Source organism: Nocardia ninae NBRC 108245, assembly GCF_007990755.1.
Lineage (GTDB): Bacteria > Actinomycetota > Actinomycetes > Mycobacteriales > Mycobacteriaceae > Nocardia > Nocardia ninae.
Genome location: NZ_BJXA01000052.1, coordinates 1 through 56,081 on the forward strand (window position 1 = coordinate 1; position 56,081 = coordinate 56,081).

A 56,081-nucleotide genomic window follows, 5' to 3' on the forward strand; every position below is an offset into this window, starting at 1 on the left:
CCCGCGGCAGGCGGTGGCGCCTCACCGGGGGCCGGTGCCGTGCCCGGTGCGGCGGGCGGCGTCTGACCACGCTGCGCCGCGGGCACCGCGTTGAGCACCGGACGGATGTACAGCTTGGCGGTGGTCGCCAGCGCGCGCGCCTGCGCCCCGTCGTCACCCGGCACCGTGATCACCAGGTTGTCGCCGTCGATGACGACCTCGGACCCGGCGACACCGAGACCGTTGACCCGGTTCTCGATGATCTCCTGCGCCTTCTTCAGGCTGTCCTGGTTCGGCTTGCCGCCGTCCGGGGTGCGAGCGGTCAGCGTGACCCGGGTACCACCCTGGAGGTCGATGCCGAGCCGTGGTGTCGAGGATTTGTCACCGGTGAAGAACACCAGCGCATAGATCACGGCCAGCAGCGCGGCGTAGACACCGAGCAGCCGGAGCGGATGCGCCGATCCCTGGGAAGGTGGCACAGTACGTCATCTCCTAGGCGGGAAGTCGAGAGTGGAACAGGCAAGCACACCCCAGCGTCGCCGGGTGCGGGCGGTAATGGCGTGCGCGACGGCCCGCCGGTCGGCGGGCCGTCGCAAGTACCGAACCGGCGATCAGTCCTTGGTCAGCCGGGTCTGGGTCTGCTCGGTGGATTCCTCGATCGCGTCGACCGCGGTCGCGCCGGTCGAGTCGGTGTCGATCGCGTCGGTGACGGTCTCGGTCTCGACGCGCACCTCGCGGATGGCCGCGCGCAGCCACGTCGTCACGACCTCCTCGGCGATCTCGAGATCGACCGTGGTGTCGTCGAGATCGACGACGGTGCCGTACAGCCCCGACGTGGTGATGACCTGGTCGCCGGCCTTGAGGCTGTCCTGCATCTCCGTGACCTTGGCGGCTTCCCGCTTCTGGCGGCGGACACCGAGGAACATCGGCACGAGCAGGGCTACCAGCAGCAGCGGAAACAGAAGTTCCATCGTCGAAGTCAGTCCCTAGTCTTGTGGGTGGGATGGGTATGTATCCAGACAGTCTGCCAGTTCATGTCTCCGCCGCCACACCGGCACACCTGCTGGGGAGCGCGGATGCGCGGATCGGCCATATCGCACCCGGAATTCGGCGCGGCCGCCGGAGTCCGAAGAGCCCGGTCGGTTTGCCCGTAAATTCTTCGCCCGGAAACGTATCCACCGCGAATTGCGTTGGAATACAGTAGAAATCGCAGGGAATTCATCAGCGCAGGACGTCCCGACGGCGTGGCCGGGGAGCCTGATCTACGCACGAACTCATCGATCGTCGAGCCGTGTCTCGGGACGTCCTGCGCGTTCACAAAAGGGGTAGATGATGGCTCAGGAAGCCAGAATCGACGTCAAAACGCTATTACAGAAGGCCGCAGGGGATCTGTCCGCGCCCGAACTGTACGACCTGGCACGGATCGCCGAATCGGGACCGTGGTTCGGCACCCCGACCCTCAGATCCACCGAGTCGCCGCGCCCGCCGGACTACGAGTGGCCGCTCGTGTCCGAGCATCCGTACCTGGGGAAATACGGTAAGGGCACCGCATCGGTCCATCTGGCGAACGGGCACGACCGGCTGGTCAACCCGATGATCTTCGCCGACGGTTTCAACTACGGCCCCAGCGATCTCGACGCGCTGTGGCAGTGGTTCAACGAGCCCTACTCCGACGCGGGTGAGCGACTGTTCGACCAGCTGCTCGCCTCGGGTATCGACATCGTGCTGCTCGGCTTCGACACCCGCCACGACTACCTCCAGGTCAACGCCGGTGTCGCGCGGGCGTGCATCGGGAAGGTGATCGCCGAGCGGCAGGGCAACACGCCGCTCATCACCGGCGGGGTGAGCATGGGTGGCCTGGTCACCCGCTACGCGCTCGCCGCCATGGAACGCGACGACGAGGATCATCAGACCGAGACCTATCTGTCCTGGGATTCGCCGCACAACGGGGCGTGGATCCCGCTGATCCTGCAGCAGATGGCGTACTTCTTCGAGTTCTTCGAGGCGCTCACGCCGGGGAAGGCGAGCAAGGCGAGCCTGATCCGCAGCCCGGCGGCCCAGCAGTTGCTGTGGGCGTGGGTCGAGGACGCGCGGTATTCGGGTCCGGTTGCCACCGCGTCGCCGCTGCGCGCCCAGTTCGTCCAGGAGCTGGCCGAGCTCGGCGGATTCCCGCAGCGGCCGGTGCGGCTCGGCGTGGCGAACGGCCGCGGCGACGGGCAAGGCCCGGCGTTGCAGCCCGGCGAGGTGGTGTTCGACAAGAAGTTCCTCGGCGGCATCGTCGGCAGCGCCACCGCGCGCTATCAGCCTGCCTTCGGCGAGCAGCAACCGGTCGGCGGCATGCATCTCGGCCTGACCGCCCGCACCTCGACGACCACCGCAGTCGCGCCGTTCGACGGTGCGCCCGGCGGCATGCTCGACTCGTTCGGCCAGGTCGCCACGACCCTCGGGATCGAGCTGGAGGAGATGAAACGCTGGAGTTGCTTCGTCCCGTCGGTCAGCGCGGTCGCGCTGGACTTCGACCCGATGACCTGGGAGGTCGAGCTCGACCAGGATCTGCGCAAGGTGACGGCCGAGCACACCATGCTGACCGAGTTCTGTTGCAACGCAATAAATACCGAGCACTCGGCGGTGACTCCGACGCTGGCGGAGTGGGTGCTTCGTAAGATCGCGAAATAGCGCGGTGAGCCCCGCCGGTGTGGGTCCGGCGGGGCTTGCGTTACCTCGTACCTCGACTCAGGCGGACTTGCCGTACACGTAGTCGTCGAGCGGGAAGCTGACCGCTTCGCGGTGCGCGGCGAGAGTGCTCGTCGGGCGCAGCAGCGCGGCCTCGCCGTGCGGGTTGAAGTAGTAGCTGCGCGCGGTCGAGCAGTCGCCGCCGTAGAAGACGGAGGTGCCGAGCTTGTCGGTGACCTTGTCCAGGAAGTCCGCGTTGGCCGCCTCGATCACCTCGAAGGTCTGCTCGCCGCGGCGGAACAGCTCGCCGAAGAGCCGCCCCATGTGCTTCATCTGCGCCTCGATGGTGGTGAAGTAGGACAGGCCGCTGTAGGAGTACGGGCTGTTGAGGCTGAGGAAGTTCGGGAACTTGGGCACGGTGATGCCCTCGTAGGCCTGGAAACGGTTGTCCCGCCAGAACTTTCCGAGGTTGACGCCGTCGCGGCCGATGATCTCGATGGCCGGGAAGTTCACGTCCCACAGGTTGAAACCGGTGGCCAGGATCAGCGTGTCGATCTCGGTCTTGTGGCCGTCGGCGGTGACGATGCCGTCGGGCTCGATGCGCTCGATCGAGTTGGTCTCCAGGCGCACGTGCGGCTGGTTGAACGTGCGGAAGTAGGTGTTGGAGAAGGTCGGGCGCTTGCAGCCGAAGTCGTAGTGCGGCGTGAGCTGCTTGCGAGTTTCCTTGTCCCGCACCGAGGCACGCAGGTGCGCCTTGGCGAGGACGCCCGCGGCCTTGTTCAACGGCTTGGCCTGCGTGTAGTGCAGGACGCCGACGACCATGAGCGCCTCGAGCAGGCTGGTGTTGAACAGCCGCGCGGCCTTCTGGGTGAGGGGCACCCGGTCGAACAGCTTCTGCACCGGCGCCGGGATGGCCGCGTCGATCTTCGGCACCACCCAGATCGGGGTGCGCTGGAAGACGGTGAGCGCCTGCGCCTTCTTGGCCACCTCGGGCACCAGCTGCACCGCGGTGGCGCCGGTCCCGATGATCGCCGCCTTGCGTCCGGTGAGGTCGAAATCGTCCTCCCACGCGGTGGTGTGGATGATCTTGCCCGCGAACGAGTCGATGCCGGGGAACGGCGGGGTGTAGGGCTGGGACAGGAAGCCCGTCGCGGTGAGCAGGTAACGGCCCGTGAGGGTTTCGCCGCCGGCGATCGAGACCACCCAGTGCTGGTGCTCTTCGTCCCAGCGAGCACCGTCGACCACCGTGCCGAAGCGCATGCGGCGGCGCAGACCGTACTTGTCGGCGACGTGTTTCGCGTACTTCTTCAGCTCCGCACCCGGCGCGAACAGCCGCGTCCAGTACGGGTTCGGCTCGAAGGAGTACGAGTAGGTCACCGAGGCGATGTCGACCGCGAGGCCGGGGTAATGGTTGACGTGCCAGGTGCCGCCGAGGTCGTCCTCGCGATCGAGGATGACGTAGTTGCTCAGGCCGAGCCGATCGAGCTCGATGCCCGCCCCCATGCCACCGAATCCCGCTCCGACCACGACCGCGTCGTACTGAGGCGCCACTCCGAACCTCCAAGTATGTGAACCGTTTATCACAGAATGACACATCATTCCGTTTGTGACGACTGTATCATCGGGGTCGTGACGAAGCCATTGACGCGTGCCGAGCGACGTAAAGCCGAGCTCCGGCAGGAGATCATCGACACCGCGTTCGTCTGCTTCGCGGAGAAGGGCTATCACGGCACCGGGATCGCCGATATCGCCGGTCATCTCGGCATCGGGCACGGCACCTTCTACCGGTACTTCAGCAACAAGCGCGACATCATCGACCACGTCATCGATGACCTGTCCGCCAAGATCATCGACACCCTCGGCACCGAGAACGCCCCCGATGCCGCCACCACGCTGGACGAGTACCGCGCGCAAACCGACCGGATCGGCCAGGCGCTCACCCACATCCTGATGGACGACCGCCGGGTCGCGCAGTTGCTGCTCGTGCACGCGCCCGGCATCGACGACGAGCTGACCGCGCGCCTCTACGGCCTGCTCGATATGGCCGACGCGCTCACCGCGGGATACCTGGAGCACGGCGTCGAACACGGTTATCTCCGAGCGGATCTGGACACGGTCAACACCGCGCGGGCGGTCACCGGCATGCTGCTGGCCGGCATCATGCACGGACTGCGCGATACCGACGAAAGCTCCATCCAAGGCCTCAACGAGGCCATCCGGCGACTGCTGATCGACGGTGTCCGCAAGGACTGAGCAAATCGATAAGCCCCCTGACGGCGTTCGCGGCGTTAAGGTGTGGGAACTGTTCCGACGCTGTCCGCCAGGGGGCGCTCGTGGTCGCAAGAGACCAGGGAGTACGAAAAATCCACATTCCCACGGACCGGCGTACCGGGCCTGACAGAATGTCGCCCGTGACCCCCGAGGATGTGAGCCGGATCAGTTTCGCGACACCACCATTCGGGCAGCGTGGTTACCACGCGGACGAAGTGGACGCCTTCCTCGACCTCGTCGCCGCGACCATGGCCGGGCGGGGCGCGCTCGCCGCCGACGATCTACGGCACGTCACCTTCGACGCACCGCGGCCCGGCGGGCGCGGATATCGCGCCGACCAAGTCGACGAGTACCTGGATCGGGTGCGCGTCGAGTTGGAGAACCGGCAGCGCGGGGTGCGGCCCGCACCGGCCGGAAACGGGCAGTCGATGCTCACCCCGGACGATGTGCAGCGGATGCGGTTCACCCCGTCACCGGTCGGGCGGCGCGGATACCACGACGAAGAGGTCGACGCGTTCCTCGATCTGGTCGCGGCGACCCTCGCGCACGGTGGGCCGGGCAGTCTGACCGTCGCGGATGTCCGCTCGGTGCGGTTCACCGAGGCGCGGCTGGGCACGCGCGGATACTCGCGTGAGGAAGTGGACGCGTTCCTCGATCTGGTGGTGACGGCGTTGCAGCATGCCGAGCACCAGCATCACCGGTGGACGTTGCACCGGGACGTCGGCGACTAAGGCTTGCCACGCAACGTTATTCGAACAGATCCAAGGTGGGTTGCGGGTCGCGACCGCGGACTTCGATCGAGCCGAAGACCAGGTCGGGTGGCGGTACCAGCCCGAGGTGTTCCCAGGCGGCGGCGGTAGCGACGCGGCCACGCGGGGTGCGGGCGACCATTCCGGCGCGCACGAGGAACGGCTCGCATACCTCCTCGACGGTGGCGGCCTCCTCCCCCACGGCCACCGCGAGGGTGGACACACCGACCGGGCCGCCGCCGAAACTGCGTACCAGCGCGGCGAGTACGGCACGGTCGAGGCGATCCAGACCGAGCACGTCGACGTCGTACACCTCGAGCGCCGCCCGCGCGATGGGCAGCGTGATCACACCGTCGGCGCGGACCTCCGCGTAGTCGCGGACGCGGCGCAGCAGACGGTTCGCGATGCGTGGCGTGCCACGGGACCGGCCGGCGATCTCCGCGGCGGCCTCGCGATCGATCTGCACGCCGAGGATCTGCGCCGAACGCAACAGGATGAGCAGCAGCTCGTCGGGGTCGTAGAAGTCCATGTGCCCGGTGAAACCGAAGCGGTCACGCAGCGGGCCGGTGAGCGCGCCGGACCGGGTGGTGGCCCCGACCAGGGTGAACGGGGCGATGTCGAGCGGGATCGAGGTCGCGCCCGGACCTTTGCCGACGACCACGTCGACGCGGAAGTCCTCCATCGCCAGGTAGAGCATCTCCTCGGCGGGGCGGGCGATCCGGTGGATCTCGTCGATGAACAGCACGTCGCCGTCGACCAGGTTGCTGAGCATGGCCGCGAGATCGCCGGCCCGTTCCAGCGCGGGACCGGAGGTGATGCGCAGCGCGGTGCCGAGCTCGCCGGCGATGATCATCGCCATGCTGGTCTTGCCCAGGCCGGGCGGGCCGGACAGCAGCACGTGATCCGGGGTGCCGCCGCGCTGTTTGGCGCCGCGCAGCACCAGCGCGAGCTGCTCGCGGACGCGCGGCTGGCCGATGAAGTCGTCGAGCGACTTCGGGCGCAGGCTGGCCTCGATCTCGCCGTCGGACTTCAAATAGCTCGGCGTGACCTGTGATTCGTCTGGTTCTTCGACATCCATGCGGTATTACCGATTCTTGCCGAGCAGGTTGAGGGCGGCTCGCAATCCTACCGAGGTGTCGGCGGCGGGCTGTTCGGCGAGCACCGCGTCGATGGCCTGCTCGGCCTGCTTGGCCGGGAAACCGAGGCCGGTGAGCGCCTCCACCACCTGCTCGCGCACCGGCGTGATGACCGGGGTCGGCGTGCCGGGCGGACCGGATTGCACCGGAACAAGATTCACCTTGTCGCGCAGCTCGACCACCATGCGCTCGGCGCCACGCTTGCCGATGCCCGGCACCCGGGTGAGTGCGGCGACATTGCTCTCGGCGAGCGCCTTGCGCAGCGCCTCGGGCTCGAGCACCGCGAGGACCGCCATCGCGAGGCGGGGGCCGACGCCGGACACCGTTTGCAGCAGACCGAACAGGTCGCGCGCCTCGGTGTCGGCGAAACCGTACAGCGTCATCGAGTCCTCGCGGACGATCATCGCGGTGTACAGCCGGGTCTCCTCGCCGCGGGTCAGCGTGGACAGCGTCGCGGGAGTCACGTTGAGCCGGTAACCGATGCCCGCCGCCTCGATCACCGTGTGGTCGAGGGCGATCTCCAGCACCTCACCGCGTACCGACGCGATCACCTCTGTACCGCCTTCCGTTGTTCGGCAAGCCGTTCGGCGTACTTGCGTTGCGCCTCGGCCGCTTGGGCTTCGGCCTTGGCCATCCGCTCGATCAGCGGCGCCCGCCAACAATGGCAGATGGCCAGCGCGAGCGCATCCGCCGCGTCGGCCGGTTTCGGCGCGACCTGCAAACCGAGGATCCGGGTGACCATAGCGGTGACCTGGGCCTTGTCCGCGGTGCCGTTGCCGGTGACCGAGGCCTTCACCTCGCTGGGCGTGTGGAACGCGACCGGGATGCCGCGGCGCGCGGCCGCGAGCGCGATCACGCCGCCGGCCTGCGCGGTGCCCATCGCGGTCCGCACATTGTGCTGGGCGAAGACGCGTTCGATGGCGACGGCCGCGGGTTTATGGGTGTCCATCCAGAGTTCGGCGGCGTCGGAGACCTGGAGTAGTCGCTGGGCGAGGTCCATGTCGGGCGGGGTGCGGACCACGTCGACGGCGATCGCGGTCACCTTACGACCGATGCCGCCCTCGACCATGCTGAGGCCACACCGGGTGAGCCCGGGGTCGACGCCCATCACCCGCACGAAAACCCCTCTCGCAGACACGAACAACTGTTCGAGAGTCTAGCGGAGGCAGGGTCTTTCGCGGTCCAGCGACACGGGGTGCAGCGGTGATCGCGAGGGCGGGCGCGCACACCGCGACCGGGCCGGGCGCGCGCACCGCGGTCAGGATCCGCGACGCAGCCGCCTGCTCAGGACGCTTCCGGGAAACCGAGCAGTTCCGGCTTCGTCGCGCGCGCCGCCCATTCGCGCGCCGGATCGTTGACGAGCCGGCGCGCTCGAAGGTCCAGCAGGCCACTGACATTGGTCACCGTGGCGGCCACCTCACCGTCCGCGCGGGTCAGGATCTGTTCGACACGGTAGGTCTTACCGGTCCCCCACAACCACACGCACGACACATCCACCGTGTCGCCGCCGCGCAACTCGCGATGGAACTTGATCGTGGTCTCGAGATTCACCGGCCCGAATCCGTCCGCGATCAACTCGTCGACCGAGATCCCCGCCGCCTGAACGCAGGCGAAACGCGAGTGGTCGGCGAACTGGTGATAGGCGGCGCCGGTGACATGGAGCTGCGGATCGAGATCGGAAACCCTGACTTCGATGCGAGTACTGAACGACACGACGCCGACTATGCCAGCGCCCACCGACAACTTTCCGCCGTGCGATAACGAGCCACGGATACGGCTCGCCCGTCGGCCCCGTCGCTTCATGGGCAACGGGACATGACGGCGGCGCTACTCGCACTTTGCCGCCACCATGTCCCGGCGGTCATGGCTTGACGTCAGGCCGGGGCCAGGGTTCGGGCGAAGGTGCGGCGGTAGGCCTGCGGGGATACGCCGATCGCCTCGTGCAGATGCTGGCGCAGCGAGGTGCCGGTGGCGAAGCCGACTTCACCGGCGATGCGGTCGACCGTCATGTCGGTCGATTCGAGCAGGTGGCGGGCGCGGAACAGGCGCTGCTGAATCAGCCAGCGGCCAGGACTCATGCCGACCTCCTCGCTGAAACGGCGCGCGAAGGTGCGCTTGCTCATCTGGGCGCGCAGGGCGAATTCGTCCACGGTGAGCGGCAAATGGAGATTTTCCAACGCCCACTGGCGCGCGGCGGCGGTGCCCGCGGACATGGCAGGCGGGACGGGCTGCTCGATGTACTGCGCTTGCCCGCCGTCACGCCACGGCGGCACGACGCAACGCCGAGCCACCGAGTTGGCGACCGCACTGCCGTGGTCACGGCGCACGAGATGCAGGCACACGTCGATGCCCGCCGCCGCGCCCGCGGAGGTGAGCACGTCATCGTCGTCGACGTAGAGCACATCGGGATCGAGCCGGACTCGCGGGAAGGTGCGCCGGAAGAGATCGGCCTGGCGCCAATGCGTGGTGGCCGGCCGGCCGTCGAGCAGACCGGCCGCCGCCGCGACGAACGAGCCTGCGCAGATCGCCACCAGCCGGGCTCCGGGCCGGATTCGGGCGAGCGCGTCCCGGACCGGCTGCGGCAGGGTGCCGTCGAGGGTCATCCGGATGTCGCAGGCGGGCAGCACCACGGTGTCGGCGGTGTCGAGAATGCTGCTGTCGTGCGCGACGGCGATCGAGTAATCCGCGCTGGTGCGCACCGGTGCACCGTCGACGGTGCAGGTGCGGACCTCGTATCGGCCGCCGGCACTGCCGAATACCCGGTTCGGGATGCCGAGTTCGAACGGATAGACCCCGTCCAACGCCAGCACCGCCACGCGATGGACGGAAGATGTCATGGCACGATCATATCGAAGAATGGCAATCGTGCCATTTCCTGACTCGTTCCAGCGCACCAGACTCGATGGCATGACCGAAACCATGCGCGCGATCAGCCAGTACACCCTCGGTGGCCCCGAGGTCCTCACCGAAGTACAACTCCCCCGGCCGGTGCCCGGCCCCGGCGAGATCCTGGTCCGGGTGCGTGCGGCCGGGCTCAACCCCACCGACTGGAAGCACCGCGCCGTCGCGAACCTCTTCCTGCCCGAGCCGCCGTTCATCCTCGGCTGGGACGTGTCCGGCGAGGTCGCCGAGACCGGCATCGGCGTGACGCTGTTCGAGCCGGGTGCCGAGGTCTTCGGCATGCTGCCCTACCCGAACGGCCACGGCGCGCTGGCCGAGTACGTCGTCGGCCCCGCCCGCGCCTTCGCCCGCAAGCCCGCGAACCTGGATCACGTACAGGCCGCGGCGATCCCGCTGGCCGGGCTCACCGCCTGGCAGGCCCTGGTCGACAACGCCGCACTCGAAGCCGGACAGCGCGTACTGATCCACGCGGCCGCGGGTGGCGTCGGACACTTCGCCGTGCAGATCGCCAAGGCCCGCGGCGCGTACGTCATCGGCACGGCCAGTACACCCAATCACGAGTTCCTGCGCAGCCTGGGCGCGGACGAAGTGCTCGACTACCGGACAACGGATGTCGCCGAGGCGGTCCGCGACGTGGACGTGGTGCTGGATTCGATCGATGACGACAACAGCCTGCGCTCCCTGCACACGCTGCGTGAGGGCGGGCTGCTGGTCACCTTGCGCGCCGCCGGTGCGGTCGATCTCGCGGCGGCGGCACGCGAGGTGGGGGTGCGCGCGATCCGCATGCTGGTGGAGCACGATCACGCGGGCATGCGCGCGCTGGCCGACCTCGTCGAATCCGGTGCGTTGCGGCCGACGATCGCGGGCACCTTCCCGTTGACGGAGGCCGCGAAGGCGCATGCATTGGGCGACACCGGTCGTACCGTCGGCAAACTAGTTGTCACGCTGCCCTGAGACCGAAGATTTTTCCGCGCGGCGCTTCGGTGAATCTACGAAATCGGGACCGTCACGCTTCTACCATCCGATGATGAGCACTGTTGTGAAGGCTGTCCTCGAGGGCGGGCCGAAAGACATGCCCGCGCGAATCGTTCCGATCACCCCGCCGGGGATCGAATTGAAAGTCCCGTTCAAGGGTGGCTACGAACACTTCAAGGTGACCCGCAAGGAGCAGGACACCCCGGAGGGCCGGTTGCCCGTCTACGAGTGGTCCAGCCGGACCGAACTCGCGGAGTGACGCGCGAATAATCGTCCAGCGCGGCCGGTCGATCATCGACCGGCCGCCTTCCGATGCGGTAGCCGGGAGCAGCCGACTATGGACAAAAGCGTAACCGAGTGGTTACGCTTTCCGGGTGGACGAAGTGGCAAGTGCGATCGCCGATCCGGTGCGCCGGGAGATCCTGACGATGTTGCGCGGGACCCGGCTCACCGCGGGTGAGATCGCGGCAGAGTTCGACATCAGCAGGCCTGCGGTGAGCAGGCACCTGCGAGTGCTGCGCGAAAGCGGCTTGGTGCACGACGAACTCATCGGCAGGCAGCGCTACTACGTGCTCGACCCGGCACCACTCACCGAGATCGCCGACTGGATCGCGCGCTTCGACACCGCGGCCGCCTGGGAACAGCGGCTCGACGCATTGGAAACCGAGGTCTACCGGACGCGCCGCGAACACCGCAGCGCACCGGCCGACCAGCACCCGAAGGAGAACACGGGATGACCACCCGACCCACCGGACGCCTCGACCGCACCGACGGCAAGCGCGACCTGATCCTCACCAGAACCTACCGAGCACCGATCGAGGACGTGTGGGCCAGCGTCACCGAATCCGACCGCACCGCCCGCTGGATGGGCGCCTGGCAGGGTGAGGGCGGAACTGGCCGAAACATCAAGCTGCAGATGGCATATGAAGAAGGCGCGCCCTGGTGCGACGCACACATCGACGCCTGCGAACCGCCCACGCGGCTCGCGATCTCCACCACCGACGACTACGGCACCTGGCGCTTACAGGCGGTCCTCACCGAGTCCGGCGGCGTCACGGAACTGGTCTTCACCCACCATCTGGATCCCGACGCTAACGTCAGCGAGGTCGGCCCCGGCTGGGAGTACTACCTGGACGCACTCGGGGCGGCCCGCACGGATGCGGACCGCCCCGATTTCGAGGACTACTACCCCTCGATGAAGCAGTACTACGAAGCCCTGGAGGACTAGTCCAGCGCTGCCGGACGGCGCCCGTCCGTAGACCCGCGCACGGCCGGAGCGCATGCGCGGGTACGCACTAGTCGTCCAGTTGCGCGAGGATCTCGTCGGAGATATCGACGTTGGTGTAGACGTTCTGTACGTCGTCGCTGTCCTCGAGCGCGTCGACCAACTTGATCACCTTGCGGGCGCCGTCGGCGTCGACCTCGACCGAGACCGACGGCTGGAAGCCGGATTCGGCGGAGTCGTAGTCGATTCCGGCGGCCTGCAAGGCCTTGCGCACGGGGATCAGGTCGCTGGGATCGCTGATGATCTCGAAGGAATCACCGAGGTCGTTGACCTCCTCGGCACCCGCGTCGAGCACGGCCATCAAGACGTCGTCCTCGGACAGGCCGTTCTTCTCCAGCGTCACGACGCCCTTGCGGTGGAACAGGTAGGACACCGAACCCGGGTCGGCCATGTTGCCGCCGTTGCGGGTCATCGCGACCCGGACCTCGCCCGCGGCGCGGTTGCGGTTGTCGGTGAGGCACTCGATCAACACCGCGACACCATTGGGACCGTAGCCCTCGTACATGATGGTCTGCCAGTCGGCGCCGCCGGCTTCTTCACCGCCGCCGCGCTTGCGGGCACGTTCGATGTTGTCGTTGGGCACCGACGACTTCTTCGCCTTCTGAATGGCGTCGTAGAGCGTCGGGTTGCCTGCGGGGTCACTGCCACCCGTGCGGGCCGCCACCTCGATGTTCTTGATCAACTTGGCGAAGAGCTTGCCGCGCTTCGCGTCGATCCCCGCCTTCTTGTGCTTGGTGGTGGCCCATTTGGAGTGGCCGCTCATTCCCTACTTCCTTCAGGTCGATGGCACGTTTGGTGAGTTGTACCGTACCGGCACGGCCGGAGGGACAACTTCTCCAGCCTACTCGGCCGGTCATCGCGGCCTGAACGGCGCGTGAACTACGCGTCCCGAACCAGGTCCACGAACATCCGGTGCACCCGCAGATCGCCGGTGACCTCCGGGTGGAACGACGTCGCCACCACGTTCCCTTGCCGCACTGCCACAATGCGACCGGCGAACGGCCCGTCCGGCACCGTCGCGAGCACCTCCACGCCCGCGCCGGCCCGCTCCACCCACGGCGCCCGGATGAACACCGCGCGCATCGGGCCGTCGTCGAGTCCGGCGAAGTCCAGGTCCACCTCGAACGAGTCGACCTGGCGGCCGAAGGCGTTGCGGCGCACCGTCATATCGATGCCGGACAGGTGATTGGCGTCGGGCCTGGTATCGAGTACCTCGTCGGCGAGCAGGATCATGCCCGCGCAGGAACCGAAGGCGGGCATGCCATCTCGCAGTCGCGCGCGCAGCGGCTCCAGCAGCTCGAAGACCTCCAGCAGCTTGCTGATGGCGGTCGATTCACCGCCGGGCAGCACCAGCGCGTCCACCGCGGCCAGTTCGGGCGCACGCCGCACCAGCACCGGTTCGGCGCCGCAGTGCGCGAGGGCCGCGATGTGCTCGCGCACGTCACCCTGCAGCGCGAGCACGCCGATGGTGGGGCGAGCCTGCAGGTCGGTGGCGGCGGGCGCGGCGACCGGGGAAGCGTTCACGTCGGAAAGTTTACGAGCCGTCGCGGTGTGGGCCTGCTCACGGTCGCCGTCAGGGTTCCGTCAACGCGACGGCCCGCAGGCCGGGATGGGGTCGACACTCGCATGGTGATAGCTGTGTTGCCGCGCAAGGTGCCCGCGCCGCGTGGAGAAGGGGAGGCGGCCCCGGCCCGCCGTGGCCTCACCGTGCCGACCGGGCTGGCCGGACTCTCGCTCGACGCCATGGCGTCGGTGTCCTACGGGCCTGAGGCCATCGTGCTGGTGCTGGCGGCCGCGGGCGGCGCCGGGCTCGGCCTGACGCTGCCGGTGACGGTCGCGATCGCCGCGTTGCTCGCCGTGCTCGTCGCCTCGTATCGGCAGGTCATCGCCGCGTTCCCGGACGGTGGTGGGGCATATGCGGTGGCGAAGACGCACCTCGGGCATCGCACGAGTTTGACCGCTGCGGCCTCGCTGATCATCGACTATGTGCTGAACGTCGCGGTGTCGATCGCCGCCGGTGTCGCCGCGCTGACCTCTGCGTTTCCCGTGTTGCTTCCGTACACGGTGTGGTTGTGTGTGGCCATTCTCGTCGGCATCACGGCGTTGAATCTGCTGGGCATCACCGAGAGCGCACGGGCGTTCATGGTGCCGACCATCGTTTTCGTGGTCGGCATCGGCACGGTGATCGTCGCGGGGCTGGTGCGGTCCGAGCCCGCCAGCGTCAGCACCGGCGTCGCCACCGTGCTGGACGCGCATACCGTCGGAGTGCTGTTGCTGCTCAAGGCCTTCTCCAGCGGGTGCGCCGCGCTGACCGGCGTGGAGGCGATCGCGAACGCGGTGCCGAGCTTCCAGGCGCCGAAAGTGCTGCGCGCACAACGCGCGGAGGTCGCGCTCGGCGCGCTGCTCGGTGTCATGCTGATCGGGCTCGCGATGCTGATCGAGAAGTTCGAGGTGCATCCGATCGACGGCACCACGGTGCTCTCGCAACTGACCGAGGCCGCGCTCGGACACGGAATCGGTTACTACGTGGTGCAGTTCGCGACCGTGGTGTTGCTGGCGCTGGCCGCCAACACCTCCTACGGCGGGCTGCCGACGCTCACCAAGATCCTCGCCGACGACAACTGCCTGCCGCACCGGTTCGCGGTGCGCTCACCGCGCGAGGTGTACCGGTACGGCGTACTGACCCTGGCCATCACGGCGGGCGTGCTGCTGGTCGGCGCCGACGGCAATATGAACGCGCTGGTCCCGCTGTTCGCCATCGGGGTGTTCGTCGGGTTCACCATCGCGCAGGTCGGCATGGTGCGGCATTGGCTGCTGGCCAGGACGGCGGGCTGGCGGTGGCGGCTGGCGCTCAACGGGTTCGGCGCGCTGCTGACCTTCGTCGCCGCGATCGTCACCACCGCAATGAAATTCACCGCGGGGGCCTGGTTGATCGTGCTGGTGCTGCCCGCGCTGGTGGTCGGCATGGAACGAATTCGCGGCGCGTACAGCAAGATCGGCGCCTATCGCCGGTCCGACGAGGTGCCGCCGCCACCGCGCCCGCGCGACGCCGTCATCGTGGTGCCGGTGTCCGAAGTCTCCGACCTGAGCTGCGAGGCGCTGTCCGCGGCGCTGTCGATCGGCAAAGACGTTGTCGCGGTGCATGTCTGCCTGCCCGGCGAGTCGGTGAAGGCGTTCACCAAGGCGTGGGAGGCGTGGCATCCGGAGGTGCGGCTGGTGCTGCTCGAAGACAGCGACGCGACGGTCGGCGGCCCGGTCGCGCGTTATGTGCGGGAGAACTTCGAGGGTCGCCGCAAGGTGGTCGTCATCGCCGAGGTCGACCCGCCGGTCGGCTGGAACCGCGTGCTACCCAGCCACCGCAGCGACGAGCTCGAACGCGTGCTGCGCCGCATGTCCGACACAGTGGTCTGCCACCTGCGCGTACAGGTGGGCTGAAGCCTGAGCGAATTCAGGCGGCCGCGGTGGTGTGCGTCGGCCACACGCACACCACTGCGGTCGACATTCGTTCCCTCGCGCCGCGTGCGGATCGCCCTTCCGCGGGCCGACCGCCGACGCTCCGGCGCGCCGGGCAGCCAGGCACGATGCGCGGATGTGCGCGGCGACCGGCACCGCTGCGGCGCGGTGACGCTCAGTCGCGCAGGTTGCGGATCAGTCCTTCCTGGACGACGGCGGCCACCATCTCACCCGCACGGTTGAAGATCTTTCCGCCGGTGAGCGCGCGGCCGAAGCCTGCGGACGGCGACGCCTGGTCGTAGAGCAGCCAGTCGTCGGCGCGGAACGGACGCAGGAACCACATGGCGTGGTCGAGCGAGGCGTTCTGGGTCTGCTCGTCGGGATGGGTCACCTTCGACGAGCCGAGCAGCGTCATGTCGCTCATGTAGGCCAGCGTGCAGACGTGGAACAGCGGGTCGTCGGGCAGCGGATGCCGGTAGCGGAACCACACCTGCTGCTGCGAGACGACGCCGTCGCGGCGGGCGATCTGGTCCTGCGGCACCGTCCGGATGTCCCAGTGCTCCCACTCGCGCATCGCCCACAGACGTTCCGGGCTCATCGTGGTGCTCGCGTCCGGGAGGTCGTCCGGGGCCTGCACCTCGGGCATCACATCCTGATGCTCCGGCCCCTCGTCGCCGATGTGGAACGAGGCCGACATGGTGAAGATCGCCTGCCCGTCCTGCACACCGGTGACGCGGCGGGTGCAGAACGAGCGCCCGTCCCTGATCCGCTCGACGAGATACACCGTCGGCTGGTCCGGGTTGCCCGGCCGCAGAAAGTAGCCGTGCAGCGAATGCACCTGATACCGCGGTTCCACCGTGCGCACCGCTGATACCAGCGCCTGGCCGGCAACCTGTCCGCCGAACGTGCGCGGTAGCTGAGTCTTCGTGGACGCCCCACGGAAGATGTCACGCTCGAGGCGCTCTATCTCCAGCGCCTCTTCGATTGTCGCCATGGGCTGAGATTAACTCGCCGCGCTGACCGGCTCGTCCTCGGCCGTCCGGGATTCCGCTCCCACCAGCCGGACGCCCTTACCTCTTCCGGCCGCGACGAAGCACCGCGAGCGCCTGCGTTCGCGCATGCCGCCGACGAGGGCCGTGCTCACCGTTTGCTCTGATAGACCGGTGCCACAGTTCGTCCCGATCACCCAGGACGCCCTCGTCGAGCGTCTCGTCGAACACGTCCGCACCCTGCCCGGCTATCGGGTGCTCGCGATCGACGGTGCCGACGCCGCCCACCCCGCCGACCTCGCCCACCGGACCGCCGCCGCCCTGCACGACACCGGCAGACCCGCAGAAGTGGTGTCGCTGCACGACTACGTCCGCCCTGCCTCCCTCCGCATGGAGTACGGCGTGGACGAAATCTCCTACCGGACAGCCTGGTTCGACTACGAAGCCCTCCGCCGCGAAGTCATCGACGCCCTGCACACCGACGGCCGCTGGCTGCCCGCTCTCTGGAACGAGACCACCGACCGCTCGGCCCGCGCCCCCATCCGCCCAGCTCTCCCCGACACCGTCCTCGTCATCGCGGGGCCGATGCTGCTCAACCAGTCCCTCCCCTTCGACGTGACCGTCCACCTGGCCATGTCGGAACCGGCGCTACGACGCAGCACCCCACCCGAAGACCACTGGACCATCCCCGCCCTCCTCGAAACCCCCACCGCCCCAACCTTCTTCATCCGCTGGGACCACCCTGCCCGCCCAGCGCTCCGCCTCCCCTGACCCCTCGGCTCCTTGCTTTCTGTTCCGCAGTTCCCAGCTATCCAAGTGCGTATCGATAGTTAGATGCGCATATCCATGTATCGAGATGGCAGCGCTACCCACCAAACGCGAATGGCACACGGTTGCAGCGCTTCTCAGCGTCTGCCGCAACCATGTGCCACTCGACGGGCGTCAGTCGCCCCTGCGGTCGATCAGGAGCAGGCCGGGGACTGGAGGTTCAGAGCGGTCAGCGCGTTGCAGGCCCAACCTTTCTGCACCTTCCACTTGCCGTTGTCGAGGACGAAGGGCACGTCGATGGGGTTCTCGGCACCGTTGATGGTCAGTTTGCCCTGGGCGCTGACGGAATCGCCGAAAGCGGTCACTCCGGTGATCTCCGACTTGGCGTTCGCATCCTTGTACGCCGCAGCAAGGCGGTTGGGCAGGTCCGGGTCGGCCTCGATGCCCTGCACGAGGTCCAGCTTCTCCGCGCTGGGTACCGCCGGATCGAGCGCCTTCTGCAGCAGTTCGTTCAGCTCCGCAACAGTGGGCGGCGGGGGCTGGTTCGCGCTGGCGGCGGCGCTGGTCGTGGTGCGGGACGGCTGCGGCGGATCCTTCTTGTCATCGCTGCCGCAGGCCGTCAGGCCCAGTGCGGCCACGATGGCCAAACCGGCAATCGCCATGCGTCCGGTCTTACGAAGGTTCATCTGCTCGTCCTTAAGTTGGGCTGGTACATCGACGGTGATGCGGCACGAACTACCGACGCGGCGGTCGACGGGCATCGAAACGTGAAGTTACCCAGGACAATTGTGAGAACAGTAAGACGACGGTATGGCGCGGAGAAGAGTCGCGTCGCCGCGATGCCCCTGACGCACACGAGCAGGGACTCCGAAGAGTCCCTGCTCGTGAAAGTTCACCAAACCCTGAGGCGTGGAATCACCAACCGCGCTCGGCGAGCCGGTGATCCACCGGCAGCTCCTCGACGTTGATGCCGACCATGGCCTCGCCGAGTCCACGCGAAACCTTCGCGAGCACATCGGGGTCGTCGTGGAAGGTGGTCGCCTTGACGATGGCGGCGGCCCGCTCGGCGGGGTTGCCGGACTTGAAGATGCCGGAGCCGACGAACACGCCTTCGGCGCCGAGCTGCATCATCATCGCGGCGTCGGCGGGGGTGGCGATGCCGCCCGCGGTGAACAGCACGACGGGCAGCTTGCCGGTCTCGGCGACCTCGCGGACCAGCTCGTAGGGCGCCTGCAGCTCCTTGGCGGCGACGAACAGCTCGTCGGCGGGCAGCGAGGACAGCCTGCGGATCTCCTGGCGGATCTTGCGCATGTGCGTGGTGGCGTTGGAGACGTCACCGGTGCCCGCCTCGCCCTTCGAGCGAATCATGGCCGCACCCTCGGTGATTCGGCGCAGCGCCTCACCCAGGTTGGTGGCGCCGCACACGAACGGCACGGTGAAGTTCCACTTCTCGATGTGGTTGGTGTAGTCGGCGGGGGTCAGCACCTCGGACTCGTCGATGTAGTCGACGCCGAGGCTCTGCAGGATCTGCGCCTCCACGAAGTGGCCGATGCGGGCCTTCGCCATGACCGGGATGGAGACGGCGGCGATGATGCCGTCGATCATGTCGGGGTCGCTCATCCGGGACACGCCACCCTGCGCACGGATGTCGGCGGGCACCCGCTCCAGCGCCATCACCGCGACCGCACCGGCGTCTTCGGCGATCTTGGCCTGGTCGGGGGTGACGACGTCCATGATCACCCCGCCCTTGAGCATCTCGGCCATGCCGCGCTTCACGCGGGCGGTGCCGATGGTCTGGGTGGTCTCGGGCGTAGTCACGGCAAACTCCTGGGTCATCTGCGCCAATCGGTCGCAAGGGATGGAATCGACCCAATTCTAGGCGGGCCACCCAGGCCACTTGATAGCCAGTCGGAGATGACTGGCCTTGTCACCTACCAGGGGCTCTGTCCGCCGGTGCGGTGCACTGGACCGCTCGGCCAGACCAGGAAAAGTGGCTTACCGGTGCCGCGGGGCAAATGTGTTGGCCCCGCTATCTTCCGGCGTCGCTCAGAGCGGACCCACAACCAGCAACTGCGCCCAGTACTCGGCGGCGGCGGGCCCGATGACCGGCAGCAGGAAATCGTAGAGCAGGTAGGACATGTACAACGGTACCTCCGCACACCGAGCATTTTTCCCCCGCCGACGGCGGGGTTCGCGGCACCGAAGTCCGAGTGCCTGAAGTAAGCACTACCCAGCCCGCTGCCATCCAGTCGCGACCGTAGCACGATCGTGAAACACATCACATCGCGTCAGCGGATCGAGCGGACCTCCGGGTCGGTGGCACTGTCGGCGGCGGCCGCGGCTTCGGGAAGCAGTTGGTCCAGGTTATAGGGGTAGACGGTCTCGCCCGCGCGGTCGAAGGCGACGATATCCGCTGCGGTGCACCATTTATTGCCGGTGATGGAGCGGCGTTCGATGGCGGTCAGGTTCGTCGCCTGCGGCTCGTAGGCGGGCACGCGGAGCGCGAAGAACAGTTCTTCGGAGCGGATCAGGTCGCCGTCGAAGGGGAACACCGCGACGCGGCGCCAGATCGGGCCGCGCAGGCTCTCCGGATCGGCCTGGTAGCCGGTCTCCTCGTAGAGCTCACGAACGGCCGCTTCGCGCAGGGTCTCCTCAGGGTCGACGCCGCCGCCAACGGTGAACCAGAACGACACGTCGGGTGTCGTCGGGTCGTTGCCGCGCATCAGCAGCGTGCGCCCCTCCTCGTCGAACAGCACGATGCGGGCGGTGGTGCGGGTGGTGTCGACGGTGAGCCCGGTGGACGCGGCCGGGGTGGCGCGCTCGGTGATCTCGAAGTAGGTGGGCAGCGGCGCCGTGCCACCGAGGTGCAGGATGCGCACCGACCGGCGGGTGCGCAGCGCGAGGGTGTCGCGGACCGCGTCGTTGTGGAAGCGGCGAGCGATCAGCACCCGCGCCTCGGCGTCGGCCAGCTCGGCCACCATCTGCGGGCGCAGCTTCTCGATATCGATCGTCGACAGCGCCGCGGAGAGCCGGTTCTCCACCGTCTCGCGATCGGCGCGCCCGGCCCGCTCGGCGCGATCGGCAAGGTGGGCAAGAACTTTGGCCTGATCGGCCAGCGCCGGATCGGCCACCGGGTCCGCGATCGCCGCCGCGACCGATCTGGCCACCACCGCCCGCCGGCCCAGCGCCGCGTCGAGCGCCTGCCAGGACTGATCGGAGCGCACGTGCAGCCGGTCGAGCCGGTTGGCGGTCGAGTAGGCCCAGATGCCGAGCGCGACGATGACCGCCGCGATCAGCGCGAGGACGAGAACCGTGGTGGCGGAGAAGGTGATCATCCGGCGGCCCGCACCCTGGTGTCGCCGATGGTGACCGTCTCGTACACCCGCAGGATCTGTTCGGCCACCACGGGCCAGTCGTACTCGCCGACCACCTGGGTGGCCGTGTGCACCAAGGCCGCCCGGCGGCTGTCGTCGGTGAGCAGACCATCGATCGCTGTCGCCAGCGCCGCCGAATCACCCACCGGCACCAGCTCACCCGCCGTCCCGTCGCGCAGCACCCGGCGGAAGGCGTCCAATTCGCTGGCCACCACGGCGGTTCCGGCGGCCATCGCCTCGATCAGGATGATGCCGAAGCTCTCACCGCCGAGGTTGGGCGCGACGTAGACGTCCGCGCTGCGCATGGCCGAGGCCTTCTCCGCGTCCGACACCTGGCCGAGGAAGCGCAGGTGCCCGGCGAGCGGCCCCGCCTCGCGGCGCAGCCGCTCCTCGTCCCCGCGGCCGACGATGAGGACCTGTAAGTCCTTGTGCCTGCGCACCAACTCGGGCAGCGCGCCGAGCAGCACGTCCATCCCCTTGCGTGGTTCGTCATAGCGGCCGAGGAACAGCACGGTCCGGCCCGCCCGCGGATACTCGGGCAGCATCGGCGCCCGCGCGAAGGCGGGCACGTCGACCCCGTTGGGGATCTCCACCGCGTCGGAGCCGAGCGCCTCCACCTGCCAGCGCCGGGCCAGCTCCGAGACGGCGATCCGGCCGCTGATCTTCTCGTGGTACGGCCGCAGCACGCCCTGAAAGGTACTGAGTATCAACGACTTCGTGGTCGAAGTGTGGAAGGTGGCGACGATCGGGCCCTCGGCGATCTTCAGCGCGAGCATCGACAGGCTCGGCGCGTTGGGCTCGTGAATGTGCAGCACGTCGAAATCGTTGCCGTCGATCCAGCGCCGAATCCTGGTGTAGGCCATCGGACCGAAGGACAGTCGGGCCACCGACCCGTTGTACGGGATCGCCACCGCGCGACCGGCGGACACCACGAAATCGGGCAGCTCCGTCTCCTCCGAGGCGGGCGCGAGCACGCTCACCCGATGCCCGCGTTCGATGAATACTCTCGCCAGCTCGACCACGTGGGCCTGCACGCCGCCCGGCACGTCGAACGAGTACGGACAGACCATGCCGATCTTCATGCGGCGCCGTCCGAGTTCGCCGCGGTGTTCGAATCGTCCTGCGCCGCCGCGATACGGCCGCGCCGCGCCTCGGACAGATCGCTCTCCCACAGCGGTTGCAGCATGTGCCAATCCGCCGGATGCTCGGCGATATTCGCCGCGAACCGGTCCGCCAGGGCCTGGGTGGCCGCCGCGACGCCGTTCGAAACATCAATCGGCGCTTCGACTTTCATCCCCCAGCCCTCCCCGCCGTCGGCGGTGAACCAGGTATGCACCGGCAGCAACGCCGCACCGGTCTCGATGGCCAGTTTGGCGGCGCCGGCGGGCATCCAGGTGCGCTCGCCGAAGAAGGTGACCGGGACGCCGCGGCCGGTCAGGTCGCGCTCCCCCAGCAGGCAGATCGCCTTGTTCTCGCGCAGCCGGTCGGCCAGTTGACCGAACGGTGGCTGTTCGCCGCCGGTCAGCGGGAACACCTCGAAACCGAGGCTCGACCGGTAGGCGACGAAACGTTCGAACAGCGACTCCGGCTTCAACCGTTCCATGACGGTCGCGAAGGTGCCGTGGTTCTGCACCAGCCACACCCCCGCCATATCCCAGTTACCGGAATGCGGCAGCACCAGGACGACGCCGCGTCCGGCGGCCAACCCCGTCTCCAGGTTCGACTGCCCTTCCAGCGTGAGCTGACCGATCGCCGCGTGGTCCATCGAGGGCAGCCGGAACGCTTCACGCCAGTACCGCGCGTAGGAGCGAACGCTCGCCTGGATCAGCTCGTCCGGCACCTCCGCGGGGGGACCGCCGATCACCCGGGCCAGGTTGCGCCGCAACTGGTTCGGCGCGCCACCGGCACGGAACTGCCGATTCGCCTTGCCGGCGACCCGATCGGCGCCCCAGTCGAACAACCGCCGCGCCGTCGTCTCGGGCAATGCCCGCACCAGCCGCCAGCCCGCCGCGTAACCGGCGTCGCTCAACCGCTCCCCGATACTCATGACCATTGCCCCGTTCCCTGCACCACACCGCCACGATAGGGCGGTCTCACGTCGGCAGCTCCGTCGCGTTCGCCGTTCCCGCCGAGGGGTTTTCGGGCTGCGCCGGCTTGTCGGACTGCGCCGGGTCTTGCTCCGGTGCCGAATTGCGCGGCTGCGCGGGCGTGATCACATCGCGCGCACCCGGCGAACGGCGCACCGCGAGCACCCGCTGGAACACCGTCACGATGCTGAGCACCGCGAGCACCCACATCGCGACATGCACCGCGTAGGTGAGCCAGTCGATGCCCCAGTACCCGCCGATGCCGGTCAACCCGGCGCCGACCAGCACGATGATGAGCCGATCCGGCCGCTCGATGAGCCCGCCGTCGGCGGAGAGCCCGCTGGCTTCCGCGCGTGCCTTGGCGTACGAAATCACCTGCGAGCTCACCAGTACCACCAGCGTCGCGGCGAACAGCGGCTTGTGGTTCTCGTGGTACACCGCCCACCACGCCAGGCCGGCGAAGATGGCGCCGTCGGCGACCCGGTCACAGGTGGCGTCGAGCACCGCACCGTATTTCGTGCCGCCGCCGCGCGCCCGGGCCATCGCGCCGTCGAGCATGTCGAACATGACGAACAACCAGATCACCATGGTCCCCCAGAACAGATGTCCGGTCGGGAACAGAGTGACCGCGGCGGCGATCGACGCGGTGGTGCCGATGACCGTCACCGCATCCGGGGTGAGCCCGGTGCTCACCAGCGCTTTGCCCAGCGGCGCAGTCGCTTTGGCAAACGTATCGCGGCCGAAGAAGCTCAGCACTTCTAGTCGACTTCCTTCCAGGCTGCCGACAGCAGCGCCCTCGTCTCCCGGAGCAGCTGCGGCATCACCTTGGCCCCGCCGACCACGGTGATGAAGTTCGCGTCGCCGCCCCAGCGCGGGACGATGTGCTGGTGTAGGTGGTCGGCCAGCGAACCACCGGCCACGCCACCGAGATTCAGGCCGACGTTGAAGCCGTGCGGCCGCGACACCCGCTTCATCACCCGGATGGCCTGCTGGGTGAACGCCATCAGCTCGGTGCCCTCGGCCAGGGTGAGGTCTTCGAGGTTGGCCACCTTGCGGTACGGCACCACCATCATGTGGCCCGGGTTGTACGGGTACAGGTTGAGCACCGCGTACACCAGCTCACCGCGCGCGATGACCAGACCGTCCTCATCGGACATCTTGGGAATGTCGGTGAACGGATGCCCGGTCGAGGCGGGGTCGGTAGCCGCCGCCTCGGCGATGTAGGACATCCGGTACGGCGTCCACAGCCGCTGTAACCGGTCCGGTTCACCCGCGCCGCGGTCCACGATGCTGTTCTGCTCCGTGGCGTCGTTCAGCTCGGTGAACCCGTCCGGGGTCGTGCGCTCGGTCATCCCGCACCCTTGATCTCGAAACCCGCCGCGGTCGGAGAAGCGTTCTCCCGGTTCGCAATCCATTCCACAATGGTGGCAACCGCGTCGGCGACCGGCACCCCGTTCACCTGAGTTCCGTCGCGGAATCGGAAGCTCACCGCGTCGGCGGCGACGTCGCGCTCGCCGGCGAGCAGCATGAACGGCACCTTCTGTGCGGTGTTGTTGAAGATCTTCTTCTGCATCCGGTCGTCGCTGCGGTCCACCTGGGCCCGGATGCCCGCGTCCTGCAGCCGCTCGATCACCCGATCCAGGTGCGGCGCAAAGGCTTCCGCGACCGGGATGCCGACGACCTGCACCGGCGACAGCCACGCGGGGAACGCGCCGGCATAGTGCTCGGTGAGCACGCCGAAGAACCGCTCGATCGAGCCGAACAGCGCGCGGTGGATCATCACCGGACGCTGCTTGGTGCCATCGGAGGCGGTGTATTCCAGGTTGAACCGCTCCGGCAGGTTGAAGTCGAGCTGGATGGTCGACATCTGCCAGGTGCGGCCCAGCGCGTCCTTGGCCTGCACGGAGATCTTCGGGCCGTAGAACGCGGCGCCGCCCGGATCGGGCACCAGCTCGAGCCCGGAGGCCGAGGCCACCTTGGACAGGGTCTCGGTGGCCTCCTCCCAGATCTCGTCGGAGCCGACGAACTTCTTCGGGTCCTTGGTGGAGAGCTCCAGGTAGAAGTCGTCGAGGCCGTAGTCCTTCAGCAGACCGAGCACGAACTGCAGGGTGCTGGTGAGCTCGGCGTGCATCTGCTCTTTGGTGCAGTAGATGTGCGCGTCGTCCTGGGTCATGCCGCGCACCCGGGTCAGGCCGTGCACCACGCCGGACTTCTCGTAGCGGTACACCGAGCCGAACTCGAAGAGCCGCAACGGCAGTTCCCGATACGACCGGCCACGCGCCCGGAAGATCAGGTTGTGCATCGGGCAGTTCATCGGCTTGACGTAGTAGTCCTGGCCCGGCTTGCGGACGGTGCCGTCCTCGTTCAGCTCCGCGTCCAGGTGCATCGCCGGGAACATGCCGTCGCGGTACCAGTCCAGGTGACCGGAGACCTCGAACAGGTGCCCCTTGGTGATGTGCGGGGTGTTCACGAACTCGTAGCCCGCCGCCACATGCTGGCGCCGGGAGAACTCCTCCATCTCCTTGCGGATGATGCCGCCCTTGGGGTGGAACACCGGCAGGCCGGAACCGAGCTCGTCCGGGAAACTGAACAGGTCGAGTTCCAGACCGAGTTTGCGGTGGTCGCGGCGTTCGGCCTCGGCCAGCAGATGCAGGTACTCATCGAGCGCCTCCTGCGATTCCCACGCGGTGCCGTAGACGCGCTGCAGATCCTCGCGGTCCTGATCGCCGCGCCAGTAGGCGGCCGAGCTACGGGTGAGCTTGAAGGCCGGGATGAACTTGGTGGTCGGGATGTGCGGGCCGCGACACAGATCGCCCCAGACGCGTTCACCGGTGCGCGGATCCAGGTTGTCGTAGATGGTCAGCTCTTTGCCGCCGACCTCCATCACCTCGGGATCGTCGATGCCCGACTTGTCGCTGATCAGCTCCAGCTTGAACGGCTCCTTGGCCAGCTCGACCCTGGCGTCCTCGACCTCGACCACACGCCGGGAAAACCGCTGCGCGCCTTTGACGATCTTCTTCATCCGGGATTCCAGCTTCGCCAGATCCTCCGGGGTGAACGGCCGGTCGACCTGGAAGTCGTAGTAGAAGCCGTCCTTGATCGGCGGGCCGATGCCGAGCTTGGCCTCGGGGAACTCCTGCTGCACCGCCTGCGCGAGCACGTGCGCGGCGGAATGCCGGATGACACTGCGGCCGTCCTCGGTGTCGGCGGCGACCGCCTCCACCTCGACGTCGGTGTCCGGGGTCCAGGACAGGTCCTTGAGGCCCTCGGCGTCGCGCACGACGACGATGGTGTCCGGACCCTTGGTCGGCAGACCAGCCTCGCGCACTGCGGCACCCGCCGTCGTCCCCGCCGGCACCCGGACGCGGGGGGCAGGGGTGGTGCGGGCTGAGGTGGTCACGGCAGTGCTCTCCTTGGAGTTTCTCGGGTGCGGGGCAAAATCCCCGCGGTTCAATGCCAGGGCATCGAGTGCCCCAGCGCGACCATGCTATCGGCAACCCCCCACCCCCGTGCACGCGCAATACCCGCCTCTCCGGGTATTCAGCCAGATGCTCGCCCGCGTCCCCGCGAATTCAGGCCAGATGCTCACCCGCCCCTCCGCGTACTCAGGCCGTATACGGGTGCGTGGAAAGTGCCGTTGGCGACCGGCAGGGTGGAGGTTGGACAGTTGGCCCGTGCCCGGCGAGTTACCCATTTCTTGCGAAATCGGTTGGCGCCTCAGCAAACCCGCGTCAGTTGTCTGCGGCCAGTTGTTTCAGGAGGGACTCGCGTTCCGCCGCGGGGCGTTTGGGGCAACTGGTGCACATCTCGCAGTTGGGGACTTCGAAGACCAGGCAGCAGGAGATGCGTTTGACGAAGGTGCGGCCGCCGACGTCGACGAAGCGCGGGATGGGGAGTTTGCCGCCGATCTCGGTAGCCAGCCGGGTGCCTGCGGCCGGGGAGCCCGCGTCGAGGGCTCGGTTGCCGACCGCGTCGGCGACGATCGCCCAGAGGGCCGGGATGCCCGCGCCGGAGACTTCGGCGACCGGGGTGATCACGGCGGCAAGGGTTTCCCGCAGGGCCGCGCCGGGCTCGGTGGGTTCGTCGGGTCCGGCGAGGAGGTGGATGCGTTCCACACCGCCGTCCGGGCGGACCGCACAGTCGAAACGGTCCAGCAGCGGCTCTGCGGCTTGTTCGCCGTGTGCGTACGCGCGGGCGATCTGTTCGACCAGTGCCGAGGCGACCATGCACCACCACAGCGTGCCCGCGATCCGCGGTGAGGTCGTACCCCAGGAGTGCCCCATCTCCGTGATCCGGGCCGCCAGCCAGTCCGGCTGCGTCAGCGTCCGGCCGGGGACGGTGTTCACCACTTCAGGGGACTGCGTAACCATTGCGACTCGACTCCGATCCAGCTGCCGACCATCCCGAACGTGCCCAATGCCCACAGTGTCGCGACAACCAGCACGAAGGTAGCGGTCGCTGCGAACACCCGCATGGCGGCACCCCGTGCGGAGTACCACGCCATACCCTGCCGGTACTTGTCCCGCAGCCAGCCGAGAGCCCGTTGTGCCCAGGCGAATTCGGTGGCGAGGATGCCCAGTCCGGCGAACACGATCGCCCAGCCGGGTCCGGGGTAGGGAATCGTGACGATTCCGACGGCGAGCACCGCGGTGCCGACCAACGCGACCCCGATCCGATAGGCGAGGTTCAGCGTAGGTCGCGCGGCGACACGGGTCCGGAAGGCGCGCCAACCCGTCTCCGTCTGCGTCGATCTTGTTTCCAACTCGGCGGTCACCTCTCCCAGCGTACGAGAACGCCCGGTCCTGTCCATGGCGCGAGCGAGCCCGCTCGAACCGCGCGGTTCGAGCGGGCTCGCTGGTCCTGACTCAGACGAGCTCGGGCGTCACCCGATGACCCACCTCGTCGTCGATGTGGGCCAGTCCGTTCTCGGTGATCTCGATGACGCGCGCGCTGGCGATATCGAAGAACAGACCGGACACCGTCACGCCGCGCTCGGCGACGGCCGAACGCACCGCGGGATGCCGTTGCAGGTTCTCCAACTGCACCGCCACGTTCACCATGCTCAGCTGGTCCACCTCGCCGAAGCCGGCCCGCGCGGCGGCGATCGCCACCGGGTGCCCGCGCCGGAATCGGTCCAGGCTCGGGTGCGCGTGCGCGAGCCACTTGTCGATCTCCGGACCGGCCTGCGCCCCGGAGTGCAGGGCCTTCATGGCACCGCACGAGGAGTGGCCGCAGACCACGATGGAGCGGACGTTCAACTCTTCCAACGCGAAGACCAGCGCGGCGTCCACCGACGGGTCGCCGACGGCGGGCACCAGGTTGCCCACATTGCGCACGGTGAACAGGTCACCCGGCCCGCTGTTGGTGATCATGTTCGGCACGATCCGCGAGTCCGCGCAGGTGAGGAAGAACGAGTCCGGATCCTGGCTGTCGCGCAGCTCGTCCAGGTGCGGGCGCACGACGTGCGCGTGGCTGCGGTGGTACGCGGCGACACCGGCCGCGATCGGGTCGGCGTGCTCGTTGCGCCGCCACGGGCCGAGGATGTCGGTCCACACCGCGCGCCCGAAGCCGCGCGAGGGCGGTCCGGCCGTCGCGTGCGCCATTTTGGCGCTGCCGATCTCCACGAAATCGACACTGCCGCCGTTGCTTTCCTGCTGACGCACCCAGTCCTCGATGGCGTCGAAGGCGGCGTGGTCGAGGAAGTCGACGGTCATCTCGACGGTGACGTCGGCGTCGGCGGGTATCTTCGCGAACTCCGCGGACAGCTTCGGCAGCGCGAGGAAGGTGCAGGAGCCGTCGATGGTGACCATCCAGCGCTGCGAACCCGGAATCTGCCTGGCGCTGATGGCGACTCGCACCACCCGCCACAGCAGCAGACCGAAGGCCAGCGCCAGGCCGATCAGCACGCCCTCCAGCAGATTGAGGAACACCACCGACACCACGGTGACGACGTACACGAGCAGGTCGCCGGTGCGCCGGGCCAGTCGAATGTGCGCGATCTTGACCAGCTGCATGCCGATCACGATCAACAAACCGGCCAGCGCTGCCTTCGGAATCTGTTGCACCACAGCGGCCAGCGCCACCGAGAACAGCAGAATCCAGCAGCCGTGCAGCACCGCCGAGGCGCGGCTGCGCGCACCCGCCTGCACGTTGGTCGCGCTGCGCACGATCACGCCGGTGACCGGCAGGCCACCGAGCAGGCCGGAGAGCACGTTGGCCGAGCCCTGACCGATGAGCTCACGATCGAAGTTGGTGCGCTGACCCGAGTGCATCTTGTCCACGGCGACGGCGGACAGCAGGCTTTCCACGCTGGCGATCAAGGCGATGGTGAGGACCATCAGCACCACGGCGGACCAGTCGCCGCGCGGCAGCTCGGGCAGCCCGATCGCGTCGAACAGCGAGCCGTTCAACACGATTCGTTCGGCGCCGGTCGGCAGCACCATGGCCAGCACGGTCGCCGCGAACACCGCGACCAGCGGGCCGGGGACGAGGCGGAGCCGGGCGGGCGCGTATTTCCAGCCGAGCATGATGGCGATCACCACGGCGCCGATGAACGCGTCGCCGCCGTGCAGCGACATCAGCTGATCGGGCAGCTGGGTGATGTTCTTCCACGCCGAGCTGTGCGATGAACCGCCGAGCAGCACGTGAATCTGTTGCAGCGCAATGGTGATGCCGATACCGGCCAGCATCGCGTGCACCACCACCGGCGCGACGGCGAGCGCGCCACGCGCGATCCTGCTCAGCCCGAACAGGATTTGCAGCACACCGGCCGCAGCGGCGATGAAACAGGTTGTTTTCCAACCGAATTGGTTGATGGACTCGGCCACCACCACGGTGAGGCCGGCGGCCGGACCACTCACCTGAAGAACGGAGCCGCCCATCAGGCCGACGACGATACCGCCGACCACAGCGGCGATGAGACCGGCGGCGACGGGCGCGCCGGAGGCGACCGCGATGCCGAGGGACAGCGGCAACGCGACGAGGAAAACCACGATGGAAGCGGGCACATCGTGCCGGAGGATTGATTGCAGGCGTTCGGACAGGGGTCCGGGACCAGGACCCGAGTCCGCTGGGACCGGCGGTGTAATCGGTGGGGCCAAATCGTTCTCGACAGCCATGACTTTCTCCTTCGCCGAACCCGGCGCGAAGTCCGGGGTCGGTTGACGATCAACATGTCCAGCAGGGGGCACACGACCGCGAACCGGCATCTCGCGGTGAAGCAGGTCTCGACGCACCAATGGGTCGAGATGTAAACCGATGCAAGGCTATGAGTAAAGACTAAGCAAAGCCTGAGAACGGGGCTAACTGCGCGTAAACTCCGCGCTCACCGCGTTATGGCCTGCCTCACATGGGCGCAGCGGCGCCGACGGGGCCGTCTCTGGGATTGCACCGGCGGTGCGGCAACACAGCGAACCTCATCGTCGGATTCCGTGGTCCCGTCCACGGTCACCGCGGGCACCGGGGCCATGGCGGCAACGCCCGGCATGCCCGAGCGAGTCCGCCGGCGCGGTCGCCATCGGCGCACTGCCCTTCCCCACACGCGGCGTCCGTGGTGCGCGATCGGTGTCGGTGAACATATTTCTCCTTCGCCGGGCGGTTTCCGTCCCGGTTCATCGGTGGAACATGTACTGGCATCGAAGGTGGGCGTAGCTCAACCGCTCGAGAGCGGCGACCCGGTGACGCGAAGGTCTAGCTAATAGTAAAGACTTCGCAAAGCTTATGGAAAGCTTTCAGGTGGAATCGGCCCGACTGTCATCAAATTGTGATCCAGGTCACTCCGAAACGCAACCCGGCACGAAGGGCTTCGACGCCCACCGACTGGCCGCTACCAGCAAGGACAGTGCTTGGTACTACTTCAGGTACCAGGTGACCAGTCGTTCGACGAGTGCCAGATCACAGACCTCGTCGGGAACGTGCAGCACCGATTCCAGGTTGCGCCGGTCGAATTCGATGCGTTCCAGCAAGTACTTACCGGTGTATGCCATGCGGGTAGCTACCGCTCGGTCGAGCGCGGTGAGGTTGCGCTGCTCCCACTCCTGCGGCCGCACCGCATGCAGTGTCATGCCGAGTCCCGCGCCGACCAGGGTGACCGTCTCCGCGGCCGAGACACCGACCCGGTCGGTCAGGTTGACGATCTGCGGCAGGTTGTCGGCCTCAGCCAGGCCGAGCAGCCACTCCACGCAGGTATCGATGGGGACCAGGTTGAGGGTCGCACCGTCGGCGACTTGCACAGCCGCGTCGCCGCCCGGGAAGCGCCTGGCTACCCGCCGCATGTTCGACATGAAGTTGTAGATGCCGAAATCCGAGGTGGTGTGCGCGGTCTTGGCGGAGCCGACCACCTGCCCGAGCCGAAAGACGGCGCCCTCGACGCCGTGCTCCCGCATGAAATCCCGAAAGACCAGTTCCCCAGCGCATTTGGTGGCCTCGTACACCGTCCGGAACTGGGTGTCGCCGGTGATGGGCAGCCATGCCTCCTCGGTGGGCGTGTCCGATACGCCGCCGACGTAGGCGGTGCTGATCAGGAAGAAACGGGAGCCGGGGCGGCTGTACTCGGTGAACAGGCGCAGCGCCCGCTCCGTGCCCTTGGTGTTCACATCCTGGAGGAGCGCGGGCCGGTTCGGCGAAAGGTCAACGGCCGCAGCGAAATGCCAGAAGTCGCAGGGCTCGGAGAAGATCGTCGCGGCGACGAAATCGTCGATGCCCAGATTCTCCTGGGTCAACTCGCAGTCGAAGGTCTCCAGGTCGCTGACGTCGGGTGGGATGTCCCCGTCGATGATGGACGCCGACTCGAGCGCCTCGAAGACGCGCGTCCGAGCCCCTCGGGCAAGGGCTTTCACCCGGACGCCGCGTTTGAGCAGTTCGCAGATCGTGTTGCTGGCCACGTACCCGTTCGCGCCGTCCACGACGGCCACTTTCGACGAAACCATCAGACACTCCACAGGGTGCTGCGGAAGCGACGGTCGACGGTGCCGGCCAGTTGCCGCAGCGCGATATCGGGATGCCGCGCTGCCGCGAGACAGACCTCGGCGACGGTCGCGCACATGGCCGACGCGAATTCGTCGTCCCACAATCGCCGGGCCGCATTGAACGTCATGGCCAGTATCTCCTGTGTTCCCTTGATCGTGAGCAGGCCGTCGATCGGCAGCACGTTGCCCACCGACGTCCGGTGCAGGGCGTAATCCGCTGCGGCACAGTCGGGTCCGAACAGTGCCGCACCCGCCGGAGCCTTCGGGACATTGAGCATCTGCACCGGGCACAGGCCACTGTTCGGGTCGATCAGTGAAACGGACAGGTCCGGACACTCCTCGAGGACCTCGATGAAGGGGTACCACTGAAACCGATAAGCCAGCAGGCAGTTCTGCTTGAACGACGTGACCAGTTCCGCGAAGGACAGCTCCGGTGACCACTGGAACTTGATCACGAAGGGATTGAAGAGCATGGCCACCGACTGATGGAACCGCGGATCCCGGCGCCCGTGGCTGAAGGTCGGCATGAGGTAGGCGTCGCTGCCACCGAGGTGCCCGAGCACGAAACCGTAAGCCGCGGCGATCACCATGAACGGAGTCGCCCGCAGTTTGCCCGCCAAGCCGCGCACCGCAGCGGTTTCCGCGGGTGATAAGCCACGATCGCCCCGGCTGGTCAGTGCGCCCTCCCCCGCGTCCTTGCCGGCTATCTGCAGAACATCGAGGGAGCCGAGGTATTCCGGCCAGAAGTCGCGGGCTTGCGCCGCCTCCGGTGACTCCAGTGCGGCTAGCTCGTCCAGGACGATCTGCCCGTAGTCCACCTCTAGCGGCTCGGGCTCGGATGCCAGTCCGCCCGCCGCGCGGTAGTACTGTCCGACATCGCGTTTCAGCACCTCCAGCGACCATGCGTCGGCCGCGCTGTGATGCACCGTCACCTGGAGCAGCCGCCGCTGCGCCTGCTCGTCCTCCAGCAGCAGCACGCGGACCAACGGTGGCCTGGTGAGGTCGAAGGGTGCGTTGTTGTGCTCGACCAGCGCCTCTTCGATGCCCGGCTCGTACCGGTTCCCCAATGTCGCGGCCAGCACGGTGGTTTCGGCTTCGGTGCCGGAACCGATGACCTGCTCGGACATCCCGCGCCCGCGAACCACGGCAGTCCGCAACGCCGCATGCCGTTCGATGCTCCGGGCGACGGCGTCGAACAGTCGGCTGCGGTCGAGCGCCCCGTCGATCGTGAGCCGGAAGGAGATATTGAACGCTTCCGCCGCGCCGCCGGGCCGGATCGATTCCAGGAAGTCGAGCAGATGCTGCCCCGGCGTCAAGGGCAACCTGGTCTCGCCAGGCAGACTCACGTTCGCGAGCCTTCATGCAGGAAGCGATGTGCCGCAACCGCATACGTCAGCGCGTACCGTTTCAGGTCGTTAACCTCGACATACTCGTCGACCATGTGCGCGATCCATTTTCCACCGGGCCCGTACACCACGCTCGGGACATTTCCGTAGTGGGTCAGGATGGTGCCGTCGGTGGTCCCCGGTACCGCGCCGAGGACGGGGCGGACGCCGTTGACAACCTCGTGCGCGTCGACCAGCGCGGTGACAAGTGGTGTGTCCGAACCGGTTTCGACCCATGGTCGATCGTCGATCACGGTGACCGAGGATCCGATCCCGCGTTCGCGTGCCGCGGTGTCGACGCACTCGCCGATCCGCTTCAGCAGCGTCTCGTGGTCCACCCCCGCGACGGTGCGCACATCCAGGAACAGCGAACTCGTGCCCGGGATCGTGTTCATCTGATCCGCGGTGCCTGCCTGGATCACCGTCGGGGTGATGGACGGCGACCCGAGCGAGGTCCGGCTGCCCACTTCCTCGATCAGCCGCTCTTCCAGCTCTTCCAGGCCCAGCATCACCCTGGCCATCGCGGGTAACGTGTTGCGGCCCTGCCACGGCATCGCGCCGTGGCTCATCACGCCCGTGAAGTCCACCCGGAGCCGGATCGCGCCCTTCGACGTCGGGCACACCTCGTCGCCTTCGGGCTCACAGCAGATCACGCCGTCGACGTCCTGGACGAAGCCCTGGGCCACCGACGCCTTGGCCCCGGTCATCATGCCCTCTTCGTCGGCCAGCAGCAGTAGCCGGACCCGGCCGGGGAACGGACCGGACAGCTGTAATGCCCGTGCCCCGTACAGCATTGCCGCGACACCCGACTTCATGTCGGCGGAGCCACGTCCGTAGAGCTTCCCGTCACGGATCTCGCCGCCGAACGGATCGACGGTCCACTGGTCGGGATCGCCTTCGGTCACCACGTCCATATGACCTTCGAAGGCCAGTGTCGGACCAGGCCCGCCGCCGCCGGTCAACGTCACCACGATGTTGGGGCGGCCGCCTGCGTCGAAAAGCTCTACCGCCCAGTCCCATTCCCGGATCTTCGCGAGCAGGAACTCCGCTACCGCGCGCTCACCGCGGCCGACTTCTCCCAAAGCGTGCGTGCGCACGAGGTGCTGCGTGAACTCGATGAGTTCCGGCTCATTGATTCCGGCATCAAGCGAAGTGATGTCCACGGGGACCCCCAGGCGTCAAGTCTGTTCATGCTACGACGAGGTCGGTGTCCCCGTGCTAGATCGCGTCGCTTCGCTGCGCCTTGATCCACGACATCGCCTGCTGCAGTCCGGCGACCTCGCCTTCCCGCAGCACGACGCTCGTTCCGAAGTTGCCGTCGTCATCGATGTGCCCGAGCGGCAACAACTGTCGCCGTATCTCGGCCGACTCCGCCGGGCCCGCGCCGCCGTCGTGCAGCCACTCGTCCAGTGGCCGGAAACTGGTGGTCCGGTGCCCCTCGACCACGTCCAGGGAGTTGTCCCGCAGCAGGTCCAGGAGCTGTTGCTCGGTCTGCGTCGTCGCGTGTCCCGGGTCGCGGACGCGCTGTATCTGCTCGAACTGTTCGTGGGCAGCGCCGGAGAGCCCGGTGACGTTGTCCGCGATGACGACATGACCGCCGGGTCGTACCACCCGCGCCATTTCGGCGACGACGATCTCCGGGCGCCGCACGTGGTGCAGCGCCCGCGTGCACATGACGAGATCGAAAGTGCCGTCCGCGAACGGCAGTTCCTCGACCAGCGCGACCACCAGCTGCACCGAGTCCACCTCGCCGTTGGCGCGCGCCTGCGCCAGCATCTGCGCCGACGAGTCGACCCCGATGATCTTCGGGCGCACACCGACTTTCGCGGCCACCGCCGCGGCGGCCGCGGTGCCGGTGGCCACGTCGAGGGCGCGCTCGAACTCCAGCGGGCGGATCAGCTCGGCGAGCAGTTCGACGTCGAGACGGCGGGCCTGTCCGCCGGCATAGGACTCTGCAATTGTCGCGAACCGCAATTGGTTTCGGGAAACCTGCGCGCGGTAGCCGTCGGTCGTCTGTCGCACTTCGGCGCCGTCGATGTTCATGCGACTCCCAGGGGACCGGCGGGGCGGCGAATGTGATATTCGCCGATATTCACCGGGCCTACGGTACCTTGTATTCACGCAAAAAACCCTGTCCGAGCACCGGGGGGACACCGAGGGGACAGCTTGTCCGTGGCGGGCACCCGCCGGTCCACGGGCGGTGTCCGACGTGCTGCCGGCGTCCGTTCCGAGGTGCCCTGCGGTAGTTGCCGGCTCGTGTTCTTCCGATGGAGGCAGGTGGTTGATGGATGCCGCCGATGTTCGAGACAGCACCTTGCTGCTGAACTCGCCTCGCACGATCGTCGGCATGCGCGCTGCCGAGGTCGCCACCGAAGTCGTTGCCGCTGCGGCAGGTACAGCGCGGGCCCCGCGAGTACTGGTGATAACCGGCGGCAGCTTCGCACGGCATAGCTGGTCCGAGCCACTGCTGGCAGCACTACGTTCGTTTCCGCTGCACGTCGTGACACACTCGGGCCTGCCGACGCCCGAATCCGTCGCGCTGCTGGCTCGCGAGATGCGGGCCCATCGCGCCGACGTGGTGCTCGCGGTCGGCGGCGGCAGCGTCATGGATGCGGGCAAAGCCGCTGCGGCGCTGTCGATCAGCGCCGATCCCACACCTGAGCTGGTGGTGCGCGCCTGCGCGGAAGAGGCAGGCGCCGAGGACGTTCCGCCGATCATCGCCCTGCCCACGACACCCGGAACAGGTGCCGAAGCCACACCGTTCGCCACGATCTGGCATCGGGACCAGGGCCGCAAGCTCTCCCTGCGCGGCGCTGCCCTCCGACCGGTGACGGCGATTCTCGACCCGGATCTGATCGCCGGGCTGCCCGAGTCATACTTCGTCAGTTGCCTGTTGGACACCCTCGCGCAGGGCTTGGAGGGCGCGTGGTCGATCCGCGCCGACGAGCAGTCCGAATGGCTCGGTGCCACCGCCTGGAACCTGTTGGCGGAGTTGCTGGACCGGCCACACCACGGCCTGGGCTCGGCCGAACGACATGCGGCATTGCTCGCCGGTCACCTCGCCGGGCGGGCCATCGCCATCGCGGGAACCACTGTGTGCCACGCGATGTCGTACCCGCTGACGCTGCGCCACGGACTCGGCCACGGCCACGCGTGCGGACTCACGCTGGCATCGGTGCTGCGATACAACGCCCTCGTCGGCGACGACTGCACCGATCCGCGCGGCGCCCAGCGGGTGCGCGACGCCATCATCCGGGTGGTGCAGGCGGCGGGCGAAACCACCGTCGAGTCGTTGGCCGGGAAGATCGAGCAACTCGCGCGATCACCCGCACTGCCCGCGCCGCCGGACATCCGCCACGACGCACCTCGAATCGCCACCGAAGCACTCGCTTACGACCGCGCGGGCAACAACCCGCGCCGCGTGGATGTGGCAGCCCTGACTCATCTGTTGGCCGGGACCGCGGAGAGAGACTATGCGCGTTGACAATTACAAGGTCATGCACTGGCTGAACACCAGGAAGATGACGACCGGCCAGACCGCGGACGCCGTCGGCCTGGACCACGAACAGCTCGAGAAATTGATGTCGAGCGAGGAGTGGCCGGACGAGCTCGCCGCCGCGGTGGCCCGCGCGCTACAGATCACCCCGGAGCAGTTCGCCGCCAGCGGACGGTCCGGGCTGACCGTGCTGGTCCGCACCGCGCAGGACCTGCACGACACCCGGCGCCCCATCCAGCGCGACAGCATCCATTTCTACAACTACTACACAATGGCGGCGCCGCAGGGCGCGGTCGCGCCGGTCATTCTCGACATCCTGTGCCCCGCAGATCGTCTGCCCGCCTTGAACAATGGGCATCTGGAGCCGGCTATCACCATCAATCTCGGTCCCGGTGATATCCACGGGCGTTGGGGCGAGAAGCTCAGCGAGGCGACCTGGCAGGTGATCAGAGCCAATGCCGGAGCGGACAATTGGATCGTCGGCGACTCCTACGTCGAGCCGTCGTACTGCCCGCACACCTACTCACTGGCCGGGGCCGCCCCGGCCCGGATCGTGTCCTATACCGGTCAGTCTTCGCTCACCGGGTTGATCGAAGACGTCAACGATTGGTCGGACCCCGCCGCGCACGCGATGTTCGGCCGGCTCGAAGAAGGCCCGGCCCCGCAACAGGTCGCCACCCTGCTGCTGGATCGCCGCGGGCACACCCTCGAATCGGCCGCAGCCCTGCTCGGCGCAGGCGAAGCGGATCTCGTCGCGGCGCTCGACGAGGGCGGTATCGAACTGCTGCGTGCACTGGGGACGACGCTCGGCTTCGATTACCGGCTACTGATCCGGCCCGCCACCAGGCACGACGCTGTGGGTAAAACCTTCAAGGACATCGAAGAATGTCGCAGGGAGACAAGGGCTTTCAAGGGCTATCAGGTCACCTCGACGGCCTCCGCCCCGCATCTGCCCGATCTCACCGGACTCTTCATGCTCGTGTCCGGGCACGGTGCCGACCTGCGCGAACCGGCCGAGTCCCATTATCTGGTGACCTCCGGCTCACCCACCCTGCACTGGACCAACGCCGACGGGCGCGAGGAACACGCGGAGCTGAGCGTCGATGCGTCGGCGTGGGTCGCGCCGTTCGTGACGCACCACTGGTCCGGCGACGGCGCGGTGCTCAAGCTCGGTTCCGGCCGACACCTCGGCTACCTCGATCTGTACGAACTGACCAATACCTATGCCGCGGTGTCCACCTTGCGGCGTGGCCGCCGTGACAATCGCGGCTGGGGCTACGACTCTTGAGCAGCACGGGAGAGAAGTTTGCGCGTCGTCTACACCGATCCCGCCTGGGCGCTGAACGACCTGGGACAGCCGGATCTCGCCAGGGCCGATATCGAACGCGCTGCCTTCGGCGATGACATCGATCTACGCCTCGGACTGTTCGAAGGCCGATATCAGTTGCAGGGCCCGGCTTTTCACGACCATGTGCGCGGTGCCGACGCCCTGGTGATCTATCGCTGCCAGGTGACCCCGGAGCTGCTGGAAGCGGTCGGGCCGACCTGTCGGGTGATCGCTCGCAGCGGGGTCGGCATCGATAACCTGAACGCCCCGCTACTCGCCGGCACCGGCATCGTGTCGTTCAACGTGCCCGACTATTGCGTCGACGAGGTCAGCACCCACACCCTCGCGCTGCTGCTCGCGCTGGAACGCAAGGTCTGCACCCAAGATCGCCTTGTCAAGAACAGCCAGTGGAACATCCACGCGGGCGGGGTGCCACGCCGGGTGTCGACGTGTACCGCGGGCATCATCGGGTTCGGTCGCATCGGCCGGGCGACCGCGCGGAAACTCCAGGCTTTCTACCAGAAAGTCATCGCCTACGACCCGTACGTCTCGGCCGACCTGATGGCAGGCTACGGCGTCACCGCCGCCACCGACTTGGCCGAATTGTTCGGCGCCGCAGACGCAGTGGTGATCCACGCGGCGCTGACCGGCGAGACCGACCGGCTCATCGATGCCGCCGCACTGGCCGCGGTCCGGCCGGGTGCGCTGCTCGTCAACACCGCCAGAGGCCGGCTGGTCGACCCGGCCGCCGTGCTCGACACACTCGAGGCCGGGCGGCTCGGCGGCTTCGCCTCGGACGTGTTCACCCCCGAGGACCCCAACGACGATCCGACCGCGCGCAAGCTGCTGACCCGCGACGACGTGGTCGTTTCCGCGCACCGTGCGTTTCTCTCGCTGGAATCCGAGCGCAGTTGCCGGCGCCGGATCGCCGAGGGAGTCGCCACCGTTCTGGCCGGCGGGCCACCGCCCGCCGAAGGCAGAGTGACCTGATCCGAGAGGCAGTACCCGTGAGAGAGAACCTCCCCCTTCACCCATCGTCGGCCGGGGGTGCCGCCGGAGTGCGGTTGCGCAGGCTGCTTGCCGACCCCGCGCCGTCCTTCCTGATGGGAGCGCACGACGGCCTCAGCGCCCGCATCGCCGCCGAGGCCGGGTTCGCCGGGATATGGGCGTCCGGGCTGTGCATGTCGACCGTGCTGGGCGCTCGGGACAGCGACGAGGTGTCCTGGGGCGAACTGCTGGCTCTCGCCGCCAGGGTGGTCGAGTCCGGTGCCATCCCCGTGCTCGTCGACGCCGACACCGGCTACGGCAATTTCAATACCGCGCGACGGGTCGCGGCGCGGGCCGAGCAGATCGGCGCGGCGGGAATATGCATGGAGGACAAGGTCTTTCCGAAGATGAACTCCTATTTCGGTGACAGCCACCCGTTGGCGCCGATCGGCGAGATGTGCACCAAGATCGCGGCCTGCCGGGACAAGGTCGACGCCCAGTTCGTGCTGGTGGCCCGCACCGAGGCGTTGATCGCCGGTGCCGGATTGGCCGAGGCGCTCCGGCGGGCCGAGGCGTATCGCGAAGCCGGTGCCGACGCCATCTTCATCCACTCGCGGCAGCGAACCATCGACGAGATCGCCGAGTTCACCACGGAATGGGGTAATCGGCTGCCGATGGTGATCGCGCCGACCACCTATCACGAGACACCGCAGGAGCGATACGCCGAACTCGGTATCGCGGCAGTGATTTGGGCGAATCAGGCGATGCGGGCCACGGTGGTCGCGATGCGGCAGGTCTGCCGGTCGTTGCGGCTCGACGGCGCGGCGGCCGTGGAGCCGACCATCGCCGCGCTGGGAGAAGTGTTCGCCCTCATGGGTTATCAGGACCTGGAAACCGATGAGGAGCACTACATCGAACTTGCCAAGAAGTGGGTGGATTCGTGATCGACGCCGACGAGCTGCTCGGTGGGCTCATCGCCCGCGGCGTGGTCGATGTCGCCGGTGTGCCGTGCTCTTATTTGACGCCGGTGATCAACAGAGCGGCGTCCGGGGTGGCCGCGGGGTATTTGCCGGTGACACAGGAGGGTGAGGCGGTCGCGATCGCCGCGGGGTGTTGGCTGGCGGGTGCGACAGCGTGTGTGATGGCCCAGAACTCGGGGCTCGGCAATATGGTCAACCCGCTGACGTCGCTGACCCATCCCAGCCGCATTCCGGTTCCGTTGCTCATCAGCTGGCGCGGGGAACCGGGGTGTCCGGACGAGCCGCAACACGAGCTGATGGGGGCGATAACGCCAGAGCTGTTGGAGCTGATGCGGGTCGGGCATGCGGTGCTGCCGTCCGATGCCGCCGAGCTCGATGCTTGCCTGGATAGCGGCTGGGCCGAAATGGACCGCGCGCAACAGCCTTTCGCGTTCGTGCTTCGGGACGGTGTGCTCGCTGCCCAGCAGCTCGCGGAGCCGCCGCTGGCTGCGCCGGTGGCGCCGACGGTCACCAGCTCCCCCAAGGCTCGCGAGGCACCTACCCGTATGGCGGCGTTGGAGTGCCTGGTCGGGTCCGTTGGTGATACGGCAGCCGTGGTGTCCACCACCGGTAAAACCAGCCGTGAGCTCTACACGCTGGCGGACCGACCGCAGCACTTCTACCTGGTGGGCGCGATGGGGTCGGCCAGCGCGGTCGGGCTCGGCGTAGCACGGCACACCCGCCGACCGGTGGTGGTGATCGACGGTGACGGGGCGGCACTCATGCGGTTGGGCACGCTGGCAACGGTTGGTGCGCATGCCGGGCCGAACCTCATTCATGTCTTGCTGGACAACGGGGTTCACGATTCGACGGGTGGGCAGCAGAGTCTGGCTGCCCAGGTCGACTTTCCCGCCGTAGCGCGGGCCTGCGGCTACGCACGCGTGTACGACTGCGCCGACCTGGCCGAATTCACCGACGCCATCAAGGTCGCACAGGTCGAGCCAGGACCGACGTTCGTCTACTTGATGATTCGCCCCGGCTCGATCGCGGAGCTCGGCAGGCCTGCGGTCGGTCCGGCTGAAGTAGCAAGGCGGTTCAGGGCTTTCGTGACAGCATCCGGTGAGATCTCCGAAAGGCACGATCATGTTTCGTAACGGCGCACTGCAACCCGCTACCGACCAGAGCACCGTGCGTAACCCCTGGAGCGGAGAGAGCGTCGGCTCGGTCGCGCGCGACAGCGTTGCCCAGATGGACGAGGCGGTGCGGGAGCTCCGAGCCGCCTGGCGACCGATGCGACCGGATCGGCGGGCGGCGGTCCTGAGTGGGGCGGCACACCTCATCCGCGAAAGATCCGGGGCCCTGGCCGAACTCATCTCCCAGGAATCCGGCGTCTGCATTGCCGAGACTCGTAAGGAAACCGAGCGCGCCGCAACCAATCTCGTCGTCGCGGCGACCGAGGCTGAGCGGTTGCGTGGCGAAAGCATTCCGGTGCCGGGCCATGATCGGTTGGCGCTCACCATCTTCGAACCGGTCGGGGTGGTCGCGGCGATCACGCCGTTCAATCGGCCGCTCAACCAGGTGGTCGTGAAGGTGGCGCCCGCGGTGGCCGCCGGGTGCGCCGTCGTGCTGAAACCCTCGGAGAAGACACCACTTACCGCGCTGGCCTTCGCTGAAATCCTTGTGGAAGCGGGCTTGCCGCCCGAACATCTCGTCGTCACCACCGGCGAGCCGGGCATGATCGGTCCGGCGCTGGCCGGTCATCCGGACATCGACATGGTGACCTTCACCGGATCGGTGCGCACCGGACGGGAAGTGGCCAGAGTTGCTGCGGGCAAGAAACTGTTGCTGGAACTGGGCGGCAATGATCCCTTGATCGTCCTGCCCGATGCCGATCTCGGGCTGGCCGTGGATTTGGCTGGCCAAGGTGCGTTCGCCACGGCCGGGCAATCCTGCCGGGGCATCAAGCGGGTGATCGCTGTGGGTGCGATCGCCGACGATCTGGTTGCTGGACTGGTCGAGGCGGCCCGCCGTAAACGGGTGGGGGACCCTCTCGATCCGGCGACCGATGTCGGGCCGCTCATCAGTGCCGAAGCCGCGATCCTCGTGGAACGCCGCATCGCGGACGCGGTCGCGGCGAATGCGAAGCTGCTGTACGGAGGCGATCGGCGTGACTCGCTGATTACCCCAGCTGTCCTCGATCATGTGCCCGCCGACGCCGAATTGGTGGTCGAGGAGACGTTCGGTCCGGTAGCGCCGGTGATCAGGGTGGCCGACACGGCGGAAGCGATCGAGGTGTCCAACGGGACCCGGTACGGGTTGCAGGCGGGGGTGGTCACCTCCGACGTGGCCGAGTTCTCCGAGATCGCCGCGGCACTGCGGGTCGGTGCCGTAAACCTCAATGCGGGACCGCATTTCGATTCGCCGCACATTCCGTTCGGCGGCGTGAAGTCCAGCGGGCTCGGGCGTGAAGGGCTGTCCTATTCGATTCGGGAGATGAGCACCGTCAAGACGGTCACGCTGCCCTACCCGCTGTAACCCCCTCGCCACACACGGCGACAGTCTGTGATGAACAAGTTAGGACCGAACCGATGACCGCGGAGCCCGAAGCCACTGTTCCTGTCGACTATCGATCGCTGTTTCGACTCGACGGGAAACGTGCCCTCGTCGTCGGCGCGGGTAGCGGTATCGGTCGCGAATCCGCGCTCGCTCTCGCGGCCCTCGGCGCGGAAGTGGTGTGTGCGGATCTCGATCTCGCGCGGGCACAGGAAACCGCGACGGCGGCCGGTCGTCCTGCCACCGCTGTGCAGTTGGATGCGCGGGATGCTGCTGCCGTCGAGGCGGCCGCCGGTGCGCTGGCCGAGCTGGACGTGTTCGTCTTCACCACGGGCCGGAATGTCCGTAAGCGCCTGTTCGACTATGCGACAGAGGAATTCGACGCCGTCTTGGACCTGAATCTACGTGCCGCCTTCCACATGATTCGGGCGTTCGGGAAGGGCATGGTCGCCCGAGGGGGTGGTTCGATCGTGGGCATGTCGTCGATCAGGGCGCTCACCGTGGAACCGGGGCAGGCCGTTTACGCGGCGTCGAAGGCGGCGCTGGTGCAGCTGATCCGTGGGGCCGCTGCGGAATTCGGTCCGGCCGGGGTGCGGGTGAACGCGGTCGCGCCCGGGGTGGTGCGGACGCCGCTGACCGATCCGATCTTCGCGGTGCCGGAGTGGCAGCAGGCGTATGCGTCCAAGAGCGCGCTGGGCCGGTGGGCACAGCCGAGTGAAATCGCCGGAGCGGTGGCATTTTTGGCGTCCGACGCGGCCAGCTTCGTCACCGGCTCGATGCTATGTGTCGATGGCGGCTGGACCGCCGTAGACGGTCGCTACGAGCCGCCGCGTTGAGTCAGCACGAGCGCGTCCTTGACGAAGGTGCCCATGTCGGGCGCCTCGAACAGGAGGTTCATCGGGACGGTGACGCCGAATTCGGCACGGAGCGCGGACATCAGCTCGCCGGCCAGGAGTGAGTCGCCGCCCAGTTCGTAGAAGTTCGCGGAGGGCTCGGTGTAGCCGCTGCCGCACACCCGGCCGACGACGGACCATATCCGTTCCACGTCAGTCCTTTCGCCGCAGCTTGCCCGATGCTGTCCTGCGCACATCGTCCACGATCTCGATCGCTCGCGGTGTCTGGGCTCTGGTCAGTTCATCGCGGCAGTTGCGCAACAGCTCGGCCGAGATCTGCGCTGGGTCGCCGCCGTGCAGGCTGACCTCGGCATGGACCACCTCGCCGAGATCCGGATCGGGCATCGCGCGGACGCGAACGTCGCGTACCTTGTCGTGGCGTTCCAGGACCCATTCGATGTCGCGGGGGAAGACCTTTATGCCGCCCACGTTGATGGCGTCGTCCTTGCGGCCCACCAGTGTCACGTAGCCTTCGTCGTCCATCCACGCCAGATCGCCGACGCTGAAATGTCCATCTACCTCAGACAATTTCGGGCCGCTGCCGAGGTATCGGGGTTGCCCGGCGTTCTCATCGGTCATGAACAGCTCGCCGGTGGTTCCGGCAGGGACTTCCCGGTGGAACTCGTCCAAGATCCGGACAGAGCAATGCAACGGACGCCCGACGGATCCGGGATGTTCGAGCCACTCGTCGCCGCGGATGCTGAGGACGCCGATCCGTTCGACGCTGCCGTATTCCTCGTACACCTTGGTCGGGTCGATCAGCTCGAGCCAGCGGCGTTTCACCGTGTCCGGGCACCTCGCCGCGGTGTGCACGACCAGGCGCAGCGAGGAGAACCAGTGACTGTCCATGCCGCTCGCTCGGCTGAGCGTGGCCATTTGCGCGGGCACGGTCCTCAAGACCTCCACCTCTTCGGATTCGAGCAGCTCCAGGAACAGCTTCGGGGAGGCATTACCCGGGATGATGATGCGGTGCCCCAGCGCGAGTCCGTGGTACAGGGCGCCGAAACCCGCGTGGTAGAGCGGCAGTCCGACGAGCTGGGTTTGGCCGTATGCCATGCCCCGCTCGCGTTCTTTGCTACTGAGCGGGCCTTTTTCGTCGTACGCCCACGGGCGGTTTCTGATGACGAGCTTCGGGTCACCGGTTGTTCCGCCGGAGAGCGATATCGATCTCGGCAGGCCGTCTGCCAGTTCCGAGATTCCTTCTGCCCGTGGGTGATAAGATACCAAGCCGCTGCCTTCGACTACCCACCCTCGTGGATATCGGTCGACGATGTTCGACTTCATGGTGTCCGACCATCGGTGGTCCACCGGGAGCACGGCGGCGCCGACTTCCCACAGCGCCAGCGTTGCTATGACGTGACCGATCCCGGTCGGCAGTGCGACCGCGGCGACGTCGGCCGCGCGTAAACCGTTCTGGCTGAACTCCTCTGCTCGCTCGTGTGTTTTCGACACGAGCGCACTCCAGGTGATCTCCTCGCTGGCGCTGAAGCCGCGAACCTTGACGGCGCAGTCGTGCGGCCGCTCCGCCGCTGTTTTCGCGATGAGCTCGCAGATCGATATCTTGCCTGTCATGGATGCCACTTATCCGTTGCTGACGACGTATTCATCGGCGATGCACAAGGTTTCGTCCAACAGCGCCATTCCTTCTCGGATCTCCGCTTCCTCGATGATCAGCGGCGGGCACACCAGGATGATGTTCCAGTGGGTGAGCAAATACAAGCCCTTGCGGAAGGCCGCGGCGGTCAGCCTCGTCATCGGCTCGGCGGCAGCGGCATCCGGGTTGAACGGGACGAGCGGTTGTTTGCTCGCACGGTCGGTGACCAGTTCGATTCCCCAGAAGCAGCCGCTGCCGCGAATGTCCCCGATCGAAGGGTGCCGTTCGGCCAAGGCGCGCAGCTCTTTCTCGATGAGCGGGCCGAGCCGCTCCGCGCGTTCGACGAGCCGCTCCTTCTGGTAGACGCCCAGCACGGCGACGGCGGCCGCGCAGCCGACGGGATGGGCGCTGTGGGTCAACCCATACGGAAACACCGAGTCCTGCAACCAGCTCGACAGCCGGTCGCTCACGGCGGCGGCCGCCAGCGGTACGTAACCGGCGGTCAAACCCTTTGCGCAGGTGATGATGTCGGGCACGACGCCCCACCGGTCGCAGGCGAACCAGCTTCCGGTGCGGCCGAAGCCGGTCATCACCTCATCGAAGATCAGCAGGATCCCGTGCTCGGTGCACACGTCGCGGATCGCTTGCAGATAACCGTCGGGCGGGACGATCACGCCGTTGATCCCGGTGACCGGCTCGAGGATCACCGCTGCCACGTTCTCGGCCCCTTCGTACTGGAGCAGTTCCCTGAGGTGCGGTGCGCCCGAGCACACCGGGCAGGGCGTGGGATGGCCTGCGGGACAACGATAGGTGTACGGGTCGAGCATGCGGACGACGCCGGGCATGCCGGGCTCCCCCACCCAACGGCGCGGCTCACCGGTCAGCGTGAGGGCGCCCGCCGTGCTGCCGTGGTACGAGCGGTAACGGGCGATGACCTTGCTCCGGCCGGTGTACGCGCGCGCCAGCCGGATCGCGGCCTCGTTCACCTCGGTTCCGCTGCACGCGAAGAAGAACGAGTTGAGGTCACCCGGCGTGACCTCGGCGAGGCGGTCGGCCAGCTCGCCGACGATCTCGACATCCCACGGGCGGCCGAGCGTGGCCATGGTGGCCACCTGTTTCTGGACCGCCTCCTGGACCTCCGTGCGGCTGTGCCCCAAATTCGCGTTGACGAGCTGGGAGCCGAAGTCGAGGTAGGACCGTCCGGCGGCGTCGAAGAACCGGCACCCGTCGCCGCCGACGATCCGCGGCGGCGGGTCCCCGCCCTGCCTCGACCACGACTGGATGACCCGGCCTTTTGCTGTCGCGGAATCTCCCATTGTGTTGCACACCTTTCGATTACGGCACTGCGGCGGTTTCCCGCTGTCAGCGAATAGCGACGCGACGCTGGCTGCCCGGATCGAACGCGAAGGTCGCGATGATCGATAGGACGCAGGCCCAGCCGGCGAGCACGAGCAGGTTGGGGCCGATGCTCACCAATCCCCCGCGTTGCGCGAGCACCTGCTGCATGCCGTCCACCGCCCAGTACTGCGGGGTCAGCGGGGCGAGTGGGCGGTCCCAGGCGGGCATCAGCCGGACCGGCACGACAGCGCCGCCCACCGCGCCCATGCCGAGAACGACGAGCTGGCAAAGGTTTTGCATGGCGGACACGTTCCGGGTGAGCGAGATCAGTACCAGACCGAGGGCGATGGCGGCCCAGGCGATGGTCAGGATGAGGACGGCCAGGGCGAGTAGTGAGCCGTTGATCGTCGCGCCGAAAAGCCACCAGCCGGTGAGGATCAACAGCGCCATCTGCGCCGAGGAGAGCACGAAATACGGGATGGCGAGTTGGATCGCCATCGTTGCCCTGGACAGGCCGCTGGCCTTGACCAGACTCCAAGCACCGGATGCGTGTTCGCGGTAGTGGGACGTGCCCATGAACATCATCACGTAGAAGCCGAACATCACCGTGAAGCCGGGGACGGTCTGGTTGGCCCCGGTGCCGCCGATGATGCCGGAGAAGGCATCGCTGAGCAGGGCCTGCATCAACAGTGGTGCGGCGAAGAGGAAGACGAACAGGGTGGGGTCCTGGCGCCAAGTAGCCAGTTCTTTACGGACGAAGGCCCAGGTGATCGTCATCGCGCCGCCGTTCTCGGCCGCTGCTCGATGATCTGCAAGAAGGCGTTCTCCAGCGAAACAGGCACCGAGCGAACATCTTTGACGGGCAGATTGCTCTCGTCGAGCACTCGGACGAGGGTCGGCAGGATCTCCGGTTGTTGCGCCGCCACCCGGATTCGCCTGCCGTGCACCGTTATCGCGGTGTCGGGTAGCACGTCGTGCAACAGGGTCGTCACGGCCGCCGCCTGCTCGCTGATGATCTCGCAGTACGGGCTGGCGTATTCCGCCACAAAGCTTTTCACGTCGGTCGTGACGATGAGTGTGCCCTCATCGAGCACACCGATTCGGTCGCAGAGGATTTCGGCTTCCTCCAGGTGGTGGGTGGTGTAGAGGATCGTCGAGCCTTCGCCACGCAGTTCTCTGAGGACGTTGTGAATGGCTTGGCGGGAGTCGATGTCGACGCCGGTGCTCGGTTCGTCCAGGACCATCAGCGGGGGCGAATGCACGATGCCCATGCCGATCGACAGCCGGCGGCGCTCGCCACCCGAGAGTTGCGCACCGCCCCGGTCCGCTATCCGGCTGAGGCCGAGCCGCTCCATCACCTCGGCGGCCCTGCGGTGCGCGGTGGGGCGGGGCATGCCGCGGACGATCGCGGCGAAACGCAGGTTCTGCCATACCGTCATCGCCAGATACACCGTGTTGTCTTGGGGGACATAGCCGATGCGTCTGCGTAGGCGGCGGCCGTGCCTGCGCACGTCGGTGCCGAATACCTCTACTCGTCCGGCGGTCGGTTTGACGAGGCCGCAGGTGATGTCGAGCGCGGTGGACTTTCCGGCGCCGTTGCGGCCCAACAGTCCGAAGATTTCGCCGCGGCCGACGGACAGGCTTACTCCGTCCAGGGCGACGACCGAGCCGTAAGTCTTGCGCAGGTCGTCTACCAGGACAACCGGCTCGTCGGCTACGTCCATGGTGCGGCCTGGTGGCTCGCCACGATCGAGCGGACCTGATCCCGGTAGTAGACCGCTCGTCCGTAGCAATGGGTCATCAGGACCGCCCCTACGCCGGAGGCAATGTTGAGGACGAACGAGCTAGCGGCACGGCCCAGCCATCCCACGGTGTTCGCCTGCGGCGCTGTCCAATTCGGATCACTGCTCGGCACATGGAGGCCGTAGGAGAAGCCGTAGCCCTTGCCCGGGATGTAGTCGGGGCCGCTACCTGCCAGCTGTCCGATCTGATCGATGAAAAGTTCCCCGGTGAGGGGACCCAGAGCAGGGATGAACAGTCGACCGTCGCGGTCGGGGGCGATCGCGCACAGCAGCTTTGTGAAGTCGACGGCAGTGGAATAGGCGCCCGAACCGGCCGATAGCCACGCAGGTCTTTCTCGGTGTGTCACAAGGCCTTCGGGGGTCGAGGGTATTCCTGCGAATGGTTGGGCGGCGCGGTGCAGATCCGTCGGCCGGACATGAAAGCCGGTGTCGCGCAACCCGAGCGGGCGACAGACTCGGTGCTCGACGATCTCATCGAGCGGACGGTTGTCCACCAGTTCGAGAATGCGCCCGAGGACATCCATGGCAACGCCGTATTCCCACCTGGCCCCGGGATCGGCGGAAAGGGGCAGCGTCGCTATTTTCCGGACCACCTGGTCGAGGGTCGGTGTCTCGGTCCGGTGTTCGTACTTCTGCAACTGAGCTTGCTCGTAGTAGGGCATGACGTTCGCTGAGGTGTGCCGACCGCCGCCGATGCCCGCGGTCTGCCGCATCAGGTCAGCGAGTATCAGCGGCCGCCGCGGCGGTCGCAGGGTGCCGGCTTCCTCGACCCGGATATCGGTGAAGCAGGGCAGCCACTCGGCGACCGGGTCCGTCAGCCGCAGGCGGTCTTCGGCCACCATCGTCAACGTCGCCAGCGCGGTCAGCACCTTCGTCATGGAGTAGATCCGGAAGATGGCGTCCTCGCGCATCGGTAGCCCGCTGTTCGGGTCGAGGTCTCCGACGGCCCGCAGGTCCACCAGCGACCCGCGGTCGGTCACCGCGACCACCGCGCCCGGTAGTCGGTGCGCAGCCACCTCGGCCGATACGGCGTCCAGCAGCTCCGTCATCATGTCCATTCGTCGCCCTCCGCGCCCCATGTGCATCCGTACTTCAGCGCCGAGTACGCCGTCGGTCAAATCTCCGTGTTGTCGATCAGGCGGGTACTTCCGAGCCAGACGGCCGCGACTAGGCGGTTGCTTTTGGTGACGCCACGGACCGGGTCCAGGGTCTCCCCATCGACCAGCTCCAAGTATTCGACGCGGTCCATGCCCGCCTCGATCAGTGCCCGCCGACCCTCGCCGAGCATCTCGGCGACCGAGCCCGGTTCCGCCCGCAACTTCTCGGTGAGCTCCGTCAAGATCCGGAACAGCGAGGCGGCCGTGCGCCGTTCGGCGGTACTGAGGTAAGCGTTCCTGGACGACAGGGCCAGCCCGTCCGGCTCTCGCACCGTGGGTACCGACCGCACCTCGATCGGCAACCCCAGATCGCGAATAACCGCACGCATCACCACCAGCTGCTGAAAGTCCTTCTCCCCCAGGTACACCGCCGTCGGCGCGAGCAGAAGCAGGATCTTCGACATCTCGGTGGTAACGCCGGCGAAGTGAGTCGGCCTACCAACCCCACACAACAGGGACGACAAGCGGGGCACCGCGACCGTCAGCCCAAAACCCGGCGGGAACAACTCATCCGCCGCCGGCAGCCACGCAATATCCGCCTCCGCCTTCTCGCAGAGCGCCAGATCCCGGTCCTCATCCCGCGGATACGAATCGAAATCCTCATCCGGCCCGAACTGCAACGGATTGACAAACACCGAAGCCACCACCACGCCATCACGCGCCCTGGCCGCCCGAACGAGCGCAAGATGCCCGTCATGCAGCGCCCCCATGGTGGGCACGTACCCGATGCTCTCCCCCCGACCACGGGGCTCCGCCAAGGCCTGCCGCACTTCCGCGACACTCCGAACAACGATCATCACGTGATTCCCTCAGCGATACGACGCACAGCCACCGCGGACGTGTGAAATCCCCCGCGCGCGCTGCACACGGCGAATCTTAACAAGGAGTTCGCCGTCCGTTCCCGAATCCGCCGTACTCCGAACAGGTTTCGCGTACCCGACCGTTGCTTAGTCTCGCTACCAGCCAGACTCAGAGATGCTGATCGATGAACGCGATCAACTGCTCCTTGGTCCGTACGCCCGGCTTCTGCGCCACCCACACTCCCCGATCGAACAGCACCAGCGTCGGAAGCGCCCGAACCCCACACTTGGCCGCAGTATCAGCATGCTCATCAGCATTGATCCGACAGCCATCAACCTTGCCCCTATACCCCGCAACCACCTCCCCCAACACCGCCTGATACTCAGCCCACCCATCCCACGCCGCCCAAAACAAAACCAACACCGGCCGCTCAGATCTCTCGATCTCCCGCTCGAACGACGCGCCCGTAACATCCTTCAAAGTCCCCGACATGGGATCCCCCGCCCTCGGAATACGTTGCCCCACCGATGATCCCGGATTCTCCCGCCGCTTGTACGCCCATCGCCGGAACTGGTCGGAATATCGCCCTACAGTCCGTCGATCGCGAGGCGACCATCGCGGGTGTTCGTGACGCCGCAGGAGGGGGCTTCCCATCGCACTCTGCCGGGCAAGGTAGAGGACATCTAAACCGCCGCGCGGAACCGAGGCCACGCGCACAGGTAGCCGCCGATGCTCGACAGGCCGCAGCCGACTGGGTCGCAGTGAAGCTCGGTCTCTGACCTAGCGGTTCAGGACCTCCGGTCCCCTTCCGGGTGGGGGCTCCGCCACGTCCCGGCTAGATTTACTCCGGCTTCAGGCGGCTGAACTCACGATCCAAGCAGTGGGCCAAGGAATCGCCATGCTGTCCTGTCCTGGAAGAATCGTCTTCCAGGATCTCGACGCAGTACTTGATCTTCTCCATGTACTTCGCGTCAGCAGGGTCGGAGGGCACAGGGTCATCATCGGGGTCGGCCAGGACCTGGCTCGTCGCAGCACCGAAAACCAGGGCCGCCGCGAGGGCGATCGCGGCAGGCAGGCGTTTCTCGAGCACTATCGAGTTCTCCCTTGCTCCGTCGACATCGACCGAGCAGGCCGATGGGTCATCCGACGGCCAACTTGCCGTGATCAGCAGCGGGCGTCGATACGTCTTCGTTGCCGGACACGGTCTGGATGGGACGGCTGTGTCAGCGCTTCGGCAGTTTGGGGATGCCTAGGTGGCGGCCAAAGATGGCACCCGATCAGCTACTGGCTGGGTTTGGTGGTACGGCCGCAGACACCCGCGCACTCGAGCGGTAGGTGTCGTGCGGCGAACGTTCTTTTCGCGCCGTGGATACAGTTTTGGACACAGTCCGGGCTGCAGGCATGCGAAACGAAAGATCCCCCGACCTTGTCGTGCAGGTCAGGGGTTCTTGTATGTGGTCCCAGCTGGTTTCGAACCAGCGACCTTCCGCGTGTGAGGCGGGCACATACGCGCAGGTCAGAGCCCTGAAATGCGAATGCGCGCAACCCATGTGCGTTATCTCCGTCAGTGCTTCACGACGATCGTGCGCGGCAGCTGCACCGCGCTTCCCCGAGCCGCAAGCTCGCTCAGCTGGTTTGCGACCTCCTTGTCGCGGCCGTCGACCGCGTGCATGTACCGCAGCGCGGCGTTGGTCGAGGCATGCCCCAACCGCTTCTTGAGGTCCGCCAGAGTCGCGCCCGTGCTCGCTGCCAAGGTCTGGCCGGTATGGCGCAGGTCGTGGAAGGTCACGTGTACCCCAGCGCGTTTCCGGGCACGCACGAACGCTTGGTAGATAGCGTTTCCGCGCATCCGCTCCCCATCTTGGCCAACGAACAACCAGGTATCACCGGCCCATTTGTCGAGGTGTGCTTCCAAGTACGGTCGCAGGTGCGGTGGGATCGACACCGGCCGTTTACCCGCGTCGGTCTTGGGGTCCTTGTCGAAGGCTTCGTTGGATTCGAGCAGCTCTACCCGGTTACGACGCACCCGTACCTCGTTCGCCTTGAGATCCAGATCGATCACCGCCAGGCCGATCACCTCACCTCGCCGGAGTCCGCACCAGGCAGCCAGCAGCACGGCCGCCCGGTAGCGGGGGGTGATGTTGTCGACCAAGTCAACGACTTCCGATGGTGAGGCGATGGGACGTTCCTTCGCGCGGTCGGTGCCTGCACCTTTGATCTGGCACGGGTTCACCGCGATTGCCTGATCGTTCTTGGCGCAGTTCATGACCGTGCGCAAGAACCGATAGGACTGAGCGATCGAGGTACGGCCACCGGTGCCGGCCATCACCTTCGCATGCCAGGCACGCACCACCGGCGGCGTGATCGCGATGAGGGGCTTATCCAGTAGCTCGGCCATGTGCAGGCGCATATTCCGTTTGCACGTCTCCTCCCACCGGCGTCCGACATCAGGATTATCACGCAAGTAAGCCAGGGCGTAATCCTGGAACCGCTGCAAGCCGAGCTGCTCATCCAGCCACGTACCCCGACTGATGTCGGCCTCGACCTTGACCAGCCACCGATCCGCATCGGTCTTGTTGCGGAACGTATTCGGTGCGTTCTGCCGCTGCCCGTTCGGCCCGATGAACGACGCCTGATACCGGCCCGAGGCCAGCTTGCGCACACTGCCGAAACGTCGACGCCCCATCAGGCCACCACCTTTCCACCGCTCCAGCGGACCTCAATCGGCACGACCTTGCCCGCATCGGCATAGGCATCGAGATCAGCGACCTTGAACCGCAGATGCCCGCCGACCTTGTAGAACACCACCCGCCGTTCAGCGACCAGCCGACGAATGAACCGCGGCTTGACGTCCAGGTACACCGCCGCGCCTTCCACGTCCACGTATCCCGGTGCGACATCCATTGCTCTGCCCTCCCCTACGCTGCTGCTTGCTGAGTTGCCGAAGTTTCTGGAGGCTCCGGTGGACCAGCGGCGAGCTGGGCTTTGAGGAGTTCCGCGCGCCAGGTGGTGCGTTTGGCGATCGCGCCCATGATCAGGTACTCCCGCAAGGGCCGGGACTTGTCGCCGGGTTCGACCGGGGTGACCCGCAGATGACTGGTGTCGGGTTTGGGGATTCCGGCGTCGGCGAGCAGTTGCCGAACAAATTCGACACGGTCTTGCTTGTGGTCGGGCAGGGTCTTGCCGGACCACTTGCGGGAGACCAGGACTCGGCGGCCGGGCAGGCCGAGGGTGTCTCGGCGGTGTGCTTTGCCCCGGCAGCGACCGGGCACGGTCTTGTCGCTGGCGCCCTGGGGGACGATGCCGTATTTGAGCCAGACCGCGCAGCGCGGCGAGCACGGGGTGTGCTGCAACTGCGCGTGTAACCGGTCGTAGTGCTCAGCGGCTCGGTCCGACTGTGGTTCAACGATTTCGGCGATGGACTTGACCAGGTATTTGGTGACGTAGCCGATGGTCCGGCCGGCCTTTTCGGTCCCGGCGGCGATACCGGTGATCTGCTTGCGGTCCATTTGCTTCCCGAACCGCACCGTATGCGCTGGCTCGAGGTCAACGACGCTGTCGAGGGTGTCCAGCGCGTCGTCCCAGTACTTCAGCGCCTTGCCGGTGTCGGGATCAACGAAGGTGGCCTTCTTGTGGTCCCACACCGGCATGTGCTGGCCGCCGTACACCTGGTCCTCGGCATCGAAGCGAGGCCACCACACCTGGTGGTAGGTAGCCGCGGTCACCTGCTTCAGGATTTCCCGCGAGATCGCACCACGGATCAGGATGTGCAGGTGCGGGGCACCACGGCGCTGTGGTTCCACGGTGGCGAAGTACTGCACGTCGTAACCGACCGCACGGCGCAAGTTCTGAATCCAGCGGTCGACCGCCCGGGAGAAGAACACGATGTCACGTGCGGCGCGGGGATAGTCATAGTGGTCGGGGTCGACCGGGGAGCCATCCGAGCACGGTTCACCTTTGTCGTTGACCGCGCCGTCGGCGTGGATTTTGCCGTAGCTGTCCATGGTCAAGGTGACGAACATCGAGGACAGGTGACCGCCGATCGGAGCGCCGACAGTACGTTTGGTGACCTTCTTCCTCGGCAGGTCCGGCACGTCTTGACGGCGACGGGTGGAGCGTCGACGCCGGTGCTTGCCGGTGACGTCCAGGGCCGGGAGGCGACCACGCAGGCCGGTATCCCGTAGTTGCTCATCCAGTTCGATGACGAGCTGGCGAGTTTCGTCGGCGAGCTCAAGATCGTTGTCTTTCATGGCTTGCCGGTACTGGGCCACGAAATCGGCACGCTGGGTGAGTAATCCGATTTGCTCGTCGGTCGGATCGGAGGCCGGGGCGATGGGTTCGGACTCAGCGTGCCAGCCCTCCCGACACTGGGCGATCCGCAGCAGCCGGTTGGCCTTGGCGCAGGCCGGGCACACCGATTCGATCGTGGACTTACACGGGGAACCCTCGTAGGTGATGGTGCCGGTCTTCGGGTCCTCGATCCGCATGGCAATGGGGCGTTTGCACACCTGGTACTGCTCAGCAGCGGCTTGGGCGATCTCGTAGAGGTTGGGTAGGGCGCGGCGTGCAGCCGCGGTCCCTCCCGTCTTGGGTGCTTCGGTGTCCTGGTTCATCAGGCAGCGTCCTTCCGGAAACGGGAGTCGATACGGGGCAGATCGACGGGGTCGGCGAGGGAATCGGTGTAGCGGAACACCAGCTCGACTACGCCGGGGCCGACGATGTTCGCCCGGCATTCCGGGGCCTCGAAGGTGTGGGCCAGGCGCTCGACACGGTTCTCGTAGTCGGCGGGGCATTGACCGGGCAGCATCTTCACCCGAACCCAGTCCATGCAGTCGCCGATCTCGGCCATCAGCAGCCGCGGAACGAACGTCGACCCGTCAACCCTCACGGTGAGCTTGCAAGACTCCAGGCGCTTGTCCCAGCGCAGCCGGTAACGCCACCAGCGCAGGAACCGGGCGCGTGCGCGGCCGGTAAGCCACCGCTCGAAGGTCTCCGGATGCTTCGCACGCCAGAGCACCATCCCCGCGATGGACACCCCGACCACCACGACCGCCCACGGCCACCCGATGAAAAGGCCGGCGGCGAGGGCACCGACGACCGGGATCGAGACCATCGGGAACAACACCGACCACCACAGCACCACCACGGCCGCCTTGAGGGTCAGCCACACCAGCTTTACGAGGGCTTCCAGGACCGCCTCGGCCGGTTCTTTATGCGTGTCAATGGTTTTCGCGGCCATCACTGGGCCTCCTTGTAGTACAGATCCAGCGCCAGCTGTGTCGGCACCGGAGTTTCATCAATCCATTTCCGCCAGGACTCGGTGTCCGAATCCCGGTACACCACAGAGCTTTTGACCCGCTTGGCGGTTTCGAGGTGGCAGGCGTAGAGGACCGCGTCGGTGACGTTGCGGGCTTTGGGCAAGGGGCGCACCATCTGGCCGATCAGTACGCCCCACTGCACGGGTTTGCGGGCACTCATCAGGCCGGGTCGCCGTCACTGGGCTTGCAAGAGCCGCAGTCTTCGCACTCGGGATCGCCGCAGTATCGGAGTTCGGTCCTCATGCCGCCCATCCCCAACCACCGTCATCGTCGCTGTCGATGTCCTGGTCGATTCCGTCATCCCAGCCAGGGACCTCACCGGTCTCGGCGAGCAGGCGCACCGCGATGGCGACCGAGTCCAAGCCGCGGCGTTCGAGGTGGCAGCGGCGGGCCGAACGGATATGGATCGCGGCGTCGACGTCGTCACGGCCGAAACCGTCGGCGGGATGCAGGTGGCGGATTGTCATGGCAGGGCCTCGATTTCAGGGATGCCGCACACGATGCAGCTGCGGGAACGAGTGGAGATGCCGAACAGGCGTTTGGTGGCCTGCCAGGTAGCGGGGAATTGGTGGCCGTTGCGGTCGCAGTGATCAGCGGCCATGCAGCCGTCGCACCAGATCCGGTCACCGTCATAGACCCAGCCGACACCGGCGCAGCGGGTTTGGATGTAGTCCACGGCCTGTTGGGTGGAGTCGAAACAGATCGACTCGCCGGTGTTTTCGGTGTAGACGTCACCGCACATGTCGCAGTAGATGACGACGTGAGTTTCGGTCACGAACCCTCGTTTCATGCCGCCACCTCCCCGTCCTCGTCGCCGAGGTCATCGGGGTCGAAGTCGCTGTAATCGCCCTGTGGGGCGGTAGCG

59 protein-coding genes, 1 tRNA gene and 1 pseudogene (1 of these 61 running past the window's edge) are annotated in these 56,081 nt (G+C 67.1%); 16 read left to right on the forward strand and 45 right to left on the reverse strand.

Features of this window, described 5'->3' with window-relative positions; genetic code table 11:
- Together NN4_RS29505 and yajC are read right to left on the reverse strand one after the other, a co-directional pair.
- A pseudogene (locus tag NN4_RS29505) lies at positions 1–458 on the reverse strand (protein translocase subunit SecD); the annotation flags it as partial.
- Between the two features lie 132 nt (positions 459–590).
- Positions 591–950, reverse strand: coding sequence for a preprotein translocase subunit YajC (gene yajC, locus NN4_RS29510; RefSeq protein WP_147138418.1), 360 nt, complete (start codon positions 948–950; stop codon positions 591–593).
- 361 nt (positions 951–1,311) lie between these two features.
- Between yajC and NN4_RS29515 the strand changes: the two genes are divergently transcribed.
- Complete coding sequence (locus tag NN4_RS29515) at positions 1,312–2,655, forward strand: lipase family protein (protein WP_147138420.1); 1,344 nt, start codon at positions 1,312–1,314, stop codon at positions 2,653–2,655.
- A 57-nt stretch (positions 2,656–2,712) separates the two neighbouring features.
- Here NN4_RS29515 and NN4_RS29520 read toward each other — a convergent pair whose 3' ends face one another.
- Complete coding sequence (locus NN4_RS29520; RefSeq protein ID WP_147138421.1) at positions 2,713–4,203, reverse strand: flavin-containing monooxygenase; 1,491 nt, start codon at positions 4,201–4,203, stop codon at positions 2,713–2,715.
- Between the two features lie 36 nt (positions 4,204–4,239).
- Here NN4_RS29520 and NN4_RS29525 point away from each other — a divergent pair, with 36 nt between their 5' ends.
- Together NN4_RS29525 and NN4_RS46670 are read left to right on the forward strand one after the other, a co-directional pair.
- The gene (locus tag NN4_RS29525; protein ID WP_135232126.1) at positions 4,240–4,905 is read left to right on the forward strand and encodes a TetR/AcrR family transcriptional regulator; all 666 of its coding nucleotides are present in this window, start codon (positions 4,240–4,242) and stop codon (positions 4,903–4,905) included.
- A gap of 149 nt (positions 4,906–5,054) precedes the next feature.
- Entirely contained in the window at positions 5,055–5,654 is a 600-nt protein-coding gene (locus tag NN4_RS46670; protein WP_135232127.1) for a DivIVA domain-containing protein, read from the forward strand.
- Positions 5,655–5,670: 16 nt separating this feature from the next.
- Here NN4_RS46670 and ruvB read toward each other — a convergent pair whose 3' ends face one another.
- From ruvB to NN4_RS29555, 5 genes are all read right to left on the reverse strand, one after another.
- Positions 5,671–6,750 carry a Holliday junction branch migration DNA helicase RuvB gene (gene ruvB, locus NN4_RS29535; protein ID WP_147138423.1) on the reverse strand — a complete coding sequence of 360 codons (1,080 nt, stop codon included), beginning with the start codon at positions 6,748–6,750 and terminating at the stop codon, positions 5,671–5,673.
- A 6-nt stretch (positions 6,751–6,756) separates the two neighbouring features.
- Positions 6,757–7,359, reverse strand: coding sequence for a Holliday junction branch migration protein RuvA (ruvA, locus tag NN4_RS29540; RefSeq protein WP_107658035.1), 603 nt, complete (start codon positions 7,357–7,359; stop codon positions 6,757–6,759).
- Positions 7,356–7,925: a crossover junction endodeoxyribonuclease RuvC gene (gene ruvC / locus NN4_RS29545; protein WP_135237413.1), complete on the reverse strand. Its 570-nt coding sequence runs from the start codon at positions 7,923–7,925 to the stop codon at positions 7,356–7,358. The genes ruvA and ruvC overlap by 4 nt, the downstream gene beginning before the upstream one ends.
- 167 nt (positions 7,926–8,092) lie before the next feature.
- Positions 8,093–8,521, reverse strand: coding sequence for an acyl-CoA thioesterase (locus tag NN4_RS29550; protein WP_147138425.1), 429 nt, complete (start codon positions 8,519–8,521; stop codon positions 8,093–8,095).
- Between the two features lie 161 nt (positions 8,522–8,682).
- The gene (locus NN4_RS29555; RefSeq protein WP_147138427.1) at positions 8,683–9,645 is read right to left on the reverse strand and encodes a GlxA family transcriptional regulator; all 963 of its coding nucleotides are present in this window, start codon (positions 9,643–9,645) and stop codon (positions 8,683–8,685) included.
- 70 nt (positions 9,646–9,715) lie between these two features.
- On the opposite strand from NN4_RS29555, the gene NN4_RS29560 reads away from it, so the two are divergent.
- From NN4_RS29560 to NN4_RS29575, 4 genes are all read left to right on the forward strand, one after another.
- A complete protein-coding gene (locus NN4_RS29560) occupies positions 9,716–10,663 on the forward strand; it encodes an NADP-dependent oxidoreductase (protein WP_147138429.1) in 948 nt (315 codons plus the stop codon).
- A 73-nt stretch (positions 10,664–10,736) separates the two neighbouring features.
- Positions 10,737–10,943, forward strand: a complete 207-nt coding sequence (locus tag NN4_RS29565) for a DUF5988 family protein (protein ID WP_040736649.1) — start codon at positions 10,737–10,739, stop codon at positions 10,941–10,943.
- Positions 10,944–11,058: 115 nt separating this feature from the next.
- Entirely contained in the window at positions 11,059–11,421 is a 363-nt protein-coding gene (locus tag NN4_RS29570) for a metalloregulator ArsR/SmtB family transcription factor (RefSeq protein ID WP_147138432.1), read from the forward strand.
- A complete protein-coding gene (locus NN4_RS29575; RefSeq protein WP_147138433.1) occupies positions 11,418–11,912 on the forward strand; it encodes an SRPBCC family protein in 495 nt (164 codons plus the stop codon). Before NN4_RS29570 ends, NN4_RS29575 begins: the two co-directional genes overlap by 4 nt.
- 67 nt (positions 11,913–11,979) lie before the next feature.
- Here the strand turns inward: NN4_RS29575 and NN4_RS29580 are convergent, their stop codons facing one another.
- Both NN4_RS29580 and pdxT read right to left on the reverse strand, forming a co-directional pair.
- A complete protein-coding gene (locus NN4_RS29580) occupies positions 11,980–12,732 on the reverse strand; it encodes a YebC/PmpR family DNA-binding transcriptional regulator (protein WP_147138436.1) in 753 nt (250 codons plus the stop codon).
- A 116-nt stretch (positions 12,733–12,848) separates the two neighbouring features.
- The gene (gene pdxT / locus NN4_RS29585) at positions 12,849–13,493 is read right to left on the reverse strand and encodes a pyridoxal 5'-phosphate synthase glutaminase subunit PdxT (RefSeq protein WP_281289425.1); all 645 of its coding nucleotides are present in this window, start codon (positions 13,491–13,493) and stop codon (positions 12,849–12,851) included.
- A gap of 102 nt (positions 13,494–13,595) precedes the next feature.
- On the opposite strand from pdxT, the gene NN4_RS29590 reads away from it, so the two are divergent.
- Positions 13,596–15,404, forward strand: a complete 1,809-nt coding sequence (locus tag NN4_RS29590; RefSeq protein ID WP_147138438.1) for an APC family permease — start codon at positions 13,596–13,598, stop codon at positions 15,402–15,404.
- Positions 15,405–15,597: 193 nt separating this feature from the next.
- On the opposite strand, the gene NN4_RS29595 is transcribed toward NN4_RS29590, so the two are convergent.
- Positions 15,598–16,416: an acyl-CoA thioesterase gene (locus tag NN4_RS29595; protein ID WP_147138440.1), complete on the reverse strand. Its 819-nt coding sequence runs from the start codon at positions 16,414–16,416 to the stop codon at positions 15,598–15,600.
- Positions 16,417–16,425: 9 nt separating this feature from the next.
- Positions 16,426–16,566 carry a hypothetical protein gene (locus tag NN4_RS45245; RefSeq protein WP_186818699.1) on the reverse strand — a complete coding sequence of 47 codons (141 nt, stop codon included), beginning with the start codon at positions 16,564–16,566 and terminating at the stop codon, positions 16,426–16,428.
- 19 nt (positions 16,567–16,585) lie between these two features.
- Between NN4_RS45245 and NN4_RS29600 the strand changes: the two genes are divergently transcribed.
- On the forward strand, positions 16,586–17,182 hold the full coding sequence (locus NN4_RS29600) for a nucleoside/nucleotide kinase family protein (RefSeq protein WP_246181154.1): 597 nt from the start codon (positions 16,586–16,588) through the stop codon (positions 17,180–17,182).
- A 191-nt stretch (positions 17,183–17,373) separates the two neighbouring features.
- On the opposite strand, the gene NN4_RS29605 is transcribed toward NN4_RS29600, so the two are convergent.
- The 15 genes from NN4_RS29605 to NN4_RS29675 form a co-directional block, all read right to left on the reverse strand.
- The gene (locus NN4_RS29605) at positions 17,374–17,865 is read right to left on the reverse strand and encodes a WKL family lipoprotein (protein ID WP_186818689.1); all 492 of its coding nucleotides are present in this window, start codon (positions 17,863–17,865) and stop codon (positions 17,374–17,376) included.
- A gap of 229 nt (positions 17,866–18,094) precedes the next feature.
- On the reverse strand, positions 18,095–18,997 hold the full coding sequence (gene pdxS, locus NN4_RS29610) for a pyridoxal 5'-phosphate synthase lyase subunit PdxS (protein WP_199856798.1): 903 nt from the start codon (positions 18,995–18,997) through the stop codon (positions 18,095–18,097).
- A gap of 470 nt (positions 18,998–19,467) precedes the next feature.
- Complete coding sequence (locus NN4_RS46675; protein ID WP_147138537.1) at positions 19,468–20,511, reverse strand: NUDIX hydrolase; 1,044 nt, start codon at positions 20,509–20,511, stop codon at positions 19,468–19,470.
- Entirely contained in the window at positions 20,511–21,635 is a 1,125-nt protein-coding gene (locus NN4_RS29620) for a glycosyltransferase family 4 protein (protein WP_147138444.1), read from the reverse strand. The genes NN4_RS46675 and NN4_RS29620 overlap by 1 nt, the downstream gene beginning before the upstream one ends.
- Entirely contained in the window at positions 21,632–22,600 is a 969-nt protein-coding gene (locus NN4_RS29625; RefSeq protein ID WP_147138446.1) for a phosphatidylinositol mannoside acyltransferase, read from the reverse strand. Before NN4_RS29625 ends, NN4_RS29620 begins: the two co-directional genes overlap by 4 nt.
- 46 nt (positions 22,601–22,646) lie before the next feature.
- Positions 22,647–23,396 carry a phosphatidylinositol phosphate synthase gene (pgsA, locus tag NN4_RS29630; protein WP_147138448.1) on the reverse strand — a complete coding sequence of 250 codons (750 nt, stop codon included), beginning with the start codon at positions 23,394–23,396 and terminating at the stop codon, positions 22,647–22,649.
- Positions 23,397–23,398: 2 nt separating this feature from the next.
- The gene (locus tag NN4_RS29635) at positions 23,399–23,992 is read right to left on the reverse strand and encodes an ATP adenylyltransferase (protein WP_147138450.1); all 594 of its coding nucleotides are present in this window, start codon (positions 23,990–23,992) and stop codon (positions 23,399–23,401) included.
- The gene (gene thrS / locus NN4_RS29640) at positions 23,989–26,040 is read right to left on the reverse strand and encodes a threonine--tRNA ligase (protein ID WP_147138453.1); all 2,052 of its coding nucleotides are present in this window, start codon (positions 26,038–26,040) and stop codon (positions 23,989–23,991) included. Before thrS ends, NN4_RS29635 begins: the two co-directional genes overlap by 4 nt.
- A 331-nt stretch (positions 26,041–26,371) precedes the next feature.
- Positions 26,372–27,010: a (2Fe-2S)-binding protein gene (locus NN4_RS29645; RefSeq protein ID WP_186818690.1), complete on the reverse strand. Its 639-nt coding sequence runs from the start codon at positions 27,008–27,010 to the stop codon at positions 26,372–26,374.
- Positions 26,983–27,414, reverse strand: coding sequence for a TIGR02611 family protein (locus NN4_RS29650; RefSeq protein WP_246181155.1), 432 nt, complete (start codon positions 27,412–27,414; stop codon positions 26,983–26,985). Before NN4_RS29650 ends, NN4_RS29645 begins: the two co-directional genes overlap by 28 nt.
- A 91-nt stretch (positions 27,415–27,505) precedes the next feature.
- Positions 27,506–29,758 carry a SulP family inorganic anion transporter gene (locus NN4_RS29655; protein ID WP_147138457.1) on the reverse strand — a complete coding sequence of 751 codons (2,253 nt, stop codon included), beginning with the start codon at positions 29,756–29,758 and terminating at the stop codon, positions 27,506–27,508.
- 732 nt (positions 29,759–30,490) lie between these two features.
- Positions 30,491–31,567, reverse strand: a complete 1,077-nt coding sequence (locus tag NN4_RS29660) for an SDR family oxidoreductase (protein WP_147138460.1) — start codon at positions 31,565–31,567, stop codon at positions 30,491–30,493.
- Entirely contained in the window at positions 31,567–32,952 is a 1,386-nt protein-coding gene (locus NN4_RS29665; protein WP_147138461.1) for a condensation domain-containing protein, read from the reverse strand. The genes NN4_RS29660 and NN4_RS29665 overlap by 1 nt, the downstream gene beginning before the upstream one ends.
- On the reverse strand, positions 32,949–34,154 hold the full coding sequence (locus NN4_RS29670; RefSeq protein WP_147138464.1) for a M20 family metallopeptidase: 1,206 nt from the start codon (positions 34,152–34,154) through the stop codon (positions 32,949–32,951). Before NN4_RS29670 ends, NN4_RS29665 begins: the two co-directional genes overlap by 4 nt.
- A gap of 55 nt (positions 34,155–34,209) precedes the next feature.
- Positions 34,210–35,034 carry a class I SAM-dependent methyltransferase gene (locus NN4_RS29675; protein WP_186818691.1) on the reverse strand — a complete coding sequence of 275 codons (825 nt, stop codon included), beginning with the start codon at positions 35,032–35,034 and terminating at the stop codon, positions 34,210–34,212.
- Between the two features lie 241 nt (positions 35,035–35,275).
- On the opposite strand from NN4_RS29675, the gene NN4_RS29680 reads away from it, so the two are divergent.
- Genes NN4_RS29680 through NN4_RS29710 form a run of 7 tightly spaced genes read left to right on the forward strand, consistent with a single transcriptional unit; the run spans position 35,276 to position 43,149 of the window.
- A complete protein-coding gene (locus tag NN4_RS29680; protein WP_186818692.1) occupies positions 35,276–36,475 on the forward strand; it encodes a phosphonoacetaldehyde reductase in 1,200 nt (399 codons plus the stop codon).
- The gene (locus NN4_RS29685) at positions 36,465–37,775 is read left to right on the forward strand and encodes a cupin domain-containing protein (RefSeq protein ID WP_147138468.1); all 1,311 of its coding nucleotides are present in this window, start codon (positions 36,465–36,467) and stop codon (positions 37,773–37,775) included. Before NN4_RS29680 ends, NN4_RS29685 begins: the two co-directional genes overlap by 11 nt.
- Positions 37,776–37,793: 18 nt before the next feature.
- On the forward strand, positions 37,794–38,804 hold the full coding sequence (locus NN4_RS29690; RefSeq protein ID WP_147138470.1) for a C-terminal binding protein: 1,011 nt from the start codon (positions 37,794–37,796) through the stop codon (positions 38,802–38,804).
- A 17-nt stretch (positions 38,805–38,821) separates the two neighbouring features.
- Positions 38,822–39,745, forward strand: a complete 924-nt coding sequence (locus tag NN4_RS29695) for an isocitrate lyase/phosphoenolpyruvate mutase family protein (RefSeq protein ID WP_246181156.1) — start codon at positions 38,822–38,824, stop codon at positions 39,743–39,745.
- A complete protein-coding gene (gene aepY / locus NN4_RS29700) occupies positions 39,742–40,914 on the forward strand; it encodes a phosphonopyruvate decarboxylase (protein ID WP_147138472.1) in 1,173 nt (390 codons plus the stop codon). The genes NN4_RS29695 and aepY overlap by 4 nt, the downstream gene beginning before the upstream one ends.
- On the forward strand, positions 40,904–42,295 hold the full coding sequence (locus NN4_RS29705; protein ID WP_147138474.1) for an aldehyde dehydrogenase family protein: 1,392 nt from the start codon (positions 40,904–40,906) through the stop codon (positions 42,293–42,295). The genes aepY and NN4_RS29705 overlap by 11 nt, the downstream gene beginning before the upstream one ends.
- A 53-nt stretch (positions 42,296–42,348) precedes the next feature.
- Positions 42,349–43,149 carry an SDR family NAD(P)-dependent oxidoreductase gene (locus tag NN4_RS29710; RefSeq protein WP_147138477.1) on the forward strand — a complete coding sequence of 267 codons (801 nt, stop codon included), beginning with the start codon at positions 42,349–42,351 and terminating at the stop codon, positions 43,147–43,149.
- Here the strand turns inward: NN4_RS29710 and NN4_RS29715 are convergent.
- From NN4_RS29715 to NN4_RS29795, 18 genes are all read right to left on the reverse strand, one after another.
- Positions 43,131–43,358 carry an acyl carrier protein gene (locus tag NN4_RS29715; RefSeq protein ID WP_186818693.1) on the reverse strand — a complete coding sequence of 76 codons (228 nt, stop codon included), beginning with the start codon at positions 43,356–43,358 and terminating at the stop codon, positions 43,131–43,133. The two genes, NN4_RS29710 and NN4_RS29715, sit on opposite strands and share 19 nt — an antisense overlap.
- A 1-nt stretch (position 43,359) precedes the next feature.
- Positions 43,360–44,778, reverse strand: coding sequence for a class I adenylate-forming enzyme family protein (locus NN4_RS29720; protein WP_147138482.1), 1,419 nt, complete (start codon positions 44,776–44,778; stop codon positions 43,360–43,362).
- Between the two features lie 9 nt (positions 44,779–44,787).
- Positions 44,788–46,116 carry an aminotransferase class III-fold pyridoxal phosphate-dependent enzyme gene (locus NN4_RS29725; RefSeq protein WP_147138484.1) on the reverse strand — a complete coding sequence of 443 codons (1,329 nt, stop codon included), beginning with the start codon at positions 46,114–46,116 and terminating at the stop codon, positions 44,788–44,790.
- 46 nt (positions 46,117–46,162) lie between these two features.
- Positions 46,163–46,915, reverse strand: a complete 753-nt coding sequence (locus tag NN4_RS29730; protein WP_147138486.1) for an ABC transporter permease — start codon at positions 46,913–46,915, stop codon at positions 46,163–46,165.
- On the reverse strand, positions 46,912–47,862 hold the full coding sequence (locus tag NN4_RS29735) for an ABC transporter ATP-binding protein (RefSeq protein ID WP_147138488.1): 951 nt from the start codon (positions 47,860–47,862) through the stop codon (positions 46,912–46,914). The genes NN4_RS29730 and NN4_RS29735 overlap by 4 nt, the downstream gene beginning before the upstream one ends.
- Positions 47,853–48,998, reverse strand: a complete 1,146-nt coding sequence (locus NN4_RS29740) for a serine hydrolase domain-containing protein (RefSeq protein WP_186818694.1) — start codon at positions 48,996–48,998, stop codon at positions 47,853–47,855. Before NN4_RS29740 ends, NN4_RS29735 begins: the two co-directional genes overlap by 10 nt.
- Positions 48,999–49,054: 56 nt before the next feature.
- Positions 49,055–49,894 carry a pantoate--beta-alanine ligase gene (panC, locus tag NN4_RS29745; protein ID WP_147138491.1) on the reverse strand — a complete coding sequence of 280 codons (840 nt, stop codon included), beginning with the start codon at positions 49,892–49,894 and terminating at the stop codon, positions 49,055–49,057.
- Positions 49,895–50,066: 172 nt separating this feature from the next.
- Positions 50,067–50,390, reverse strand: coding sequence for a thioredoxin family protein (locus NN4_RS29750; protein WP_186818695.1), 324 nt, complete (start codon positions 50,388–50,390; stop codon positions 50,067–50,069).
- A gap of 349 nt (positions 50,391–50,739) precedes the next feature.
- Positions 50,740–50,988, reverse strand: coding sequence for a hypothetical protein (locus NN4_RS29755; RefSeq protein ID WP_147138497.1), 249 nt, complete (start codon positions 50,986–50,988; stop codon positions 50,740–50,742).
- A gap of 365 nt (positions 50,989–51,353) precedes the next feature.
- Positions 51,354–51,457: transfer RNA gene (locus NN4_RS45250), tRNA-Val, on the reverse strand.
- Between the two features lie 5 nt (positions 51,458–51,462).
- On the reverse strand, positions 51,463–52,584 hold the full coding sequence (locus NN4_RS29760; RefSeq protein ID WP_147138499.1) for a site-specific integrase: 1,122 nt from the start codon (positions 52,582–52,584) through the stop codon (positions 51,463–51,465).
- Complete coding sequence (locus NN4_RS29765; protein ID WP_186818696.1) at positions 52,584–52,802, reverse strand: helix-turn-helix domain-containing protein; 219 nt, start codon at positions 52,800–52,802, stop codon at positions 52,584–52,586. The genes NN4_RS29760 and NN4_RS29765 overlap by 1 nt, the downstream gene beginning before the upstream one ends.
- Positions 52,803–52,816: 14 nt before the next feature.
- Entirely contained in the window at positions 52,817–54,511 is a 1,695-nt protein-coding gene (locus NN4_RS29770; protein WP_147138500.1) for a replication initiator, read from the reverse strand.
- Positions 54,511–55,137: a hypothetical protein gene (locus NN4_RS29775; RefSeq protein ID WP_147138502.1), complete on the reverse strand. Its 627-nt coding sequence runs from the start codon at positions 55,135–55,137 to the stop codon at positions 54,511–54,513. Before NN4_RS29775 ends, NN4_RS29770 begins: the two co-directional genes overlap by 1 nt.
- Positions 55,137–55,376 carry a hypothetical protein gene (locus tag NN4_RS29780; RefSeq protein WP_147138504.1) on the reverse strand — a complete coding sequence of 80 codons (240 nt, stop codon included), beginning with the start codon at positions 55,374–55,376 and terminating at the stop codon, positions 55,137–55,139. The genes NN4_RS29775 and NN4_RS29780 overlap by 1 nt, the downstream gene beginning before the upstream one ends.
- 79 nt (positions 55,377–55,455) lie before the next feature.
- Positions 55,456–55,683 (reverse strand): hypothetical protein, encoded by a 228-nt coding sequence (locus tag NN4_RS29785; RefSeq protein WP_147138506.1) that lies wholly within the window; start codon positions 55,681–55,683, stop codon positions 55,456–55,458.
- Positions 55,680–55,991: a hypothetical protein gene (locus NN4_RS29790; protein WP_147138508.1), complete on the reverse strand. Its 312-nt coding sequence runs from the start codon at positions 55,989–55,991 to the stop codon at positions 55,680–55,682. The genes NN4_RS29785 and NN4_RS29790 overlap by 4 nt, the downstream gene beginning before the upstream one ends.
- Positions 55,992–56,002: 11 nt before the next feature.
- Positions 56,003–56,081: the end of an FtsK/SpoIIIE domain-containing protein gene (locus NN4_RS29795; RefSeq protein WP_147138510.1), read on the reverse strand. The gene runs 1,232 nt beyond the window's last position; 79 of the gene's 1,311 nt are visible here — the last part of the coding sequence; the start codon falls outside the window, past its right edge; the stop codon is at positions 56,003–56,005.

What these genes read in the sequence shown, in the direction of transcription:
- yajC (WP_147138418.1), bottom strand. Translation starts at nt 950, where the DNA reads ATGGAACTTCTGTTTCCGCTGCTGCTGGTAGCCCTGCTCGTGCCGATG.
- NN4_RS29515 (WP_147138420.1), top strand. Translation starts at nt 1,312, where the DNA reads ATGGCTCAGGAAGCCAGAATCGACGTCAAAACGCTATTACAGAAGGCC.
- NN4_RS29525 (WP_135232126.1), top strand. Translation starts at nt 4,240, where the DNA reads ATGACACATCATTCCGTTTGTGACGACTGTATCATCGGGGTCGTGACG.
- NN4_RS46670 (WP_135232127.1), top strand. Translation starts at nt 5,055, where the DNA reads ATGTCGCCCGTGACCCCCGAGGATGTGAGCCGGATCAGTTTCGCGACA.
- ruvB (WP_147138423.1), bottom strand. Translation starts at nt 6,750, where the DNA reads ATGGATGTCGAAGAACCAGACGAATCACAGGTCACGCCGAGCTATTTG.
- NN4_RS29555 (WP_147138427.1), bottom strand. Translation starts at nt 9,645, where the DNA reads ATGACATCTTCCGTCCATCGCGTGGCGGTGCTGGCGTTGGACGGGGTC.
- NN4_RS29560 (WP_147138429.1), top strand. Translation starts at nt 9,716, where the DNA reads ATGACCGAAACCATGCGCGCGATCAGCCAGTACACCCTCGGTGGCCCC.
- NN4_RS29565 (WP_040736649.1), top strand. Translation starts at nt 10,737, where the DNA reads ATGAGCACTGTTGTGAAGGCTGTCCTCGAGGGCGGGCCGAAAGACATG.
- NN4_RS29575 (WP_147138433.1), top strand. Translation starts at nt 11,418, where the DNA reads ATGACCACCCGACCCACCGGACGCCTCGACCGCACCGACGGCAAGCGC.
- NN4_RS29580 (WP_147138436.1), bottom strand. Translation starts at nt 12,732, where the DNA reads ATGAGCGGCCACTCCAAATGGGCCACCACCAAGCACAAGAAGGCGGGG.
- NN4_RS29590 (WP_147138438.1), top strand. Translation starts at nt 13,596, where the DNA reads ATGGTGATAGCTGTGTTGCCGCGCAAGGTGCCCGCGCCGCGTGGAGAA.
- NN4_RS29595 (WP_147138440.1), bottom strand. Translation starts at nt 16,416, where the DNA reads ATGGCGACAATCGAAGAGGCGCTGGAGATAGAGCGCCTCGAGCGTGAC.
- NN4_RS29605 (WP_186818689.1), bottom strand. Translation starts at nt 17,865, where the DNA reads ATGAACCTTCGTAAGACCGGACGCATGGCGATTGCCGGTTTGGCCATC.
- NN4_RS29620 (WP_147138444.1), bottom strand. Translation starts at nt 21,635, where the DNA reads ATGAAGATCGGCATGGTCTGTCCGTACTCGTTCGACGTGCCGGGCGGC.
- NN4_RS29625 (WP_147138446.1), bottom strand. Translation starts at nt 22,600, where the DNA reads ATGAGTATCGGGGAGCGGTTGAGCGACGCCGGTTACGCGGCGGGCTGG.
- NN4_RS29635 (WP_147138450.1), bottom strand. Translation starts at nt 23,992, where the DNA reads ATGACCGAGCGCACGACCCCGGACGGGTTCACCGAGCTGAACGACGCC.
- NN4_RS29645 (WP_186818690.1), bottom strand. Translation starts at nt 27,010, where the DNA reads ATGGTTACGCAGTCCCCTGAAGTGGTGAACACCGTCCCCGGCCGGACG.
- NN4_RS29655 (WP_147138457.1), bottom strand. Translation starts at nt 29,758, where the DNA reads ATGGCTGTCGAGAACGATTTGGCCCCACCGATTACACCGCCGGTCCCA.
- NN4_RS29660 (WP_147138460.1), bottom strand. Translation starts at nt 31,567, where the DNA reads ATGGTTTCGTCGAAAGTGGCCGTCGTGGACGGCGCGAACGGGTACGTG.
- NN4_RS29675 (WP_186818691.1), bottom strand. Translation starts at nt 35,034, where the DNA reads ATGAACATCGACGGCGCCGAAGTGCGACAGACGACCGACGGCTACCGC.
- NN4_RS29680 (WP_186818692.1), top strand. Translation starts at nt 35,276, where the DNA reads ATGGATGCCGCCGATGTTCGAGACAGCACCTTGCTGCTGAACTCGCCT.
- NN4_RS29685 (WP_147138468.1), top strand. Translation starts at nt 36,465, where the DNA reads ATGCGCGTTGACAATTACAAGGTCATGCACTGGCTGAACACCAGGAAG.
- NN4_RS29705 (WP_147138474.1), top strand. Translation starts at nt 40,904, where the DNA reads ATGTTTCGTAACGGCGCACTGCAACCCGCTACCGACCAGAGCACCGTG.
- NN4_RS29710 (WP_147138477.1), top strand. Translation starts at nt 42,349, where the DNA reads ATGACCGCGGAGCCCGAAGCCACTGTTCCTGTCGACTATCGATCGCTG.
- NN4_RS29720 (WP_147138482.1), bottom strand. Translation starts at nt 44,778, where the DNA reads ATGACAGGCAAGATATCGATCTGCGAGCTCATCGCGAAAACAGCGGCG.
- NN4_RS29725 (WP_147138484.1), bottom strand. Translation starts at nt 46,116, where the DNA reads ATGGGAGATTCCGCGACAGCAAAAGGCCGGGTCATCCAGTCGTGGTCG.
- NN4_RS29730 (WP_147138486.1), bottom strand. Translation starts at nt 46,915, where the DNA reads ATGACGATCACCTGGGCCTTCGTCCGTAAAGAACTGGCTACTTGGCGC.
- NN4_RS29735 (WP_147138488.1), bottom strand. Translation starts at nt 47,862, where the DNA reads ATGGACGTAGCCGACGAGCCGGTTGTCCTGGTAGACGACCTGCGCAAG.
- NN4_RS29740 (WP_186818694.1), bottom strand. Translation starts at nt 48,998, where the DNA reads ATGGACATGATGACGGAGCTGCTGGACGCCGTATCGGCCGAGGTGGCT.
- panC (WP_147138491.1), bottom strand. Translation starts at nt 49,894, where the DNA reads ATGATCGTTGTTCGGAGTGTCGCGGAAGTGCGGCAGGCCTTGGCGGAG.
- NN4_RS29750 (WP_186818695.1), bottom strand. Translation starts at nt 50,390, where the DNA reads ATGTCGGGGACTTTGAAGGATGTTACGGGCGCGTCGTTCGAGCGGGAG.
- NN4_RS29760 (WP_147138499.1), bottom strand. Translation starts at nt 52,584, where the DNA reads ATGGGGCGTCGACGTTTCGGCAGTGTGCGCAAGCTGGCCTCGGGCCGG.
- NN4_RS29765 (WP_186818696.1), bottom strand. Translation starts at nt 52,802, where the DNA reads ATGGATGTCGCACCGGGATACGTGGACGTGGAAGGCGCGGCGGTGTAC.
- NN4_RS29770 (WP_147138500.1), bottom strand. Translation starts at nt 54,511, where the DNA reads ATGAACCAGGACACCGAAGCACCCAAGACGGGAGGGACCGCGGCTGCA.
- NN4_RS29775 (WP_147138502.1), bottom strand. Translation starts at nt 55,137, where the DNA reads ATGGCCGCGAAAACCATTGACACGCATAAAGAACCGGCCGAGGCGGTC.
- NN4_RS29780 (WP_147138504.1), bottom strand. Translation starts at nt 55,376, where the DNA reads ATGAGTGCCCGCAAACCCGTGCAGTGGGGCGTACTGATCGGCCAGATG.
- NN4_RS29785 (WP_147138506.1), bottom strand. Translation starts at nt 55,683, where the DNA reads ATGACAATCCGCCACCTGCATCCCGCCGACGGTTTCGGCCGTGACGAC.